This window comes from Giesbergeria giesbergeri, assembly GCF_054779375.1.
In genome coordinates this window covers 385048-442718 of the sequence record NZ_BAAGYJ010000001.1, presented here as the reverse complement: position 1 = coordinate 442718, position 57671 = coordinate 385048, and the positions used below count along the sequence as shown (strand labels likewise).

Annotated in this window: 49 protein-coding genes and 1 pseudogene (2 of these 50 only partly in view); 18 read left to right on the top strand and 32 right to left on the bottom strand. The window is 58.0% G+C overall.

Annotation, left to right across the window (positions count from 1 at the left end; translation table 11 throughout):
• Together ACYVB2_RS01990 and recJ are read left to right on the top strand one after the other, a co-directional pair.
• Positions 1–813, top strand: partial view of a phosphoglycerate mutase gene (locus ACYVB2_RS01990; RefSeq protein ID WP_382429546.1) — the 3' portion only. Its footprint begins 189 nt before the window's first position; 813 of the gene's 1002 nt are visible here — the last part of the coding sequence; the start codon falls outside the window, past its left edge; it ends in the stop codon at positions 811–813.
• Positions 810–2528, top strand: coding sequence for a single-stranded-DNA-specific exonuclease RecJ (gene recJ / locus ACYVB2_RS01985; RefSeq protein ID WP_382429548.1), 1719 nt, complete (start codon positions 810–812; stop codon positions 2526–2528). Before ACYVB2_RS01990 ends, recJ begins: the two co-directional genes overlap by 4 nt.
• Positions 2529–2553: 25 nt before the next feature.
• Here the strand turns inward: recJ and ACYVB2_RS01980 are convergent, their stop codons facing one another.
• Positions 2554–3159, bottom strand: a complete 606-nt coding sequence (locus ACYVB2_RS01980) for a TIGR00645 family protein (protein WP_382429550.1) — start codon at positions 3157–3159, stop codon at positions 2554–2556.
• Between the two features lie 88 nt (positions 3160–3247).
• Positions 3248–5032, bottom strand: coding sequence for a methyl-accepting chemotaxis protein (locus ACYVB2_RS01975; RefSeq protein WP_382429552.1), 1785 nt, complete (start codon positions 5030–5032; stop codon positions 3248–3250).
• A gap of 229 nt (positions 5033–5261) precedes the next feature.
• Here ACYVB2_RS01975 and ACYVB2_RS01970 point away from each other — a divergent pair, with 229 nt between their 5' ends.
• The 4 genes from ACYVB2_RS01970 to ACYVB2_RS01955 are packed head-to-tail and all read left to right on the top strand — an operon-like array spanning position 5262 to position 8797.
• On the top strand, positions 5262–6125 hold the full coding sequence (locus tag ACYVB2_RS01970; RefSeq protein WP_382429554.1) for a 3',5'-nucleoside bisphosphate phosphatase: 864 nt from the start codon (positions 5262–5264) through the stop codon (positions 6123–6125).
• 12 nt (positions 6126–6137) lie between these two features.
• A complete protein-coding gene (locus tag ACYVB2_RS01965; protein WP_382429556.1) occupies positions 6138–6773 on the top strand; it encodes an L-threonylcarbamoyladenylate synthase in 636 nt (211 codons plus the stop codon).
• Between the two features lie 20 nt (positions 6774–6793).
• Positions 6794–7465 (top strand): site-2 protease family protein, encoded by a 672-nt coding sequence (locus ACYVB2_RS01960; RefSeq protein WP_382429558.1) that lies wholly within the window; start codon positions 6794–6796, stop codon positions 7463–7465.
• 36 nt (positions 7466–7501) lie between these two features.
• Positions 7502–8797 (top strand): tryptophan--tRNA ligase, encoded by a 1296-nt coding sequence (locus tag ACYVB2_RS01955; RefSeq protein WP_382429560.1) that lies wholly within the window; start codon positions 7502–7504, stop codon positions 8795–8797.
• A gap of 51 nt (positions 8798–8848) precedes the next feature.
• Here ACYVB2_RS01955 and ACYVB2_RS01950 read toward each other — a convergent pair whose 3' ends face one another.
• The 6 genes from ACYVB2_RS01950 to ACYVB2_RS01925 all read right to left on the bottom strand — a co-directional run bounded on the left by ACYVB2_RS01950 (position 8849) and on the right by ACYVB2_RS01925 (position 16621).
• Positions 8849–9475, bottom strand: coding sequence for a protein-methionine-sulfoxide reductase heme-binding subunit MsrQ (locus tag ACYVB2_RS01950; protein WP_382429562.1), 627 nt, complete (start codon positions 9473–9475; stop codon positions 8849–8851).
• A complete protein-coding gene (msrP, locus tag ACYVB2_RS01945) occupies positions 9466–10461 on the bottom strand; it encodes a protein-methionine-sulfoxide reductase catalytic subunit MsrP (protein WP_382429564.1) in 996 nt (331 codons plus the stop codon). Before msrP ends, ACYVB2_RS01950 begins: the two co-directional genes overlap by 10 nt.
• Positions 10430–12340, bottom strand: a complete 1911-nt coding sequence (locus ACYVB2_RS01940; protein WP_382429566.1) for a sensor domain-containing diguanylate cyclase — start codon at positions 12338–12340, stop codon at positions 10430–10432. The genes msrP and ACYVB2_RS01940 overlap by 32 nt, the downstream gene beginning before the upstream one ends.
• A 15-nt stretch (positions 12341–12355) precedes the next feature.
• On the bottom strand, positions 12356–13708 hold the full coding sequence (gene ccsB / locus ACYVB2_RS01935) for a c-type cytochrome biogenesis protein CcsB (protein WP_382429568.1): 1353 nt from the start codon (positions 13706–13708) through the stop codon (positions 12356–12358).
• Positions 13705–15861 (bottom strand): cytochrome c biogenesis protein ResB, encoded by a 2157-nt coding sequence (locus ACYVB2_RS01930; protein WP_382429570.1) that lies wholly within the window; start codon positions 15859–15861, stop codon positions 13705–13707. Before ACYVB2_RS01930 ends, ccsB begins: the two co-directional genes overlap by 4 nt.
• A 142-nt stretch (positions 15862–16003) precedes the next feature.
• Positions 16004–16621 (bottom strand): c-type cytochrome, encoded by a 618-nt coding sequence (locus tag ACYVB2_RS01925; RefSeq protein WP_382429572.1) that lies wholly within the window; start codon positions 16619–16621, stop codon positions 16004–16006.
• Between the two features lie 74 nt (positions 16622–16695).
• Here ACYVB2_RS01925 and yihA point away from each other — a divergent pair, with 74 nt between their 5' ends.
• A complete protein-coding gene (yihA, locus tag ACYVB2_RS01920; RefSeq protein WP_382429574.1) occupies positions 16696–17439 on the top strand; it encodes a ribosome biogenesis GTP-binding protein YihA/YsxC in 744 nt (247 codons plus the stop codon).
• A 91-nt stretch (positions 17440–17530) separates the two neighbouring features.
• Here the strand turns inward: yihA and ACYVB2_RS01915 are convergent, their stop codons facing one another.
• Together ACYVB2_RS01915 and ACYVB2_RS01910 are read right to left on the bottom strand one after the other, a co-directional pair.
• A complete protein-coding gene (locus ACYVB2_RS01915) occupies positions 17531–17827 on the bottom strand; it encodes a putative quinol monooxygenase (RefSeq protein WP_382429576.1) in 297 nt (98 codons plus the stop codon).
• Between the two features lie 8 nt (positions 17828–17835).
• Positions 17836–18552: a helix-turn-helix transcriptional regulator gene (locus ACYVB2_RS01910; RefSeq protein ID WP_460535039.1), complete on the bottom strand. Its 717-nt coding sequence runs from the start codon at positions 18550–18552 to the stop codon at positions 17836–17838.
• Positions 18553–18779: 227 nt separating this feature from the next.
• On the opposite strand from ACYVB2_RS01910, the gene ACYVB2_RS01905 reads away from it, so the two are divergent.
• Positions 18780–19511: a helix-turn-helix transcriptional regulator gene (locus tag ACYVB2_RS01905; RefSeq protein ID WP_382429580.1), complete on the top strand. Its 732-nt coding sequence runs from the start codon at positions 18780–18782 to the stop codon at positions 19509–19511.
• Positions 19512–19834: 323 nt separating this feature from the next.
• Entirely contained in the window at positions 19835–26725 is a 6891-nt protein-coding gene (locus ACYVB2_RS01900) for a DUF4347 domain-containing protein (protein WP_382429581.1), read from the top strand.
• Between the two features lie 37 nt (positions 26726–26762).
• On the opposite strand, the gene ACYVB2_RS01895 is transcribed toward ACYVB2_RS01900, so the two are convergent.
• A complete protein-coding gene (locus ACYVB2_RS01895) occupies positions 26763–27305 on the bottom strand; it encodes a LuxR C-terminal-related transcriptional regulator (protein ID WP_382429583.1) in 543 nt (180 codons plus the stop codon).
• An 88-nt stretch (positions 27306–27393) separates the two neighbouring features.
• Here ACYVB2_RS01895 and ACYVB2_RS01890 point away from each other — a divergent pair, with 88 nt between their 5' ends.
• The 5 genes from ACYVB2_RS01890 to ACYVB2_RS01870 all read left to right on the top strand — a co-directional run bounded on the left by ACYVB2_RS01890 (position 27394) and on the right by ACYVB2_RS01870 (position 34649).
• Entirely contained in the window at positions 27394–28098 is a 705-nt protein-coding gene (locus ACYVB2_RS01890; RefSeq protein ID WP_382429585.1) for a CoA transferase subunit A, read from the top strand.
• A 14-nt stretch (positions 28099–28112) separates the two neighbouring features.
• Positions 28113–28754, top strand: coding sequence for a CoA transferase subunit B (locus ACYVB2_RS01885; protein WP_382429586.1), 642 nt, complete (start codon positions 28113–28115; stop codon positions 28752–28754).
• Positions 28755–28862: 108 nt separating this feature from the next.
• Positions 28863–30185, top strand: coding sequence for an HD-GYP domain-containing protein (locus ACYVB2_RS01880; RefSeq protein ID WP_382429588.1), 1323 nt, complete (start codon positions 28863–28865; stop codon positions 30183–30185).
• A 20-nt stretch (positions 30186–30205) separates the two neighbouring features.
• Positions 30206–31126, top strand: a complete 921-nt coding sequence (locus ACYVB2_RS01875) for a pseudouridine synthase (RefSeq protein ID WP_382429590.1) — start codon at positions 30206–30208, stop codon at positions 31124–31126.
• An 85-nt stretch (positions 31127–31211) separates the two neighbouring features.
• Positions 31212–34649 carry a PAS domain-containing protein gene (locus ACYVB2_RS01870; RefSeq protein ID WP_382429592.1) on the top strand — a complete coding sequence of 1146 codons (3438 nt, stop codon included), beginning with the start codon at positions 31212–31214 and terminating at the stop codon, positions 34647–34649.
• Positions 34650–34665: 16 nt separating this feature from the next.
• Here ACYVB2_RS01870 and ACYVB2_RS01865 read toward each other — a convergent pair.
• From ACYVB2_RS01865 to groES, 9 genes and pseudogenes are all read right to left on the bottom strand, one after another.
• Positions 34666–35392: pseudogene (locus ACYVB2_RS01865) on the bottom strand (LrgB family protein).
• Positions 35389–35760: a CidA/LrgA family protein gene (locus ACYVB2_RS01860; RefSeq protein WP_460535030.1), complete on the bottom strand. Its 372-nt coding sequence runs from the start codon at positions 35758–35760 to the stop codon at positions 35389–35391. Before ACYVB2_RS01860 ends, ACYVB2_RS01865 begins: the two are co-directional and overlap by 4 nt.
• 45 nt (positions 35761–35805) lie before the next feature.
• Positions 35806–37170, bottom strand: a complete 1365-nt coding sequence (locus ACYVB2_RS01855) for an ATP-binding protein (RefSeq protein WP_382429598.1) — start codon at positions 37168–37170, stop codon at positions 35806–35808.
• Entirely contained in the window at positions 37167–37832 is a 666-nt protein-coding gene (locus ACYVB2_RS01850) for a response regulator (protein WP_382429600.1), read from the bottom strand. Before ACYVB2_RS01850 ends, ACYVB2_RS01855 begins: the two co-directional genes overlap by 4 nt.
• Positions 37833–37849: 17 nt before the next feature.
• A complete protein-coding gene (locus ACYVB2_RS01845; protein ID WP_382429602.1) occupies positions 37850–38605 on the bottom strand; it encodes a cytochrome b/b6 domain-containing protein in 756 nt (251 codons plus the stop codon).
• 8 nt (positions 38606–38613) lie between these two features.
• Positions 38614–39033, bottom strand: a complete 420-nt coding sequence (locus tag ACYVB2_RS01840) for a diheme cytochrome c (RefSeq protein ID WP_382429604.1) — start codon at positions 39031–39033, stop codon at positions 38614–38616.
• Between the two features lie 87 nt (positions 39034–39120).
• The gene (locus tag ACYVB2_RS01835; protein ID WP_382429606.1) at positions 39121–39534 is read right to left on the bottom strand and encodes a DUF1924 domain-containing protein; all 414 of its coding nucleotides are present in this window, start codon (positions 39532–39534) and stop codon (positions 39121–39123) included.
• A 133-nt stretch (positions 39535–39667) separates the two neighbouring features.
• Entirely contained in the window at positions 39668–41317 is a 1650-nt protein-coding gene (gene groL / locus ACYVB2_RS01830) for a chaperonin GroEL (RefSeq protein ID WP_382429608.1), read from the bottom strand.
• Between the two features lie 47 nt (positions 41318–41364).
• Positions 41365–41655: a co-chaperone GroES gene (groES, locus tag ACYVB2_RS01825; RefSeq protein WP_382429610.1), complete on the bottom strand. Its 291-nt coding sequence runs from the start codon at positions 41653–41655 to the stop codon at positions 41365–41367.
• Between the two features lie 233 nt (positions 41656–41888).
• On the opposite strand from groES, the gene ACYVB2_RS01820 reads away from it, so the two are divergent.
• The gene (locus tag ACYVB2_RS01820) at positions 41889–43169 is read left to right on the top strand and encodes a sensor domain-containing diguanylate cyclase (protein WP_382429612.1); all 1281 of its coding nucleotides are present in this window, start codon (positions 41889–41891) and stop codon (positions 43167–43169) included.
• Here the strand turns inward: ACYVB2_RS01820 and ACYVB2_RS01815 are convergent.
• From ACYVB2_RS01815 to ACYVB2_RS01800, 4 genes are read right to left on the bottom strand one after another with little or no spacing between them, the layout of a single operon-like run.
• Positions 43166–44218: a bifunctional nicotinamide-nucleotide adenylyltransferase/Nudix hydroxylase gene (locus ACYVB2_RS01815; RefSeq protein WP_382429787.1), complete on the bottom strand. Its 1053-nt coding sequence runs from the start codon at positions 44216–44218 to the stop codon at positions 43166–43168. The two genes, ACYVB2_RS01820 and ACYVB2_RS01815, sit on opposite strands and share 4 nt — an antisense overlap.
• Positions 44218–45933, bottom strand: coding sequence for an NAD+ synthase (locus tag ACYVB2_RS01810; RefSeq protein WP_382429614.1), 1716 nt, complete (start codon positions 45931–45933; stop codon positions 44218–44220). Before ACYVB2_RS01810 ends, ACYVB2_RS01815 begins: the two co-directional genes overlap by 1 nt.
• Before the next feature lie 9 nt (positions 45934–45942).
• Positions 45943–47142, bottom strand: a complete 1200-nt coding sequence (pncB, locus tag ACYVB2_RS01805; RefSeq protein WP_460535372.1) for a nicotinate phosphoribosyltransferase — start codon at positions 47140–47142, stop codon at positions 45943–45945.
• Between the two features lie 44 nt (positions 47143–47186).
• Positions 47187–48032 (bottom strand): cysteine hydrolase family protein, encoded by an 846-nt coding sequence (locus tag ACYVB2_RS01800; protein WP_382429616.1) that lies wholly within the window; start codon positions 48030–48032, stop codon positions 47187–47189.
• Between the two features lie 117 nt (positions 48033–48149).
• Between ACYVB2_RS01800 and ACYVB2_RS01795 the strand changes: the two genes are divergently transcribed.
• The gene (locus ACYVB2_RS01795) at positions 48150–48824 is read left to right on the top strand and encodes an NUDIX hydrolase (RefSeq protein WP_382429618.1); all 675 of its coding nucleotides are present in this window, start codon (positions 48150–48152) and stop codon (positions 48822–48824) included.
• Positions 48825–48857: 33 nt separating this feature from the next.
• Here the strand turns inward: ACYVB2_RS01795 and metK are convergent, their stop codons facing one another.
• Complete coding sequence (gene metK / locus ACYVB2_RS01790; RefSeq protein ID WP_382429620.1) at positions 48858–50045, bottom strand: methionine adenosyltransferase; 1188 nt, start codon at positions 50043–50045, stop codon at positions 48858–48860.
• 131 nt (positions 50046–50176) lie between these two features.
• On the opposite strand from metK, the gene ACYVB2_RS01785 reads away from it, so the two are divergent.
• On the top strand, positions 50177–51028 hold the full coding sequence (locus ACYVB2_RS01785; protein WP_382429622.1) for a lysophospholipid acyltransferase family protein: 852 nt from the start codon (positions 50177–50179) through the stop codon (positions 51026–51028).
• Positions 51025–51894 (top strand): lysophospholipid acyltransferase family protein, encoded by an 870-nt coding sequence (locus tag ACYVB2_RS01780; protein WP_382429624.1) that lies wholly within the window; start codon positions 51025–51027, stop codon positions 51892–51894. The genes ACYVB2_RS01785 and ACYVB2_RS01780 overlap by 4 nt, the downstream gene beginning before the upstream one ends.
• Positions 51895–51945: 51 nt before the next feature.
• Here ACYVB2_RS01780 and ACYVB2_RS01775 read toward each other — a convergent pair whose 3' ends face one another.
• The 7 genes from ACYVB2_RS01775 to ACYVB2_RS01745 form a co-directional block, all read right to left on the bottom strand.
• Positions 51946–52617 (bottom strand): LysE family translocator, encoded by a 672-nt coding sequence (locus tag ACYVB2_RS01775; protein WP_382429626.1) that lies wholly within the window; start codon positions 52615–52617, stop codon positions 51946–51948.
• A gap of 237 nt (positions 52618–52854) precedes the next feature.
• A complete protein-coding gene (locus ACYVB2_RS01770) occupies positions 52855–53769 on the bottom strand; it encodes a DUF429 domain-containing protein (RefSeq protein WP_382429630.1) in 915 nt (304 codons plus the stop codon).
• 17 nt (positions 53770–53786) lie between these two features.
• Positions 53787–54209 carry a BLUF domain-containing protein gene (locus ACYVB2_RS01765; RefSeq protein WP_382429632.1) on the bottom strand — a complete coding sequence of 141 codons (423 nt, stop codon included), beginning with the start codon at positions 54207–54209 and terminating at the stop codon, positions 53787–53789.
• A 3-nt stretch (positions 54210–54212) separates the two neighbouring features.
• A complete protein-coding gene (gene folE / locus ACYVB2_RS01760) occupies positions 54213–54914 on the bottom strand; it encodes a GTP cyclohydrolase I (RefSeq protein WP_382429791.1) in 702 nt (233 codons plus the stop codon).
• Between the two features lie 146 nt (positions 54915–55060).
• Entirely contained in the window at positions 55061–56263 is a 1203-nt protein-coding gene (clsB, locus tag ACYVB2_RS01755; protein ID WP_460535014.1) for a cardiolipin synthase ClsB, read from the bottom strand.
• 21 nt (positions 56264–56284) lie between these two features.
• Positions 56285–57058, bottom strand: coding sequence for an endonuclease/exonuclease/phosphatase family protein (locus ACYVB2_RS01750; protein WP_382429635.1), 774 nt, complete (start codon positions 57056–57058; stop codon positions 56285–56287).
• A 33-nt stretch (positions 57059–57091) separates the two neighbouring features.
• Positions 57092–57671: the 3' portion of a CsgG/HfaB family protein gene (locus ACYVB2_RS01745; RefSeq protein WP_382429637.1), read on the bottom strand. It continues 245 nt past the right edge of the window; 580 of the gene's 825 nt are visible here — the last part of the coding sequence; the start codon falls outside the window, past its right edge — the gene reads right to left on this strand; its stop codon occupies positions 57092–57094.

Genomic DNA, 57671 nt, shown 5'->3' with positions numbered 1-57671 from the left:
GCGCAAGCGCAAGGCCTGCCCGATCACAACGGCCATATCCCTTGGGCAGCAGGATACGCCTACCAACAAGGGCTGGCGCAAGCAGAGCCCAATACTGCTTGGGCTTTTGTGACGCCCTGCTACTGGCAAGTAGGCACTGACCACATCACCCTGCACGACCCAGCCCAACTGCAACTGACACTGCCAGAGGCCCAAAGCCTGCTGGAGATCGTCTCGCCTTGGCTGGCCGAAGATGGCTTGCAATTGCGTCTGGATACCCCTGGCCGCTGGCTGGCCCACGGGCCACTGGTGGCCGACCTGCCCATGCCCTCACTAGAACGGGTGCAAGGCCAAGATGTGCGCCACTGGATGCAGCACCAGGCACAAAACCCGCATATCAGCGCCACCCAGCGCCGGGCCATGCAAGTTTGGCAGCGCCTGCACAGCGAGCTGCAAATGCTGCTCTATACCCATCCCTTCAATGATGCACGCCAAGCCCGTGGCTTGGTGCCGGTCAATGCCTTTTGGGTGCATGGGGCTGGTCAATTGGCAACGCCTCCCGCCACTATCACCCCAACGCCACAGCGGCTCGATCATTTGCAAGAGGCGGCCCAAAGTGGCAACTGGCAGGCTTGGGCCAGTGCTTGGCAAATGCTGGATGCGGGGCCATTGGCGCAATTGCTAGAACATCTGCAAACCGGTGGTGCTGCACGGTTGACCCTGTGCGGTACACAAGCGGCCCTGACATGGCATAGCGCCCCACGCAGCTTGGGCGAGCGCCTGTCGCGGTTTTTCCGGCCACCGTCATTGACCAGCATTTGCAAAGCCTTATGAAAATCACCGTGCGAGACACTCCCCCGCGCAGCGCCTGGGCGTTGGAGCAAGCGGGCATTCACCCATTGCTAGCGCGCCTCTACGCAGCCCGTGGCGTGAGCACACCACAAGAGCTTGATGCCAGTTTGGCCCAATTGTTGCCACCACAAGGACTGCAAGGAATACAAGCCGCTGCCACCTTGCTGGCCAATGCTATTGCCCAAAATCAGCGCCTGTGCATTGTGGCCGATTACGACTGCGATGGCGCCACGGCCTGCGCGGTTGCTATCCGAGGTTTGCGGTTGTTGGGAGCGCAGCAGGTGGACTTTTTGGTGCCCGACCGGGTGGTAGACGGCTATGGTCTCACCGCTGCCATAGCCCGGCGCGTCAAAGAGCGTGGGGCCGATATGCTGATCACCGTAGACAACGGTATTGGCAGCCCCGAAGGCGTGGACGAGGCCCATGCCCTCGGAATGCAGGTGCTTATTACCGACCACCATTTGCCTTCTAACAACCAAGTGCCAGCGGCTGACGCGGTGGTCAACCCCAATCAGCCCGGTTGCACCTTTGCCAGCAAACACCTGTCTGGGGTGGGTGTTATGTTTTATGTGCTGTTGGCCTTGCGTGCAGAACTGCGCCAACGCAGTCTGCTGGATGCCAGCAACCAGCCCCGGCTCGATGCCTTGCTGCCTTTGGTGGCTTTGGGAACGGTGGCCGATGTGGTGCGGCTCGATGCCAACAACCGCCGTTTGGTAGCCCAAGGCTTGCAACGGGTGCGCAATGGGCAAATGCCGCCCGGCATGGCGGCATTGTTCCGGGCCGCTGGGCGCGATGCCCGCCAAGCCAGTAGCCAAGATTTTGGGTTTGCGCTGGGGCCACGCATCAATGCCGCAGGCCGCTTGGCCGATATGGCCTTGGGCATTGAATGCCTGCTCACCGACGATGCCAGCCGCGCTGACGAGTTAGCCAAGTTGCTTGACGGCATGAACCGCGAGCGCCGTGAGATTGAAAGCGGCATGCGCGATCAGGCATTGGCGTTAGCCGAAAACCTCTTTGCGTCCGAAGAAACTCCGTCACCGGCCATTACTGTTTTTGACGAGAGTTTTCACGAAGGTGTGGTGGGCATTGTGGCCTCGCGCCTGAAAGACAAATTGCATCGGCCCAGCTTTGTGTTTGCTGTCAGTGGCGCACCGGGTAAAGAGCAAGAACTCAAGGGCTCGGGGCGCTCCATTGTGGGCTTTCATTTGCGTGATGCGCTCGATTTGCTGGTTAAGCGCCATCCGGGTGTGTTGCTGCGCTTTGGCGGCCACGCTATGGCCGCTGGTTGCACCATAGACCGGGCACAGTTGGACACCTTTGCCCAAGGGCTGGCCCAAATTGCCCAAGAGCAACTCGATGCTGCTACGCTCACGCGCCAATTAGAAACCGATGGCCCACTGGCGCCCCAATACCGCCGCGCTGATCTGGTCGATACGTTGCAACGCGAGGTTTGGGGCCAAGGCTTTGCGCCGCCCACCTTCAGTGAAGAAGTGGAGGTGCTCAGCCAACGGCTGGTGGGCCAAGACAGCAAGCACCTCTCACTCAAACTCAAGCACCAAGGTGACCCTGTGGATGCCATCTGGTTTGGGCACACTGAACAGTTGCCCTCGCGGGTGCTGCTGGCTTTTCGGCTGGATGTGAACACATGGCAGGGCCAGCGCAAGGTGCAGTTTCTGGTGGAAGGTGCACAGCTCTAAACAACGCACCATCCTTGCTACCAACTCAGTGTTCTGCGGGGGCAGGGCCGTGGCTCATGAGCTTGTCGGTCAGCGCAATAGCCAAGGCACTGAGCAAGAAGGCGATGTGAATGATGGTCTGCCACATCAGCACTTTCAAATCGTAATTGGCAGCGTTGATGAAGGTCTTGAGCAGGTGAATAGAGCTAATACCAATAATGGCAGTGCTCAGTTTGACCTTGAGCACTGAGGCATTGACGTGGTTGAGCCATTCGGGCTGATCGGGGTGGCCTTCCAAGTTCATGCGGCTGACAAAGGTTTCGTAGCCCCCCACAATCACCATGATGAGCAGGTTAGAGATCATCACCACGTCAATCAGGCCCAGCACCACCAGCATGATGATGGTCTCGTTGATCTTGGTGATCTGCACATCGGTTTTGTACCCAATGCCATTGATCAGTGCTTGCAAGGCATCGCTGTTGCCAAAAACGGCTTCCAGCAAATGCACCAACTCGACCCAAAAGTGAAAAACATACACCCCTTGGGCCACAATCAGCCCCAAATACAAGGGCAACTGTAGCCAACGGCTGGCAAAAATCAGCGAAGGCAGGGGGCGCAGGGGTGAGGAGGAGCCAGAGCGTGGGGTGGACATAGGATGGCAGGGAAGAGGACGAAGGAGGGGGCGCCGATTTTACGCAGCCCCCCCTGAAACGGGTGTGACAGTGCAGGGAGTCTGGGTGTCAGAAACTTTCCCAATCATCATCGTTGCGAGCGGCCTTGGGTGCAGGGGCTGCCACCAAGCGGGGGGCTGGTGCTGCTGGGGCACGCACAGGCGCTGGCGCTGGGGTGCTGCTGCGGGCCGATACCGCAGGCCGGGGTTTGGCTGACGGGGCCGCAACGGCAGGGGCTGCAGTGCGGGCACGCACTGGCGGCGTGGCGGTGCGCACAGGCGGTGCGGGCCGTGCCACCGTGGTTGCACTGGCCCCCACATTGAACACCGACACCACTTCAGCCAAACGCTGGGCCTGATCGCGCATGGCGCTGGCCGCAGCGGCAGACTGCTCAACCAAAGCAGCATTTTGCTGTGTCATCTGGTCTAGGTTGGTGATGGCTACATTGACTTGGGCAATGCCGTCACGTTGCTCGGTGGAGGACGCTGTGATTTCGCCAATCAGATCGGTGACGCGGCGCACGCCCTCGACGATTTCGGCCATGCTCTGACCAGCCTGGGCCACCTGCTGTGAGCCAGACTCTACATTGGCCACCGAAGTATCAATCAAGGCTTTAATCTCTTTGGCTGCTCCGGCACTGCGCCCCGCCAAGCTGCGCACCTCAGAGGCGACTACGGCAAAACCTCGGCCCTGTTCACCCGCACGGGCGGCTTCGACGGCGGCATTGAGCGCCAGAATGTTGGTTTGGAATGCAATGCCATCGATCACGCCGATGATGTCTGCGATCTTGCGCGAGCTGTCGGTGATTTGCTGCATGCTGCTCACGACTTGTTCCACCACAGCACCACCACGTTCAGCCGCCTGAGCCGCTGTGCTGGCCAGTTGGTTGGCTTGGCGCGCTGTGTCGGCGGCCTGCGTCACGGTAGCGGTGAGTTGCTCCATGCTGGCCGCAGTTTCTTCCAGATTGGCAGCGGTTTGTTCGGTGCGGGCCGACAGGTCGTGGTTGCCTGTGGCAATTTGCCCAGAGGCGGCAGATACCGACTCCACACCACTGCGCACTTCACCCACCAAGCCCCGCAGACGGTCTGACATCTGCTGGAAGGCATGGAGCAATTCGCCAAACTCATCTTGGCGGTCGCTGTGCAGGTTTTGTGCCAAATTGCCTTGGCTGATGGCATTGGCAGCATCTACCGCTTGGCGCAGAGGCTCCATGATAGAGCGCACCAATGCAGCAGCCAGCAGCAAACCAATCAGCACCGCCACCACTGCAATACCTGCCCCTAGCATGGCTGCTGTTTCTCGGGCGCTGTGTGCGGCAGCCATGGCCTTGTCACGCTCTGCTTCCTCTACCTTCACATAATCTTGCACCGTCTTGGCCAGGGCTGTGGCTACCGGAACAAACTCTTGCTGGGTAAAGGCAAAGGTGGCTGCATAGTCACCGGCCTCTTTCAACTCAGGCACTTTCTTGAGCAATTCTCGTGCAGGAGCGCGCGCTTTGGCTACCTGTTCCAGTGCCTGCTTTTCCACGTCACTGCGGGCGCGTTCACCAGCACGGGTTTGAATTTCGGTGATTCTGGCCGAGTCAGCCACGCTTTTTTGGTGCAAAAACTTGTAAGCCTCGGCAGAAGGCACATTGATGGCCGCTACCGTGCGTTCCATCACCACTTCGGTCAGACCTAACCAACGGGTGGCGTCAGTGATCGAGGCTTGATAATGAGAAATATTTTCAAACGCCTGCACCATCGCTGTGGTGGTGCGCTGCTGCACAAAAATGGCTGCGGCCAGCACGATCAGCAGTAATCCCAAAATACTGCCCCACAATTTGTGGGCTACTCGGATATTGTTTAAATTCATCGCTCATCCATCCTCTGCTAAACATAGGCCACCATCAGAACGTGGCATGGCAGTCATGCACTTGTTTCTGGGGGGCCGGAAACACCATTAAAAAAAGCGGTTTGCGCACCCATAGCCTATAGCTAACAATACGCCTTTGTATATTGACCTAGCAATTTTACGAAGCCTTGGCTGTGGATACTCGACGGAATGGCAGCATTGGCTATAAGCAAAGCCCTAAAATCGTTTGGTGATCTCTTACCTCAACGCTGATTTGCATTGCCATTCTGTGGTGTCGGATGGCACCCTTCGCCCCGAAACGCTGGCGGCGCGCGCCCGCCATCAGGGGGTGGATCTTTGGGCCTTGACCGATCATGATGAAATCGGTGGCTTGCCACAGGCGCAGACAGCGGCCCTCTCTGAAGGCATCGCGTTTCTCAGTGGTGTCGAAATCTCTGTCACCTTTGCGCAAGAAACAGTACACATTGTGGGATTGGGCTTTGATATCCACAATCGCTCCTTGGTACAGGGGCTGGCCCATACCCGTGCTGGTCGTGATCAACGTGCCCAAGATATGGCGCAACAGTTGGCTCAAGTGGGTATTGCGGGTGCCTATGAGGGAGCCTTGCGCTATGTAGGCAACCCGGCATTGGTGTCACGCACCCACTTTGCCCGTTTTTTGGTCGATAGTGGCATTTGCCACGATACCAGCGAGGTGTTTCGCCGCTACCTCACCGAAGGCAAGCCCGGTTTTGTACCCCACCGCTGGGCAGGGCTGGGCGAGGCGGTGCGTTGGATTACCCAAGCCGGTGGCGTGGCTGTGATTGCCCACCCGGCCCGCTACCGCCTCACGCCTATCGAGGAGTTTGCCTTGTTCTCCGAATTTAAGGCGCATGGGGGCCAAGCGGTAGAAGTGGTTACGGGCAGCCACGCCGTGCATGAATACGCTACCTATGCCGACATGGCGCGCGAGTTCGGGCTGGCCGCCTCGCGCGGCAGTGACTTTCATGCGCCCGACGAGTCCAGCACCGATCTGGGCACACTTCCTCCTTTGCCTCCAGACCTGGTGCCCGTGTGGGACTTGCTTCGCCACCGTATCCAGCAACCCGCCTGAAAGTTTGATGCTATGGCCCAGTTCTTTGAAGTACACCCCGACAACCCCCAGCCGCGCTTGCTCAAGCAGGCCGCAGCACTGCTGCAAAAGGGGGCCATTTTGGCTGTGCCTACCGATTCCAGTTATGCGCTGGTTTGCCACTTGGACGACAAGCAGGCCGCCGATCGCCTGCGCCGCATTCGCCAAGTCGATGACAAGCACCACCTGACGTTGCTGTGCAGTGACTTGTCGGCCCTGTCCAACTATGCGCTGGTAGACAACAAGCAATACCGGCTGCTCAAGCTGGCCACACCTGGCCCCTACACCTTTATTTTGGAGGCCACCAAGGAGGTGCCCCGGCGTGTCAGCCACCCGTCGCGCAAAACGATTGGTTTGCGCGTGCCCGAGCGCAAGGGCTTGCAAATGCTGATTGATCTGCACGGTGCGCCACTTTTAGCCACCACCTTGATCGCACCGGGCGAGACCGAGCCGCTCAACGATGCCCACGACATCCGTGCCCGCTACGAGCACCAGATTGATGCTGTGATTGATGCTGGAGGTTGTCCATTTGAACCCACCACGGTGATAGACCTCACACCGATGGCCAGTGGCGATGACCCTGTGGTACTGCGCCAAGGGCGTGGCAGCCTGTCGGCCATCGGCCTTTAAGCACCAGAGAGCCTACCCTCGTGGACGATTTTTCCCAACTGATCCAGACCGTTCTGATCTATGCCTTGCCGGTGTTGTTTGCCATCACTGTGCATGAGGCGGCTCATGGCTATGCAGCACGCCATTTTGGCGATCCTACAGCGGCTATGCTGGGGCGCATCACACTCAATCCGCTCAAGCACATCGACCCAATGGGCACCATCTTGATGCCATTGTTGTTGTACTTTGCTACTTCGGGGGCTTTTTTGTTTGGCTATGCCAAGCCGGTGCCCGTGCAGTTTGGCCGCCTGCGCAACCCCAAGCGCGACATGATCTGGGTGGCCTTGGCGGGGCCAGCCTCCAATTTTGTTCAAGCCGTGCTTTGGGCTGCACTGCTGCTGTTGCTGATTGGTATGGGTATAGAAGAGCGATTTTTTCGTGAAATGGCACGGGCCGGTATCTTGACCAATCTGGTCATGTGGGCGTTCAATCTGTTTCCGCTGCCGCCGCTGGACGGAGGGCGCATCTTGGTGGGCTTGCTGCCTTGGAAGCAAGCGCAATGGTTGTCGCGTGTCGAGCCTTGGGGCTTTTTTATTGTGATGGGCTTGGTGTTGGCGGGTATTGTGGGGGCCGTGTGGCTGCGCCCGCTGATGGCCGTGGGTTACAGCCTGATCCAACTGCTACTCACCCCTCTGGCCTTGCTGCTGCGTTGAGTTTTTCTTTTTCTTGTTTTTACCGATTTCTGTTCCATGAGCACCACGCGCTTTCTGACCGGCATCACCACCACCGGTACTCCCCATTTGGGTAATTTTGTGGGTTCCATCCGCCCTGCCGTGGCGGCCAGCCACACTCCTGGTGTCGAGAGCTTTTATTTCTTGGCCGATTACCACGCCCTGATCAAATGCGAAGATCCGTTGCGTATCCAGCGGTCGACCTTGGAGATTGCGGCCAGTTGGCTGGCAGCCGGTCTTAACCCTGAGCAAGTGACGTTTTACCGCCAGTCTGACATCCCTGAAATCCCCGAACTCAATTGGCTGCTCAGTTGCGTAACGGGTAAGGGGTTATTGAACCGTGCCCATGCCTATAAGGCGTCGCAAGACAAAAACCTTGCCGCAGGCCGCGATGCCGATGAGGGCGTGACGGCGGGTTTGTTCATGTACCCCGTGCTGATGGGGGCTGATATTTTGATGTTCAAGGCCCATAAGGTTCCCGTGGGGCGCGATCAGATCCAGCATATCGAGATGGCCCGTGATATGGCCAGCAGCTTCAACCATCTGTATGGTGAGCATTTTGTGTTGCCCGAAGCCGTGGTGGATGACAACGTGGCGACCCTGCCAGGTCTGGATGGTCGCAAGATGAGCAAAAGTTACGACAATACGATTCCGCTGTTTTCGTCACGGGCGCAATTGCAAAAGCTCATCGGTGGTTTGCTCACCGATTCGCGTTTGCCCGGTGAACCCAAAGAGGTCGAAGGCTCGGCGCTGTTCCAGATTTACCAAGCCTTTGCTACCGAACCAGAAACCCTCGCCCTGCGCCAAGCTTATGCCGATGGCATTGCTTGGGGTGAAGCCAAGCAGTTGCTGTTGGAGCGTGTGGATCAAGTGATTGCCCCCATGCGTGCTGAGTATGAGTCCCTGATGGCCGACCCAGCGCGCATTGAACGTACTTTGCTGGCCGGGGCCGAGCGTGCCCGTGCGCTGGCTACACCGTTTATCCAAGAACTGCGCCATGCCGTAGGCTTGCGCAGTCTGGTACAGGTTGCGCAAGCCGCACCAACCAAGACCGCCAAAGTGGCCAAACCCGCCTTCAAACAATACCGTGAGGCAGATGGGCAGTTCTATTTCAAGCTGTTGGCTGCTGATGGTCGTCTGCTGTTGCAAAGCACGGGCTTTATTGCGCCCAAAGAGGCAGGCCAAGCCATTGCCCGCTTGCAACAACAGGGCGAAGCCGCACTGGCCGATTTGGCTGGGCAACTGGCTGTGGTGGCAGAAGTTACCGCCCAAGACGTGGCCGCAGCATTGCAAGCCTTGCGCGCTGACGACTAATCCCGCAGCCCAAGGGCAATCGCCCGGTAATGACACCGGGCGGGTGCTGCTTTACAGCCGCCGCCGTTGCTGCCAGTAGTGCCAACCGCGCCATCCCAGCAAAATAAGCAGCACACTGCCGTAAAGAATCACTTCGGCAAAATTGTTCTTGCCTGAGCGCATCCAAAAAAAATGCAAGATAGATAGCCCTGCCACGGCATACACGGCCCGGTGCAGCATCTGCCAGCGGCCCGCCCCCAGCCAACGGATGGCCTGCTGGAAGGAGGTGGCAGCCAACAGGGCCAGCAGCACCCACGCCAGCACCCCCACCAAAATGAAGGGGCGTGTCCGTACATCATCAGCAATATCTGCGGCTTCTAGTCCCATGTCGAACACGGCATAGGCCAAAGCGTGCAGCACAGCGTAAAAAAACACGAACAAACCTACCAAGCGCCGGAATCGGGCCAGTGCCGGCGTTCGGGTCAACACCCGCAGTGGCGTGATGGCTAGCGCCAGACATAACAGGCGCAGCGTCCAGTCGCCTAACGCACGAATCAGTGCCTCCGCAGGGTTGGCACCCAAGGTGTTGGTGGTTGTGCCATAGACCAGCCAGCACAGGGGGGCCAGCAACAGCCCCCACAGCAGTGGCTTGACCAGTGGGTGCAGTAACCAAGAGCGCGAAGGGCGGCTTAGTACCACTTTTTTAGATCCATGCCGGTATACAACTGGCCTACTTGGGCTTCATAGCCATTGAACAACAAGGTTTTGCGCTTTTTGGCAAACAAACCGCCTTCACCAATGCGCCGTTCGGTGGCTTGGCTCCAGCGCGGGTGTGGCACTTCGGGGTTGACGTTGGAATAAAAGCCATATTCATGGCGAGCCGCCTTATTCCAAGCTGTGGCGGGCACCTGTTCTGTGAGGCGGATAGTGACGATGCTTTTGGCACTTTTGAAGCCATATTTCCACGGCACTACCAAGCGCACAGGGGCACCATTTTGGTTGGGCAGTACCTCGCCATACATGCCAAAGGCCAGCAGGGTGAGTGGGTGCATGGCCTCGTCCAAGCGCAAGCCCTCGGTATAGGGCCAGTCTAGGATGCGAGAGTTCACCATGGGCATCGTGGCTTTGTCAGCGAGGGTGACAAACTCCACATACTTGGCACTGCCCAGCGGTTGCACGCGGTGCAATAGCGTAGCCAGTGAGTAGCCTACCCACGGGATCACCATAGACCAGCCTTCAACGCAGCGCAAACGGTAGATGCGCTCTTCTAGCGCCCCCAGTTTGAGCAATTCTTCTATGCCGTAGCGGCCCGGTTTCTGCACCAGTCCCTCCACCATCACCGTCCAAGGCCGGGTTTTCAGGGTGTGTGCATGGCGGGCCGGGTCGGCCTTGTCGGTGCCAAATTCATAGAAGTTGTTGTAGCTGCTCGCATCTTGGTACGCAGTGGGTTGCTCTGGCGTCGTTGCCCCTGGTACCACAGAAGGTGGTGCAGCCAACGGTGCCAGTTTGCCAGGGCGTTGCCCTTGCGCCAAACCATCACGCCCTGCCCAGGTTGCCAGTGTGATGCCTGCCACCCCAGATGCCAGCTGCTGTAACCATTGACGGCGACCTTCGTATTGGGCGCGTGGGGTTATTTCGCTGGTGTTGCGATGGTCAAAGCCGTGGTGGTGGGTGTGGATCAACATCGGGCACTCCTGAGAAGGCTGAGGCGTCAGAAAGCACAGGGGTTGTGGTGCCGTGGGCGCACCTGACACAGTTACGCCCCGATTGTTTGGCACGGTACAGCGCCTCGTCTGCCATGCGGATCAGCATAGCAGGCCCATCGTTGGGTACGACTGGCACCCATGAGGCCACTCCCACACTGATCGTGACTACGCCTAGCGAGGTGCAGGCATGGGGCATCGCCAAGCTCTCTATGTCACGGCGCAATCGGTCGGCCAAGGCGCAGGCTTGGGAGGCTTCTTGGCCCCGGATGATCACGGCAAACTCTTCGCCTCCATAGCGTGCCACCAGCTCATCAGGCAGTTGTGCATCATCGGCCAACACCTGCCCAACCCGTTGTAGGCAATGGTCGCCTGCCACATGGCCGTAATGGTCGTTGTACTGCTTAAAGTGGTCTACGTCCAGCATGATCAGAGCGATAGGTTGGCCGGTGCTCCCTGCACGCGCCCATGCACTGCTCAACGCTTGGTCAAAGTGGCGCCGGTTGGCCAAGCCCGTTAGGCTGTCGGTGGTGCCCAATACTTGCAACTGGGCATTGGCGTGCTCCAATTCGGCAGTGCGCTCACGCACTGCACGCTCTAGGTTTTCTTCGGAGTGGCGCAAGACCGCCAGCATTTGCTGTTGGGCTTGTAAAGCCTGTTGTTGTGATTGCTCGCGGCTGCGGCGCTCGGCATGGATGATGTCGGCCAGTGCCAAAGACAACAGCAACATCTCTACCGCCGAGGCGATTTGCAAGGCATAAGAGGTGAATACATTGCTGGGCAACCCACCAAAAGCCCGTAAGCTTGCCACCAATACCCCTAGCCACAGCACCCCCCAAGCCAACAGAAAAAAACGGATGTTGTGCTCACCGGAACGCTGTACCCTCCAGCCCGCAACGGCAATGGCCACACCCATGCCCAAAGCATTGAACAGCACCCATTGGTTGAGTAGCATGATCGGCACTGCCACATGCAATGAGGCCAAGAAACCACTGGCCAATAGTAAAAATGCAGTGGCATGGCCTTGCAACCATCGATCTAAACGGGGGGCGCGCTGGCTGGTGTGTAAAAACACCCGTGTGAAATGGGCACCAAACATTGCGGCCAAACACAAAATAGTGCTTTGCGAAACAGCGTCAAAGGCGGGGGCGTCTGTCCAAAAAAACAATCGGCCATAGCCATTGCCGGCCAACATCCCTAAGCCAAAAAACAAGGTGTAGAGGGTGTATAAGACGAAGCGCCGATCCCGCAGGGAGCAGTACAACAAGAAGTTGTACAACAGCAGCGACAACAAGGCACCATAGTAGAGGGACTGCCATATCAGTTCCCACTGCTCATGGCGGGCAAAGGCTTCTGTGCTCCACAGCACCAGTGGCAAGGTCAGTGCATAGTCAGAACGCGCCCGCAAATAAAAAAACTGTTCTGCGGTATCGAGTTCGAGCGGAAACGCAAAATGCCGATGAAACACCGGACGACTGGATAAAGGCAAATCGTTGCCCGTGCTCAGTGCGCTTCCTGTGGGTGGGTACCATTGCAGGGTATTGATTTGCCCATAGGGCACTTCCAGCAGCCATCGTGTTGGCGCATCCATCCGTCGGTGCAGTGGAATGCGCAGCCAGTAAGCTGAGGTAGTAAAGCCGAAGTTGAGATCACCCTTTGCACTATCGACTGGCACAAACTGGCCGGTTTGTGCCAGTTGGCGCACGGTTTCTATGGTGAGCTGGCCTGTACGGTCTTCCAGTGCTTCAATGCCAGATACCAGTGGGGTTTTGCTGGCGTCGGATTGAATTTCTATGGCCAACACCCATTCTTGGCTGCAACCCAGCAACAGCAGAATCAGCAGCAGGCAGCGCCTTGTCATGGGCGTGGGCCGGTTTTACAGCGTGCCGTAGCTGTGCAACCCCGACAAGAACATGTTCACACCCAAAAAGGCAAAGGTGGTCACAGCCAACCCCACCAGCGCCCACCAAGCCGATATGGTGCCGCGCAAACCTTTCATGAGGCGCATGTGCAGCCATGCTGCATAGTTGAGCCAAACGATCAGTGCCCAAGTTTCTTTGGGGTCCCAACTCCAATAGCCCCCCCAAGCCTCGGCAGCCCACAAGGCACCCAGCACCGTAGCAATGGTGAAAAAGGCAAAGCCTACGGCAATGGCTTTGTACATCACATCGTCCAGCAGTTCTAGCGCAGGCAACTTGGCCGCAATGCGTTGGCGGCCCAGCAAGATGGCGGCCACAATCAGTGCCGACACACCAAAATACACCATCCAATAGCTGCTGCCATTTTGACCGGCGGTGGGCCGGAACACCACAGGTTCAAAGCACAACACGACCCCTAGCAACCACAGTGGGGCCAGCTTGTACCAGCGTGTTTCTCCTGCCGATTGTTTGATCAGGTAGGCAAAGGCCACCATGGCCGACAAGGCAAAAGTGCCATAACCAATAAAGTTGGCTGGTACATGCAGCTTCATCCACCAACTTTTCAGTGCAGGCACCAAGGGTTGGATTTGATGCGCTTCACGTACGACCGAATACCAAAGCAAAAAGCCCACGGCAGCACTGACTACCAGCATGACAAAGGCACCTAAAGCCCGTGTGTTGTATTGCTCTTCGTAGTAGAGGTAAAAAGTGGCTGTCATCCAGCAGAACATCACGAACACTTCGTACAGGTTGCTGACAGGAATGTGGCCCACATCGGCACCCACCAAATAGCTTTCGTACCACCGCACCAAGGTGCCAATGAGTGCCATTGCCACTGCTACCCAAGCCAGACGCGATCCGATCAACGACATCGTGCTGCCTTCACCGCGGGCAAACATGCTGATCCAGTAAAAGAGGGTGCTCATGAAGAACAACATGCTCATCCATAAGATGGCCGACTGGCTGGACAAAAAGTATTTGAGCCAGAACACTGTCTCGGCTCGTGCCAAGCTGCCTGCATCGCCGTCTTGGTACAAGCTGATAGCCAGCAGCGAGCAACCGGCTGCCGCCAGCATGAGCATTCGCATGGGCCGCCAGAACCACCCCAGCCAGATAGTGGCGGGAATGCTGCCGAGCAAAATGCCCTTTTCGTAGCCATCCATGTAGGCGGCATAGCGTTGCAAGGCAAACAGGCCACCACAGAGCACTAAGGCGGCAAAAATCCAGTCAAAAGCGTTGCGACGCGAGGCAAAGCTCGCATTCAGGGTCAATGTCGTGTTGGTTGTGGTGCTAGCCGTAGCCGTATTCATTGCGTGGCTCCTGCGGGGCGTACCCCGATGAGTTTTTCCGTCAGTTGAGCAAATTCGCGGTCTGCATCCATCGTCTTGCGGTTGGTGGACAGGGCCATCGTGGCCTGGGTTGCGCCGGTGTCTTCAGCGGGAGTCAACCAGATCCAGACGCGTCGCTCACGCACATAGAGCATGGCAAACACACCCAGAATCAGCAAGGTGCAGCCCAAATACACGATGTTTTTCCCCGGTGCCCGTGCCACCTGGAACACGCTGGCTTGCACCTGCTTGAAGTCTTTGAGTTGGAACACCAGTGGTGCAGGGTAAATCTGCACATCGCTCAGGGCCAACACGGCCTGTGTCATAAAGCCTTGGGTTTGCTCACTGGGTTGCAAGGGGGCCAGCCCCGCACGCTCACGGGCCAGTTGGGCCAGTTCAAACAGGGTGCCGTTCAAAATGCGAATGAGTACTTCACCCGCTTTGCTGCGCTCAGCTTCAGGCACATTGGCCTCAATAAATTGGGACAGTGCAGGCAGCCCTCCGATTGGTTCGCCCGGTTTGCCGGTGCTCTCAGCCCCAGCAAACAAGCCCAGCGCCCGTGCCGCTGATTGGCGCAACTGTTCTATGACATCGGCGCGCGAGGCATCTACGGCTTGTGTGGCATAGCGGCGTACGGCCTGTTCGCGCAGAGCGGGATCGTTTAGGGCAGCACGCAGGCGAATAAATCCCTCCATGCTGCCTTGCTCATCGGCGGGCAGGCGCAGGTAACGCAAGGGGGCAGAGGGCGTTTCACGCACACCCAGCAGGAACATGGGGGTGCCCCCTTCTTCCATCTGTACGGGCAGCATGTAGTTGTGAAACTCGCGTGCTTGGCCCGCTGCATCACGCAACTTATAGCCAATGCTGGGGCCCACATTGCGCAGCTCTTTGCGTGTCACGGTTTTGTTGGCAGCCCCTAAGCGGGCATCTAGCGATTCACGCAGATCGACCTTGCGCACATCGGCCCCAGAGGTCGTGGCATCGTTACCAAAGTTCTCGATGTTGAAGACGCGCAGCGCAGTGAATTCCAGTGTGAGGGGGTCGCCTCCGCTGGTCTTGACCAGTTGTGAACTGCCGCCAATCGTGCCCTGTACCTCAAAAGAGGGGGCTCCTGGGGTTAGTGGCAGGGCTTGCAGCGTTACAGAGGAGCCACCATCGTCAAAGCTGGACTGGTAAATCTCAATGCCTTGGTAGCTGGCGGGGTGGTTGACTTCGATACGGGCAGGGGTTTGCGCTCCGCTGGCTTTGTCGTGGATGATGATCTCACTGGCAAACAGTTTGGGCATGCCCGTGGAGTAATGCTCAACAATGAATTTTTTGAGTTCAATGGCAAAGGGCAGCTCTTGTAGCAAGATGCCATCAGACTGGTTGAGGATGGCGGTGTCGGCCTGTGTGCCCTCAGCCACCAATAAATTACCTCGGAAGGTGGGGTTGCGCTCGCTTAAACGGTGCTGTTCGGGCACGGCAGAAATCAATCCCCCGCCGTTATAGGGCTGCTTGCCCCCCCACCACATTTGTGCCCGTACTACCAGATCACCGTCGAGCAAGCCACCAATGCACACCAAAACAATGGCGCTGTGCGCAGCAATGTAGCCAAATTTGTTGGCTGCCCCAGCTTTGGCAGCGACCATCCAGCCGGTGCCTGGGCCTGCAGCGGTGTCTCGCTGTTGCAGTTTGACCTTCCAGCCCCCACCAGCGAGCATGTGGCCTATGCGTTGGGCTTGGCCAGCGGTGTCACCTTCCAGCGTGGCTTGTGCCTTGTGGTGAAAAGCCGCCAGATTTTTTTCGCGGATGTTTTCTTTGTAGGTTTTGAGGTCTGCCAAGATCTTGGGCGTGCTGCGCGCAATGCACAGCGAAGTGCTCAACACCAGAAACGCCAGAATCAGCAAAAACCACCACGCGCTATAGACGGCATTGAGTTTGATGGCTAGAAACAAGTCAGCCCAAAACGGCCCAAACTGGTTGACGTAATTTCCTACAGGCTCATGCTGCTTGAGTACGGTGCCAATCACCGAGGCGATGCAAATGACCGTCAGCAAAGCAATGGCAAAGCGCATGGATGCCAGCAGTTCCATGCTGGCACGCAAGGCTTGTGCACCAGCACGGGAGCGGACGCCGGGTGAAGAATCAGACATGAACGAAATGATACGGGGCAAAAATGAAGAGGGCGGGCCATCTAAAGGATGGCCCGCCCGTCTTGGGGTCTGTCAGTGGCGTTTGGTTCCGCGCCAGCGGTACAAACTGTACCGGGGTGGTGGCACGGCACGGCTCTGGGTTTCAGCGCAGGCCAGCAATGTAGTCGGCTACGGCCTTGATTTCGCGGTCGTTGAGCTTGGCGGCTACGCCAGTCATTTGGGCGCTGTTGGTACGCACACCGTCACGGAACTGTACCAACTGGGCGGCCGTGTAATCGGCATGTTGACCCGCCAAGCGTGGGTATTGGGAAGGGATGCCAGCACCGTTGGGGCTGTGGCAACCTGCGCAGGCCGCAATGTTGCGGTCGGCGATGCCGCCGCGGTAGATGCGCTCACCCAGCGTTACCAGTGCTTTGTCCTTGGCAAAGGCAGGGGCAGCTGGCTTGGTGGCAACCCAAGCGGCAATGTTGCGCATATCATCTTCAGTCAGGGCCGCTACCATGCCAGACATGATGGCATTGGCACGTTTGCCAGACTTGAACTCGTGCAACTGTTTAACCAAATATTCGGGGTGCTGCTGTGCCAGTTTGGGATTGGCTGCAATCGTGGAATTGCCATCGGCGGCGTGGCAGGCAGCACAGACAGCGGCATAGCTGGCCTCGCCTTTGGCCAGATCAGGCTTGGCCGGGCCGGCAGAGAAAGCCGGGAACGCAGGAGCTGCCAGCGCGGCAGCCGTGAGCAAGGAGGCGAGCAACTTCATATCGAGGGTCTTGTTGGTGGTGGCGCAAAACTTCCCGATTCTACAATGCCGCTCTTACCGCTGGATTTGATTTCATGACCCCCTCTGTTTCTGCGCCAGTTGCTGGCACCCCTTCGCCGGCACCTGATGGCCGCACCGCCCTTGGCTGGATGCACACAGCACGCTTTTTGACCACGGCAGCCCAGTTGAACCAGCTGCCGGTGGTGGATGTGCCAGAAATTGCCTTTGTGGGCCGCTCCAATGCAGGCAAATCTACCTGTATCAATACCTTGACACAGCAAAAGCAATTAGCTTTTGCCTCCAAAAAACCGGGCCGTACCCAGCATATCAACCTGTTTAGCTTGGGGCGTCAGGGCATCACCGATGCGGTGCTGGCCGACTTGCCCGGCTATGGTTATGCAGCGGTGTCGCGCTCAGACAAGATGCGCTGGCAACAGGTGATGGTCAACTATTTGATTGAACGCCCCAGCCTGACCGGCATTGTGTTGCTGTGCGACCCGCGTTTGGGCCTGACAGAACTGGATGAGGCGCTGCTGGAGGTGGTGCGCCCACGGGTGCAAGACGGGCTGAGATTTTTGGTGCTATTGACCAAGGCAGACAAGCTCACCCGCGCCGAGCAGGCTAAGGCGTTGTCGATTGCCCGTTTGCAAACAGGCGGTGGTGAAGTGCAAATGTTTTCGGCCCTGAAAAAGCAGGGCGTGGAAGAGGCTGCATTGCGCCTGTGGCACTGGGCGCATCCGGCTGTGCAGGACTTAGCCGCGCAAAGTGCTGACGCGCAGAGCGATGTCCTTGAAGACGAGCCACCTGCACTGGACTGAGAGCGGCACAAGCAAGCGGGATTTGCTCGGCTGCACCGACCCTATCGCTCCGACCGCAAGTGCCACTTGGAGGCTGGCTGTTCGGTGTGCTTCAGGGTGTCTTGGGCAGGTTGTTCTGAGCCATCTCAGAGACCACAATGCTTTGCACCAAATTCAAGCCAAAAAAATGAACTGTATGGGGCAGTTGCATGTGTTGCTCTAATGCCTGCTGATCGGCAAAGCATTCTATGAGCACAAAATTCTTTTTATCAGATAAAGACTGGTAAAAAGAAAAGAAAATACAGCCGGGTTCTAATAAAGTGGCAGCTTCCAGATCAAGTAGTGCTTGCTGGAGGGGTTGTATTGATTCTGGATTGGCGTAAATATAGGCAATTTTGGATATTGTCATTATGTCGATCAAAATTGGATGAGGCCCAGTTTTAATGATTTTACGACCGCTGCGGTCCTGTTTTTGACATCCAATTTCTTGTAAATATTTTTGAGGTGCCATTCCACCGAGTTTTCGGAAATGCACAAGGCGTTGGCAATATTGAAGTTGTCCATGCCATCCGCCAGAAAAACCATCAGTTGCACCTCTCGTAAGGTGAGGTGAATGGAGTTTTGCGGCGTTGGTATATCTTGTGCATGGTAAAGACGATGGGCAATCAAACTCAATACGGGTAGCACCTCCTGATGGATGGCCTCTGCATACGCTGAGGCAAATCCAACCGCCATCGCCATGCCATTGGGGCCATGCACTGGTACCACGACACCATCACACATACCGGTAGCCCGACAATCATGAAACAGCTCTCGTTGCTCTTTAGGCAATGAGGCCTCTAGGGCGCCCCAGGTAAAGGGGCGATGGCTGGACAGCGTTTTAGTCCTCACAGGATTACGTTGTAGGTATTTTTTTTCTGCATATATTTTCTGCCACTCGGTAGGGTACGTGGTGGCTGTCCAGTTAGAACTGGCATCTGGATGACTCCTCACAGGAGCATGGATCATGTAAGAAAACCCCAGTTTTTCTGCTGATGCACAAGCCGCGCTAAATGCATTTTCCCAATCAATCACTTGCGAGAATTCTTGGTGAATTGAGGCATAAATGTCTTGGATGGATTGAGTTAAATGCATAGAAGTAAAAAATCAAACCATTTTAAAAAGAAGGTTATCCCACGGAAATCCGTAGTTGTGAAATCTCAAGCATCTTGCTACATTGAAATTTTACTTCGCCTCAGATTGTTTTGAATTAACCATAGATGTGGCTTGGATATTGCTGCTCGACCTGTAGATTTCGACAGTTACGAATGCCTCTGTTTTTTCGAAAAATCAAGAAAAAGGCCTACCACTTTTCAAACAAGATGCACGATGTCCCCTACAGCCAGTACGAAGCCCTCTTGGCTGCGGAGCACCTTGACGCACTTCAGCAGCAGGCACAAGCCATCGTGGCAAGGCTGGGTTTTGGCGGATTCTTGTACTGCAGTATCAAACACCGCTCCAAACCCAAGGCGCTTCCAGACATTTGCGTGTTGAGCAGTCATGCACCCGCTTTGGTGCAGCGTTACCAAACACAGCACTGCCATCAATATGACCCTACAGCACTGCATATCCAGCAGCATCCCTATCCCATCGCTTGGGGGCGACATACCTTTGAAGGGGCACGGGCCAAAGCGATGTACCGATTTGCCCGCCAATATGGCCTGCGTTCTGGTGCCGTGTTTCCGGTGTCTTCGGCCCATGTAGGGTTGGCCCATTTCAGCTACGCCTGTAACCAAAATATCGAACAGGCTTTGCCCCGCATTTTGGCAGCCATGCCACATGGGCAACTGTTGGCCACTTTTGTGCATCAAGCCGCCAGCAGGTTATGGCATTTGCAAGCCTGTACCCCACCACAGCACGGCATCACCGAGCGAGAGCGCACTTGTCTTCGTTTGGCAGCACAGGGCTTGCGTGATAACCAAATTGCCCAGCAGTTGGGCATCACCCCGCGCACGGTTTTGTTCCATTTGGGCAATGCACGGCAAAAACTGGGGGCCGACAACCGAGCCCAGATGATTGCCCAAGCCTTCGCCTTGAAAGTGATTGCGCTGTGAGTGTGCCATCACCTTCGCCACCCACGGTGATTGAACTGCTCTTGCCTCAGCACGGTAGTGCGGCGGCAAAAGAGCAGTGGCATATGCACCCATTGGATTACGAATTGCTGCAACAAGCAGCCCAAAGCCAAAAACAGAGTTTGGCCGACTTTATCGCATTGGCTACGTATCTCCATGCGCGTGATGTGTTGACAGAAATAGCGATACGGCGCACTGCTGCAGCGGCATCAATTCCAAAGCAGCCAAACAGCCATACCCCACCCCCTCCTTTACCAAGCACCTGATAGCTCTACCCACCACCCTATCTATCTGAGGATTCTTTCATGTCCAACGCCCACTACGCTACAGAAATCCATGCTGCCACCTTATTCACCGCTGCGACACCAGAGAACAACAACGGTCGTCACGAAATTACTTTTGTGCTGGACAACGTTGCCGACTGGCAAACCCTGGCCAGAGGTGTGCGCCCCGGCGTAGAAGTGGTGGTACTGGACAGCTTAGGTGATGGCTTGGCACAAATGGCCGACTGGCTGGCACAGAAAGCACCTAGTAGCGTGGATGCCATTCACCTGCTTGGCCACGGCAGCAGCGGAGCTATCAATTTGGGTGCGCTGATGCTAACTGGCACCAACCTTGGCCAGTATGGTGACACGCTAGCCCAGATCGGCAGGGCCTTGACCGCCGAAGGTGACTGGCTGGTCTACGGCTGCAATGTGGCCCAGGGGCAAGTGGGGCTGGACTTCGTGGGGAAACTGGCGCAGGCTAGTAGTGCGGATGTAGCTGCTTCGGACGATTTGACTGGGGCTGCAGGGCTGGGGGGGGATTGGGTGTTGGAGCGTGTTACTGGCGACCTGGATGCATCGCTTGTCAGTCCTTTGTTTTTCAATGGCGTACTTGCAATTGTTCCAGGTTACATCGCTGCTGCAAGCGCAAAAACACTGGCCGGATATACATGGAACTGGAGTATGGGAGATGGTAGCGGTGGGTCGACTGCCACGCCTGCCCGACTTAATACGGGTCAATTTGGTAGTGGTGCATCTGGCGTAAATGATGCCGAGCTCTTGTTCGGAACTGCGAATAACAACCAAGGAACGGGGGCTGGCGAGCAGTTTGTTGTATATGCGACAGACGGAAAAGACTTCACAATAAAGTCGTTTCAGGTAATTACCGGCATTGGCTCAGCAGAAATTTCGATTGTTGGCTATAAAGACGGGAATCAAGTCTATACAGATAGCAAAAATTTTGCCGAAGATGGATTGATGAATGGAGCAGAAACATATTCATTTCTTGGAGGTGGTGTTTCTGTTGACAAACTGGTTCTAACCCATGTTGATAATTTTCAATATGACGATGGAACGAGTTTATTTAATTTCCTAGTTGACTACGATAATGCTCCCGCATCCGACATCGTTCCTCCAACCTTAGACGGCTCTAACTCCACCCCCGCCGACAACGCCACCAACGTTGCGATAGGCGACAACCTCGTCATCGACTTCAGCGAAAACATCGCATTTGGAGCAGCCGGTACGATCACGTTGCGCAATGTCACCACCAACAGCGCGGCAGAGACCTTTGACGTGTCCACCGTTTCCAGCGGCACAGTCACCGGCAGCGCTGGCAGCACGTTGACCATCAGCAATGACAAACTCACCCTCAATCCCAACGGCAACCTGAAGGCAGGTACCGCTTACAGCATGCAATTCTCTGCCGGCTCGATTGTGGACACCGCTGGCACGCCGAATCCGCTTGCCGCTATCACGGACGACAGCACTTACAACGTCACCACCGTAGCCCCCACTGTCACGCTATCAGTCGATAGCGCCAGTGTTGCTGAAGCGGTCGGTACCCGCACGATCACGGCGACACTGAGTGCCGCCGCTAGTACCGACACCACGGTGACTATCGGTCGCAAAAATACCAGTACCGCCACACTGACCGATGATTTCACCTTGTCATCGACGACCATCACCATCGCTGCCGGCCAAACGACGGGTACTGCAACACTTACCGCTGTTCAGGACACGCTGGATGAAACGGATGAAACTGCAATCATAGAAATCACCGGGGTATCTGGGGGCGGTAGTGCCACCGAGAGTGGTACACAGGAGGCCACCGTCACCATTACCGACGACGATGCAGCCCCCTCGGTCTCCGTCGCCAATGCTAGCCTGACGGAAGGCCACAGCGGCAGCAGCAACATGACTTTTACGGTCACATTGGGCGCAGCCTCGGGCAAGACCGTGACGGTGGACTACGCCACCAGTGACAACGCCAGTGCCACGGCAGTGACAGATTACACCGCCAGCAGTGGCACCCTGACCTTTAATCCCGGCGATACCAGCAAGACCTTCACCGTGCCGGTGCTGGGCGATACCACACAGGAGGGCAATGAAACATTCACCGTTACGTTATCCAACGCAACCAATGCCACCATTGGTACGGCCACAGCTACGGGCACCATCAACGACGATGAAAATGCCAGCCCCGTTCTCGATTTAAACGGTTCTGGTACAGCAGGCACAGGCAACACCATCACGTTGGCCAATGCCACTAATGGTCTGGTAAGCGCCACTGCCGTGGTCAGTGATGCTGAATTGGATGCCAGCAATTGGAACAACAGCACTTTGAGCGTGCATCGTGTCAAAGCCGGTGGCGTGGCCGATGGCTGCGCCCATGATGTGTTTAGCTTTACCTCAGGAGCCACCTTCACCGCCACGGGTGGCCCAATGGCCCAAGGCACTAACAGCAATGGCACTTTGACCTCGGGAGGAGCCGCATTTGCTTCGTGGACTTACACCAGCTCTACGGGCTCGCTCGATATCAGTTTCAATGCCAACGCCAGCAGCAGTTTGGTGCAAGACGTGGTGCGCCATATCGGCTACAGCAACACCCGACCCTACGGCGATGCCATCATCCGTATGGCCTTGAGTGATGGCACCAGCACGACCAACTCGGACGTGACGGTGAGCAGTACCACGATTTATGTGGACAGCAGCGATTCGGCCAGTACGGCCGTGGCCAGTGCCGACAACCAAGGTGATGCAGCCGATGGATTCACCCTGTACGAGGCGCTCGAGAAGGCTGTCAGTGGTGACACCATCAAAATTCTGGATGGCACGTATTACGGTTTGTTCCGTGCTGCCACGGGTGGTGTCACGATTGAGTCGGCCAGCGGAAATGCTGCAAACGTGACGCTGGCTGCACCAGACACTGCTGTGATTGCGGCCGCTCCATCGGGCCAAAGCACCATTCATGGACAAACGCGTTACCCCATCCTCGACCTGCGGACGACCACGCCAGATTCAACCAACATCACCGTTCACAACCTCACCATTGACGGGCGTTTCCAGGCGGTTGATACGTCTGGTCATAACCTGCTGGGTATCGGTGTTTACAACACTAACGCATCCATTGACCAGGTCACCATCAAAGGAGTTGCAGCGCCGGTAAATGGAACAACTGGAGCGTATTCAGGCTACAGCAACAACCACGGCATCCTGGCTGAGGGTAGCAGCGGCAACAATGTGGATGTGAGCATTACAAATGCAAGCATCCATACGTTTCAAAAGACGGGCATATTGGCGTGGGGGCCTGGCCTGACGGTAAACATCACCGACAACAGCATCACCGCAGTGGGTGAGTTGGGTTTATCAAATCAGAACGCGATGCAGATCGGCTCTTCAGGCGGCAGGGTGGGAACGAATGCAACCGTGTTGCGCAACACGCTGACGGGCATTGGTTCGAATGACCCTGTGTACTCGGCCAGTGCCATCATTGTGAGGCAAGCAGGCACGGTTGAACTGGGCCACAACACATTCAGTACCGTCAGCGCGGTCACCAGTTCAGGAGGTACTACCGGGGTGGTGCTGTATGAACAGGTGACGCCAGTCAATGTGCATGACAACGTGTTCACTAACGTGTACCAAGGCCTCCTTGTGGAGGCCCCATTTGGCCCGTTGAGCACCTACGACGCCGCGCACGTTATATCCAACAACAATTTTGCCAGCACCTATCTACCCATTTACGACAGTCAAGACGATGTCGACCCCTCTGTCGACAAACTGGCTGAGAACCCACTGACCATCACCCTGAACAGCAATGCCACGGTGAGCAATAGTCGAGGCTTCCTTGAGTACAGCTTGTTTGGGGGCAATGACAGCTTCACAGACACGGGCGCTGCGGTAAGTCGCGTCTATGCAGGTGCAGGGAATGACACCGTGACCACAGGCAGTGGTGCAGACCTGTTGGACGGAGACGCGGGTGCCGACACCCTCAACGGCGGTGCAGGTAATGACACCATCAAAGGTGGGGCAGGTGCAGATAACCTGACCGGAGACACAGGCAACGACGTGTTCCAGTACGCAGGCAGCGGCAACGATATAGACACCATCACCGATTTCAGCACCGGTGATGCCATCCAAGTGGTGGGACGGGCCTCCACAGGTGGGCTTGTGACCACGGGCACAGGCACATCAGTTGCTGCGAACTCTGTACAAGTAACCGAAGCCAGTGGCGTGACTACGCTCTACATTGATGCTGATGGCCTAGACGATGCACCGGAAGTAGAGCTCAAACTCACGGGCACTTTTGCCCCCGAAGACTTTGTGCTCGATGGGGAGTTCATTCGCTTGGCAGCGCGTATCCCCACCATCACCAGTGCTACCTACAATGCCAGTACGGGTGTGCTTATTATCACTGGCACCCACCTCACTAGCGGCAATGCCGTCGATGAAACCAAACTCACCCTCACTGGCGAGGGCGGTAGCACCTATACCCTGACCGAGACCGGAGCCGTCACCGCCAGCAGCGCCACCAGCATCTCCATCACTCTCAATGCCACAGACAAAGCAGCCCTGAACCAAATTTTGAACAAAGCGGGGACAGGTTCAACCAGTGGCACCGCCTTCAATCTAGCCGCTGCTGCTGATTGGCACGGCACGGGCAATGCAGACCTGACAGGTAATGCCATTACCGTCAGCAATGTCGCTGTCCCTACCCTGACCAATGCTACCTACAACGCCAGCACGGGCGTGTTGGCCGTTACGGGCACTGGATTGGTCAAACGCAGTGGCGGTACCAATGACATTGATGTCAGCAAGCTGTCCATCACCGGCGATGGCACGGCCTACACCCTGACCTCCGACAGCGTTGAGATCACCAATGGCACTGGTTTTAGCATCACCCTCAATGCTGCCGATCAGGCAGCCCTGACCAGCCGTCTCAACAAAAATGGTACCAGTAGCACCGGTAGCATCACCTACAACTTAGTGGGAGCTGAGGATTGGGCCAGTGGGGCGGATGCAGAAGTCACTGTGGCCGATACCACCGACAATGGCATCACCGTGTCGGGCATCAGTGCCGGAGGTGGTGGTGGATCTGAAACCCCGGCCCCAGCACCGACACCTGCACCTGCGCCAGCGCCAGCGCCAGCGCCAGCACCGGCACCGGGTACCACGACCATTGATGGCACTACGGTACAAACCGGCACCACTGCCCAAACCGACAGTTCAGGCCAAACCCTCACTACCACTACCCAAACCGTTGCAGCAGTTACAGACGATCGTCCTGAAGACCCCAATACCCCTAACGGTGCTTTGGCGGATATTCCGTTGGTCAGTAGCGTTGCAGGCGATACCCTGCTACAGGTGAGTTTGCCTGTCGGTATTGGTCTGACCGCAGAGCACACCGAAGGCAGCAGACTGACCCTGCGCGAGAAACTCATCTTGGCCAGCGAGCCTCGTATTGATTTGCCCGCCAACTTCCAACAGGTGCTTGACCAAGGCATTGACCAGTACGTGCCCGGCGTCATTGACCAAGATCAGATCACAGTGCGCACCATTACACTGACATCCAACAGCAGCGCCCCCCCCGAACAACCGATTGTGATTCGCGGCACCACTGGCACCGGCGAGGATGACAGTGCCAATCCCCAACGCGGCGAAGCCTTGGTGATTGACTGTCGCCAATTGCCTCCCGGCACCATGTTAGACCTGAGCTTGGTGGAGTTTGCCATTGTCATTGGCCCCACCACGGCCCTTGGTGGTAGTGGGCGCAACTTTGTGATTGGTGATGGCAGTGCCCAATTCTTGGTCTTGGGGCCCGATGACGATGTGTTGCGTGGTGGTGATGGGGACGACACTATTGGCTCCAAGGGGGGAGACGATCAACTTTTTGGCGATGGTGGTGACGACTGGATCGTGGGCGGCATTGGCAATGACACCTTGCAAGGTGGCGATGGCAATGATCTGCTCCAGGGCGGTGCCAGTGATGCCGGACATTGGCGTTTTGACATCACCCCAGAGAGGCGTTTGCAAGCGTCTTTCACCCCACGCAGCACGGAGCTGGCCGACAACACAGGTTTGCGTGTGACCGACAACTGGAGCAATGGACATGCCGGTGGATTGGTCACCGATGATCGCTTTGCTTGGGTCTATGGCGACTATCAACGGGCCAAAGACACCACGCTGCTGGTACATGCACTGAGCGGGCGCTTGCCCACATTGACCGAAATGGGTTGGGTGGTGCCGGGTGCCTACAGCAGTGAACAACTGGGTGAGATGGCCCATGCCTATTGGGTACGAACCCAACCCGTTCCAACGGCTTTGGTAGGCGATGACTCTTTGCCACAGCAAGTGGCTGGCGTGATCAACCAAGTGTGGGGCGCAGGCAGCGCCACCGCTGCGTTAACCACTTTGGGGGTGGACTACCTCAACGCTGGCGGCAGCTGGTCGGCCATTTGGTTGGCTTTGGCACGCCACAGTCGCCATGCCAGTGCATTGACCGACAGCCAAGGCAATCTTTCACTGATCGATCAGTCACTGAGTGAAACTGGTTGGTCGATGGATGCAGGCAGTAACACCTTGTTGGGCGGAGCGGGCAATGATATTTTGGTCGGAGGCAGCAGCAGCGATGTGCTCGACGGCGGTGCGGGCACAGATATGGCTGTTTACCTAGGGCAGCCGTCAGACTATGAAATCGCCCTGGCACCCCGTCTTGATGCCGAGGGGAGTGATGCACTGATTCGGCACAAAGCCAGCGGCGCTGTGGACACTGTGCGCAACCTAGAACTGTTGATGCTTGGTTCTACGGTCTATGAGGTGCCAATAGGCCAACCCCAACCCGCTAACAATGTTTATGTGGAGTTGGTGGATTATGTGCAGCCTCTGGGGCAAACCGCTCTGAGCCGATTGGTCTGGAACCAAGAGTGGCTCTAGCAGGCAGTTGGGCATTGTTGAACCACCCCAACATGGTTTAGCCTGCCACCAACTTGTGAACCAGATCAGCTGCGGTAGATGCCCCGTATTTGCGCATCAGCCGGGCGCGGTAAATCTCTACCGTGCGATGGCTGATGCTGAGGGCTTTGCCAATTTCTTTGGACGTGAGACCCTCCAGCAGCCGTGCTGCCACTTCACGTTCGCGGCCTGTCAGGTCGGCCTTGACTGGGCGTTGCGCGCTCATGTCTTCAAAACTCCAGATGCCCGATTCGTGCGGGGCTTGCCGATTGACGGCCCGCCCCGACACATGGCACCAGAACATCTCGCCACTCAGGCGGCGCATGATGCGGCTATCAGAGTAATAACCCTTGGCATTGAGGATGGGTACCAGCCGCTCGCCAATGCGTTCATACTCATCGGCGCTAGGGTACAACAGACGAAATGACTGCCCCATCAGCACCTCGCGTGAAGCACCAAACATTTCGCAAAAGTGGTGGTTGCAGTCGATCATGATGCGGTGGCGCGACAGCACCAGACCCACTGGGGCCATATCAAAGGCAAGGCGGTAATCAACGTCCATAAGTGATTGCAAGGCAGGGCAAGTATTTAGGGGATACTACGTAAAAGATTACGTAGTATCTTCTTCATCCTATCTCAAGGAGACTGTTGTGAACAAAGTGTTTCCCTCCGCCGCTGCAGCCCTCGAAGGCGTGGTGGCCGATGGCCAGCTGATCGCCGTGGGCGGCTTTGGCCTGTGCGGTATTCCAGAAGCGTTGATTGATGCGCTGCGTGACTCGGGCGTCAAAGATCTGACCGTGATTTCCAACAATGCTGGTGTTGATGGCTTCGGTTTGGGCAAACTGCTGGAGACACGCCAGATCAAGAAAATGATCTCCTCCTACGTGGGCGAGAACAAGGAGTTTGAACGGCAATACTTGGCGGGTGAGCTGGAGTTGGAGTTCACGCCTCAAGGCACGCTGGCTGAGAAGTTGCGCGCTGGAGGTGCTGGTATTCCGGCTTTCTTTACCAAAACTGGCGTGGGCACGTTGGTGGCCGAAGGCAAAGAGCTGCGCGAATTTGACGGTGAGACCTACGTCATGGAGCGTTCGCTGGTGCCCGAAGTGGCCCTGATCAAGGCCGATGTGGCCGACCGCAGCGGCAACCTGCGCTTTAACTTGACAGCCCGCAACTTCAATCCCGCAGCCGCCACGGCAGGCAAGATTTGCATTGTCGAAGTGGAGCGCATTGTAGCCACTGGCGAGATTGCCCCGGATGATGTGCATCTGCCCGGCATTTACGTGCATCGCATTGTTCACAACCCTACGCCCGAAAAGCGCATCGAAAAGCGCACCTTGCGCGACCGCAAAGTTTGAGGAGATACCCCATCATGGCCTGGACTCAAGACCAAATGGCTGCGCGCGCTGCGCAGGAATTGCAAGACGGCTTTTACGTCAATCTGGGCATCGGCATCCCAACGCTGGTGGCCAACCATGTGCCAGACCACATCGAAGTGTGGCTGCAAAGTGAAAACGGCATGCTCGGCATTGGCCCCTTCCCCTACGAGGATGAAGTCGATGCTGACCTGATCAATGCAGGCAAGCAGACCGTCACTACCATCAAGGGCTCGTCCATTTTTGGTTCAGACCAATCGTTTGCGATGATTCGTGGCGGCAAAATCAACCTGTCCATCCTCGGCGCTATGCAAGTGACCGATCAGGGCGATCTGGCCAACTGGATGATCCCAGGCAAAATGGTCAAGGGCATGGGGGGGGCGATGGACTTGGTGGCGGGCGTCAAGCGCGTGATTGTGCTGATGGAGCATGTCGCCAAGAAGAAAGACGGCACTGAAGACCTGAAAATCTTGTCCCAATGTACGCTGCCATTGACCGGCAAGGGCGTGGTCAACCGTATCATTACCGATTTGGCTGTGATGGATGTCACGCCCCAAGGCCTGAAAGTGGTGGAATTGGCCCCCGATGTCACTTTTGAGGCATTGCAGGCCAAGACTGGCGTGCCGCTGTTGCAGTGACTTCAACATTCATCGCTTGAAGTTGCCGAGGCCCGCATTCAGCGGGCCTTTTTGTTGTGCAAAGGGGCTGCGGTTTAATACGCAGCGTCCCTTTTTTTCTTGCCCTGCATGAGCGATTTCTCCGCGATGGTCGATACCAGTCCATCTAGCTTTCCTACCCAGTTGCCGCAAAGTCCGCATTACCTGCGGGCCGTCACGGACCTGGCGCATCGCCGTGCCGTAGTGGCACATGAGGCGATCTATGCAGAAAGCGGTATCAAGCTGGTAGAAAAGGGCATGCGCATTGATGGCCGCCTATATGACAGGCTGGTGCAGCACACCCTGCGCGAGCCAGTAGATAGCCATTTGGTGGCCGAAGATGCGGTAGATCACACGGTGTTGACAGCAGTAGCCCGCGAGTTGATCCACAGCAATCGTCTATTGCAATTGCTGGCGCAGGACATGGGGGCGCATTTTGACCAGTTCTGGCCTACCCTGGCGCAAATACCCTTGCCAGGCCCCATCATGTTCAAGTTGACAGTGATGCGAGACGAATGTTCAGACATGTTTGCACACAGTGTGCAAATGGCATTGGTGGCTTGGTTTCTGGGTGTGCGCAGTGGGCTCGACGATGGAGATTGTGTGGCGCTGGTGGCTGCTGCATTGTTGCACGATGTGGGCGTATTGCATTTAGATCCGGCTTGGCGTGATCGCCAACAACAGATCACGGGGGTGCAGCGTAAACATTTAGTGGCCCATCCGATCATTGGCATGTTGATGGTGCGTGGCACGGAGGCGTATCCGGCAGCGGTGGCTACAGCGGTGTTTGAGCACCACGAGCGCATGGATGGCAGCGGCTACCCGCGGGGCATTCTGGGGGCCGAAATTTCTCCTCTGGGGCGCATTCTCTTGTTGGCCGAAGTAGTGACAGCGTTTTACGACAAATATGCCGAAGATTCTCCAGGGCTGCGTTTGGGCACAGTGCTGCGGCTTAACCATCGCAAATTTCCTGCCGATCTGTGCAGTCATGTCTTGGTCTTGGTGCGCCAAACTTTTCCATCGGCTGGCACACTGGCAGTGCCAGAGGGGGATGCGCAACGGTATTTGCAGGCTATTCCGGTAGCGTTTGCCCGCTGGGAGCAGCTCAGCAGTGCAGTGAGCATCACGCCAGGGGGGCCACTGGCTTTCGTCAATGACCATCTACAGGGTTTGTGCAAAACCCTGACCGAGGCGGGTCTCCATCCACAGTGTGCGCCCAAGCTGCCAGACTTGCTGCAAGATGATCCCCAAGCCACAGCGGAGTTGTGTTTTTTGGGGCGTGAGGCTTTGTGGCAGTTGCAGGTGATTGCCCACGGTTGTTTGCATCGCTGGCCTGAAGTGGCCCAGCGTGAAAGTCTGGCCCATCGGCTTTTGGCAGATTGGTGCGAATGGCTGTTGGGCCAGCAACGTTGATGTAGGGGAGTCGTCGGTCTATGACTCGCGCACGTTCTGCCGTGGTGCCAATCGTGTTGCCCATGCGCAATGGGGTCAGTCCAAGCACCGTGGTTTTGCCCTCGGTGGGCGCGGGCACGATGCTGGATTTTTTGGCTGCCCGTTTTCCGGCAGTGGGGCGAGACCAATGGCAACAACGTATGCTTGCCGGAGATGTGGTGGATGCGTGCGGCCAGGCAGTGGCACCCCAACGCGCATTTGAGCCTCACTTGCGGCTCTACTACTATCGGAGCTTGGCTGTAGAGCCAGAAATTCCTTTTTACGAAGAAGTGCTCTATCAGGATGCGCACCTGTTGGTGGCAGACAAGCCGCATTTCTTGCCCGTGGTGCCCGCCGGGCGTTATGTGCGCCAGACCTTGTTGGCCCGACTCAAGGAGCGATTGGGGCTGCCCGAGTTATCACCACTACACCGTATAGACCGTGATACAGCCGGTTTGGTGCTGTTTTCGGTGCAACGGGCCACGCGCGGGCTGTACCAAGGGCTTTTTCGGGAGCAGGCGATGGTCAAGCACTACGAGGCTGTGGCACCGTGCAAGCCTGGGCTGGAGTTTCCGCGTGAGCACCACAGCCGATTGGAAGAGAACGGGCAGTTTTTCTTGATGCACGAGGTGCCTGGCAGCCCAAACAGCCATACCCGTATGGAGCTACTGGAGGTGAGTTCGGGCTGGGCGCGTTATCGGCTTTCGCCCGTGACTGGCAAGCGCCACCAATTGCGCGTACACATGGCTGCTTTGGGGTTACCCTTGCGCTACGACCCTTTTTACCCTGAGGTCAATGATCCACCCGAGGGCGATTTTTCGCGCCCCTTGCAGTTGTTGGCCCAATCATTGGCTTTTGACGACCCATTGACCGGTCAACATCGCCGGTTTGTCAGTGGCCGTCAGCTTTTGCCGCTGGCCTGAAATCTTTGCCCTGCCGCCATTTTGCAGGGGAGGGTTACACTGATTCATCTGGGCTGTTGGCCTTCTTTTTCCGCTTCTTTTCCTCTTGTCCACCTTCTTGACTCGCCATTTGGGGCCGGTAGTGCGTCCCCTTTCACAAAAAGTACGTGCTTTGGTGTTGCGGCCACTGGCAGGGTGGGGTGTGCTGTTGTTGGCACTGTTGGTGTATTGGGTGCAGCTCTACTATTCACACCAAGCCCAATTGCAGCAGGTACAACTCCAGACTCGGCAGGGGGCTTCCCAAACAGTTCATGCACTGGCCTTGCAAACAGAGGCACTGATTCGCAAGATCGACTATGTGGCGGTGCATTTGGGGGAGCATTGGAATAGCCAAAATCGGTCAGAGTTTCTCGATTCTTTGCAGGTTGCGCAGCAGACTTTTATGCCGGGTGCATTGACCCAGGTATCAGTGGCCGATGCACGCGGGCACATCGTGTTTTCCAGCCTGTCGCCAGACAAACCACTGCAAAGTGCCGATGGTCAACCGGTGTCGATTGCCGACCGAGAGCACTTCACTGCCCATCTGGATGAGCAAGATGAGCTACCCCATTTGTTCATTAGCCATCCGGTACAGGGGCGGGTGTCGCAACAGTGGATAGTGCAGTTTTCAAGGCCATTGCACGACGCACGGGGCCAGTTCTCTGGGGTGATTGTGCTGTCGGTGCCGGCCCGGTATTTGTCGCGCGCCTTGCAGGATATTTTTCCTGATCCTGCCGATGTGGCCCTGTTGTTGCGTGCCGATGGTGCTTATCTGGCCCGCTCTCAAGGCATGGAAGGTGTGATGGGCCAGTCGGTACCGCGTATCCGTCAGTTTCTGACCGACCGATCGGCCACCCACGGCGTCTATGAAACCGTCGCCCCCCCCGATGGCATTGAGCGTTACTATGCTTGGCATCGGGTGACCAGTTATCCAATCGTGGTCAGCTTGGGCATCAGCAAGCAACGGGCCTTGGCTTCGGTGCAGCAGGCTTTGCACGATAGCCATGTGCAAAATGTTGTGGGTTCCTCCCTGCTGCTGTTGGCTGCAGCATGGATTACCCATCTGTGGCTGCAGCGCAGCCGACAGGCGCAAATGTTGGCTACCACCAGCGAGCGTTTGGAGTTGGCTTTGCGTGGTGGCAATTTAGGCACTTGGGATTGGAATTGCAAAACCCAAGAAAACCATTTCAATGAGCTTTGGGCGGCCAGGTTGGGCTACCAAGCGAGTGAGTTGGCACCCCACTTTTCCACTTGGCAAGAGCGTATTCACCCCGATGACTGGCCCAGAGTGCAGGCGGCCTGCATGGCCCATTTGCAAGGGCAAAGTGCGCAATATGAGTCGGAATACCGGATGCGCCACCGTGATGACCATTGGATATGGGTGTTAGACCGGGGGCAGGTGGTGGAGTGGGCCAGTGATGGCTCTCCCCAACGCATGGCTGGCACTGTGCTGGATATCAGCGATCGCAAAATTGCCGAGGCAGCAGCGCAGGGCTTGCGCGAGCGCCTGAGCAAGCTCATGCGCGAGGTGCCGGGCGCGGTGTACCAGTATTTGCAGCGGCCCGATGGCACAGCCTGCCTGCCCTATGCCAGTCCTGGCATACAGGGCATTTATGGCATCACGCCAGAGGAGGCAGCCTTGTCAGCAGACAAGATTTTTGCCCATCTGCACCCGGCTGACCGTCCTCGGGTGATCGAGTCTATCCAAGCCTCTGCTGCGGATTTGGTGACTTGGCGTTGTGAACACCGGGTGCGTTTGTCTGATGGTACGGTGCGCTGGGTGCTGGGCCAGGCCAACCCTGAACGCACGGCAGATGGGGGTACCCTTTGGCACGGCTATATCCACGACATCACGGCAGAGCATGCAGCCGCCGAGGCCTTGCGCCTACACGCTGAATACCAGCGCCTGGCCTTGCAGGCCGTGCGTGATGGCCTGTGGTCGTGGGATATAGCCCATGGCAGTTTGGAGTGGGATGAATACATCCGCGAGATGTTGGGAGAGCCACATTTGCCAGCCACTTTGCGCTACCAAGATTGGCTAGACCGGCTACATCCCACAGACCGTGAGCGTATCTTGCCACAGTGGCATGCACAGATGCGCCAGCACCCAGATCAGGTGATTGCTGCAGAATACCGGATGCGCACTGCACAGGGCCAGTGGCTGTGGGTAGAGGCCAGAGGTCGCATTGTGGCTTGGGGCGAGGACGGCCTGCCTGCACGCATGGTAGGCACTTATACCGACATCAGCACCCGTGTGGCGCAGGCCCAGTTGCACCACGCACTGATCGACCAAAGCCGCGCTGCGATTTTGCTGGTAGACCAACAGCGCCAAATTTTGTATGCCAATGCGCGGTTGGTAGAGATATTTGCGACGCCAGGGGAAGATATTACCCAGCGGCCTATGTCGAGCCTGCACATCAGCCCAGAGCACTTTGATGGTATGCGGGTGTACTACGACGCTTTGCAGCATGGTGGCAAGGTGCGCTTTGAGTACCCCATGCGTGATGCGCAGGGAAAAATACGTTGGTTTGACATGCATGCGGTGCTGCGTGATCCAGATGAGCCAGACAGCGATGTGGTCTGGACTTTGGTAGACATCACTGAAAAGCACCAATCAGCCGCCGCACTGGCCATGGAGCGGTTGCGTCTGACGACGTTGCTGGAGTGCTTTCCTGGAGGGGTGTTGATGGAGGATGCCCAAGGGGTGGTGACAATGGCCAACCAGAACTTGTGTGATTGGTTGGAGTTGCCAGACCCCGCAGCTGCCTTGCAGGGGGTGGCCCACGAGGCACTTTGTGAGCGGCTCGGCCCGGCACGGGCAGCGTGGTTGTCGGTGCCGGGCAGTGCCACGGATGGAGAAAAGCGCCGCAATATTGAAGTCTTGTCTACAACAGGGCGCACGCTGGAGATCAATTGGGTACCCATAGCGCGTGATGGAGAGCAGCTGGGTCGGTTCTGGCTGTTGCAAGACATCTCAGAGCGCAAACAACGTGAAATGGCCTTGGCGACTTTGGCGGCTACCGATGTCCTGACCAGTCTGCCCAACCGACGCAGTTTTATGGCCAGTCTGGAGAGTGCGGTTTTGGAGGCGTGCAGTCATCCTGAACGTGGTTATGCACTGATGATGATGGATATTGACCATTTCAAGCGTGTCAATGACACCTATGGTCATCCGGTGGGGGATGCTGTGCTCCAGCATGTGGCGCAGCTCATTCGCCACAATTTGCGCCAGAACGATACCGCAGGGCGCTTGGGTGGAGAGGAGTTTGCAGTGTTGTTGCAAAACATCCAGCCCTCAGACGCCTTGGCCTTGGCCAACCGGGTGCGTGAGATGTTGTCTCAAACACCAGCCCTCACGGCGGCAGGTAAGGTGACCGTGACTATCAGCATTGGTATGGTGCTGCTGCGGGGCGAAGATGCCACGCGCAGTCTGAGCCATGCTGACGAGGCACTCTACATGGCCAAGAACAGTGGGCGCAACTGTGTTTGTGTCTGGACGCCTTGAGTGGGGGAAGGCTTTTTTAGCGCCAGCCCGACAGCAAGGCAGGCAGAACCAGCGCAGTGATGGCACCATTGAGCCCCCATTGCCAAAGCGGCAAAGGCGCCAGCTTGCTCGCTGATTTGGAACGCACGGGCCGTGCCAACACCGTGGGCTGCCACACCCATGGCAAAGCCCTGAATGGCATGGTCGTCTACGCGCAGTAGCCGAAACAAGGTGGGGGCTACCACAGCACCCACAATGCCCGTGACGATGACCAAGACCGCAGTCAGGGAGGCAATGCCCCCAATGCGTTCGGCCACACCCATGGCAATTGGTGTGGTGACAGATTTGGGCGCCAATGACAATTGTGTGGGCACACTGGCCCCCAACAGCCATGCGGTACCCACCGCAGAGAAGACTGCAGTGAGGCTGCCAAGGGCCAACCCCAATACGACGGGCCAGCGCATGGCCCGCACCCGTCCCAGTTGGGCATGGAGCGGAATAGCCAAAGCTACTGTGGCTGGCCCCAACAGAAAATGCACAAACTGGGCACCATCAAAATAAGTCTGGTAGGGGGTGTCTGTCCACAACAGCAGCGTCACCAGCAGCGCCACCGCTAGCAGCACCGGATTGGTGAGTGGGTGCAACCGAAAGCGCCGATGCAGTGCCAAGGCCAACACATAGGCCAGCAGGGTGAGCGTCAGTCCAAGCAGTGGTGATGCTGCCAGATAGACCCAGATATCGTGGATGGGGGCGGGCAGTATCATGGCTGTTCCGGCGCAGGGGCGGGGGGCTGCTGTGGGCGGCCACGGCAAGCACGCATCACCAGTGCAGTCACGGCCATGCTCAGTAGGGTGCTGAGAATCAATGCCACCACCAGCGCCAGCCATTCATCGGCAATGCGGTGACCATGCACCATGATGCCCACCCCAGCAGGCACAAACAGCAACGAAAGGTTGCCTAGCAATCCTTGTCCAGCACTGCGCAGATTGTCGCTGGGGCCACCACGCCAGATCAGTGCCAACAACAGCAGCAACATGCCCATCACCGGCCCTGGCACCGGCAGTTGCAGGCCGCGCACCATGACCTCTCCAGCCAGTTGAAATACCAGCAACCAGGCAAAACCTGAAACCATTGGCTGTCCCCTTGAATGCACACACAAAGTGTGCACTGTAGCGGCTCAAGGCCAATGAACACGCACACGCAGACCACCCCACTGTGGGCTGCGGTCTATTTGTACCTCTAAGCCGTGCAGTCGGGCAATGCGCTGCACAATCGACCAGCCCAAGCCACTACCACTCTGACCAGTGCCCAGCACCCGGAAAAAACGCTCCCCGAGTCGGTCTATGGCTGCTTGCGTCATGCCAGGGCCGCTGTCTTCGACACACAACTGGATAGAGGCTCCTTGGGTTGTAGCCGTGTGCAGATGCAGGTAAACCTGTGCGCCATCGGGGGTGTAGCGCAGTGCGTTGTCTAATAGATTGCGCAGCAACACACGCGCCAATGGTTCTGCCAGTGGTGCAGGCACGGATGGGGGAATGTCTAGCACGATCTGCTGTTGGCGGGCTTGGGCACTGGGGTGCAGATCGGCTGCCAGGGCGCGTGCTATGTCGGCCAAATCGCAATGTGCCGTGGCCGAAGAGGCTGATTCGGCATCCAAGCGGGCTAACTGCAATAGCTGTTCTACCAGCCGGGTAGCGCGATCACAGCCTTGCACAGTGGCTGCCAGTGCTTGGGCGCGTTCGGTGTCTTGCATCGCTCCTTGGGCCACTTGGGCTTGCATGCGGATGCCTGCAATGGGGGTGCGCAGTTCATGGGCTGCATTGGCCGTGAATTGTTGTTCGGCGGTGAGCAGTTCAGTGGTGCGATCAAACAGGCCGTTGAGTGCTGTCACCAAGGGCAGCACCTCTGGGGGGACGCCAGCGGTAGCCAGTGGTTCTAAGGATTGAGGTTGGCGTGCGGCCACGGCCTGCCCTAATTGACGTAAGGGGCGTACCGAGCCATGCACCGTCCACCAAATGCCCAGCACCAACAACGGTAGCATCAATACCGTGGGCCAGATCATGCTGTACAGGCTGACCATCACGACATCGTTGCGTGTGGATTGCAGCTCTCCCACCTGCAACAATAAATCAGTGTCGTGGCCAGGCGTCACGAAGACGTGCCATGATTCTCCATCGGCTTGGCTGTCGGCAAACCCCCGTGTCTTGCGCTGGGTGAGGGGTTCGCGGGGGGCATTGGCAGAATGGGCCAGTAATTTGCCTTTGTGCCATACCTGAAACACAACACGCTGCTGGTACTTGTGCAGATCGGGGGCCAGATTGAGGTCTTCGTCTTCCAACTCATCGAGTGGCTGCATCAACAACAGAGCGGCTGTTTGTACCAGATGGGCATCGAGCAGTTCACTGACCTCATGGCGGGCGTCATACCAAGTCATGATGGCCGCCAGCCCCCAGGCAGTAGCCACCAGTGCCAGCACCGTGGACAGCAGTCGCCTTTGCAAGGAGCGTGGTGCCGGTGGCATTGTCGTCTGGGGGGCGCTCATGCTGGAGTGCGTGCAATGCGGTAGCCCACGCCCCGCACAGTCTCAATCAGGCCGGCACCCAGTTTGCGCCGCAGGTGGTAGATATGCACTTCTACCGCATTGCTGTTGATTTCGTTGCCCCATTGATACAGGTGCTGTTCCAATTGTTCACGGTTGAGCACGCGGCCAGCATTGAGCAACAGGGCATGCAACAGGTCGTATTCGCGCTGGGATAAATCGACCAGCACCCCCTCGCACCAGACTTGATGGGCCGCAGAATCGAGCTCCACCGTGCCTGCACACAGCCGGTTGGCGCTTTGGCCGTGGGCGCGGCGCACCAAGGCACGCAGTCGGGCAGCCAGTTCGTGCAGGTCTACGGGCTTGATCAGGTAGTCATCTGCTCCAGCATCTAAGCCCGCGATGCGGGCGCTGACGGCATCGCGCGCAGTCAGCACCAACACAGGGGTGGCTACCCGGCGGGTGCGCAGTTGCTGTAATACATCCATGCCATCTTGCCGTGGCAGCCCCAGATCCAGCACGCAGGCTTGGTAGGCACCTGTGGACAGTTCGCGCGCAGCCGCGATGCCATCGCGTACCCAGTCCACTTGGAATCCATGTTGTGTCAGTCCGGCACGGATGCCCGAGCCCAGTAATTCATCGTCTTCAGCCAGCAGGATACGCATCAGGAGGGGTCTTTCGCTCAGTCGTCATGGTGGTTGGATACAGAGTTTTGGCCCCACGGCTCTGTGGGGGTGTTTGTGCTTTGGGGGGCTGCGCTTTGCCATTGCCAGCCCCAGAACGCCAACACGCAGGCCAAAATCAGCAAGGCCAGCAGACCGTAGTTTTTCTTGGCAATGTCTGGCCCACGTCCTGGCACACGGCCTGTGAGCATGGGCAAGGCTTGATTTTTGCGTTGCACCATGCTCCACAGTCCAATCAAGCCAATATGCACCAACACCACCAGCAGCATGGCGTTGCCTACCCATTCATGTATTTCTTCCAGCCACTCGCCCCCCCATTCGTCCCAGACGGCATAGCCGCTCAGGCTCAAAGGCAGCACCAGTGCCAGCATAAGCAGCATAGCCAAGCCCATGAGCAGATTGCGCCCAGGGCGGCCCAGAGCTTGTAACGCCACCAAAGAACGCACTGCTACCAGTGAGCGCAGCCAAGCAGGCAATCCGCGCACCCGGCTCCACAGACCCGACAGTCGTACTGGGCGTGGCCCCATGAGCCCCCAAAGCAAGCGTGCCAACACGATGCCTGCCAGCGTATAGCCCAAGGTGACGTGTACCAAGCGCCAGCGTTCGCTGTCGGCACTGAGGTATGCGCCGGTAAAGCACAGTGCCATCAGCCAGTGCAGCATGCGTGTCGTGGCATCGACTACGCGGCGCATCGTGGGAGGGCTGGCAGTGGAGGCCGTGTCCAATGGACGGGTATGAACAGTGTGGGCGGTCATGATCGGCCTCACTGGGGGATGCGAACGTTGTCGTCGTCAAAATCGCCCCGATCTGCGCGCGTGTGGCAGGCCATGCAGTTGGCCCGACTGCCCACAGAGGGGCGTTTCCAGACAGTGGGTTGTATGTCGCTGTGCTTGCGTTCAAACCAGGCCGATTGGGTGAGGCGGTCTTGTGGTGGTTCTTCGCGCACCCGTTTGTAGGTGCCAGCGTTACCTTGTAACCAGGCGCTGATTTGGCGCACCGTGGCTGGGTCTAGCGAGGCATCGGTGCCGTAGTGTCGATCCAGCCCCTGCATGATCCGGCCCCAAGAGGGTGCAGGCAACAAGCCCGGCGGATAGGCCATGTGGCAAGCGGCGCATTCTTGCTGGTAGGCAGGCAACATGGCGCTGGCCGCCATCATGGGGCGGTCGGCCCATGCGGCAGACAAGGTGCCACAACTCCACAACAGTACAGCCCAGCGCCTACCTCCAACCAAACCCCATAGAACAGCTAAAACAGACATGACACGCCTTTCTTAAGGTTTGAGCTGCACCAGCCAAGCCAGCACATCGGCTTTTTCTGTAGCGGTGCATTCGCGGCTCAATACATCTTTGCAATTGCGCCGGAACCATTTGTCGGCTTTGGCGGCATCGGTGAAGCGTTCGGGGTTGAATGCAGGGGCCAGCGGTGCAACGGTTTTGCCCGTACTGGCATGGCGTGCCGGGGTGGTGGGTAACTGGCCGTGGCAAGAAGCGCAAGACCACTCGCCACCGTGGCGACTGTTAAAGAACAGGCGCCCACGTTCTGCATTGGGCACCGTGGTTGCTTCAGCACTCCAACGCTGCAACTGGGCTTGGGCGCTGGTATCGCCTGCATAAGCCCAAGGCAAATGGAAGGTCAGTGCCAGTAGTGCTGCCCACAGCCCACGGGATGGATGAAAAGTACGCATGCCGTGATGGTGCGACACCGGCCTGAAGAAAGTCTTAAACGTGTGTCTCTTTGCAAAGACAAAAGCCCACAGCTTTTGCAAGCTGTGGGCTTGGTGCGCAAAGCTGGCGCTGTTGGCGCCAGCTGGGCTGGGTTTACATACCCATGCCGCCCATGCCACCCATACCGCCCATGCCACCCATATCAGGGGCACCAGCAGTCTCGGCCTTGGGGGTCTCGGCGACCATGCACTCGGTGGTCAACATCAGACTGGCCACGGAAGCGGCGTTTTGCAGCGCGGTGCGGGTCACCTTGGTGGGGTCCAGAATACCCATTTCGATCATGTCGCCATAGGTGTCGTTGGCGGCGTTGAAGCCGTAGTTGCCAGCACCAGCCAAGATGGCGTTAACCACCACCGAAGGCTCGCCACCGGCGTTGGCCACGATTTCGCGCAGGGGCGCTTCGATGGCCTTGAGCACCAAGGCAATGCCGTGGTCTTGGTCGGTGTTGTCACCCTTGATGGCGCCAGCAGCTTGGCGGGCGCGCAGCAGAGCCACACCACCACCGGCCACAATGCCTTCTTCCACGGCAGCGCGGGTAGCGTGCAGGGCGTCTTCGACGCGGGCCTTCTTTTCCTTCATTTCGACTTCGGTGGCAGCGCCGACCTTGATCACGGCCACACCGCCAGCCAACTTGGCCACGCGCTCTTGCAGCTTTTCGCGGTCGTAGTCGGAGGTGGCTTCTTCGATTTGCACGCGGATTTGCTTGACGCGGGCTTCGATGTCAGCAGCAGCGCCGTGGCCGTCGATGATGATGGTGTTTTCTTTGCCCACTTCGATGGTCTTGGCTTGGCCCAGATCGGCCAGCGTAACCTTTTCCAAAGTCAGGCCCACTTCTTCAGCGATAACCTTGCCGCCAGTCAGGATGGCGATGTCTTCCAACATGGCCTTGCGACGGTCGCCAAAGCCAGGAGCCTTCACGGCCACCACCTTCAGGATGCCACGGATGGTGTTGACCACCAATGTTGCCAGAGCTTCGCCTTCGACGTCTTCAGCCACGATCAGCAGCGGACGGCCAGCCTTAGCCACTTGCTCCAGCGTAGGCAGCAGGTCGCGGATGTTGCTGATCTTCTTGTCGAACAGCAGCACGAAGGGGTTGTCCAGGATCGCGGCTTGCTTTTCGGGGTTGTTGATGAAGTAGGGCGACAGGTAGCCACGGTCAAACTGCATACCTTCAACGACATCGAGTTCGTTTTGCAGGCTCTTGCCGTCTTCTACGGTGATCACGCCTTCTTTGCCTACTTTGTCCATGGCATTGGCAATGATTTCGCCGATGCTGGTGTCAGAGTTGGCGGAAATGGAGCCGACTTGGGCAATTTCTTTGGAAGTGGTGGTGGGCTTGGAAGCCTTCTTCAGCTCGGCGATCAGGACTTCTACAGCCTTGTCGATACCGCGCTTCAGGTCCATGGGGTTCATGCCAGCGGCCACATACTTCATGCCTTCGCGCACGATGGCTTGGGCCAGCACGGTAGCGGTGGTAGTACCGTCACCAGCGTTGTCAGAGGTCTTGGAAGCCACTTCCTTGACCATCTGGGCGCCCATGTTTTGCAGCTTGTCTTTGAGTTCGATTTCCTTGGCCACGGACACACCGTCTTTGGTCACGGTGGGGGCGCCAAAGGAACGCTCCAGCACCACGTTGCGGCCCTTGGGGCCGAGTGTCACTTTAACGGCGTTGGCCAGGACGTTGACGCCTTCGACCATGCGGGCGCGGGCTTCACCACCAAAAACTACGTCTTTTGCTGCCATGTGTATTTCTCCAGAATTCTAAAAACAGGGGTCAGTGCTGAAAGTGCTTAGGCTTCAACGACGGCAAAGAGGTCGTCTTCCTTCATCACCAGCAGTTCATTGCCATCGACCTTGACGGTCTGGCCGCTGTATTTGCCAAACAGCACGCGATCACCCACCTTGACGTTCAGCGCAATCAGCTCGCCCTTGTCATTCTTCTTGCCGGGGCCAACGGCCAGCACTTCGCCTTGGTCAGGCTTTTCTGCGGCGTTGTCGGGGATATAGATGCCGGAGGCAGTCTTGGTTTCGCTTTCGATGCGCTTGACGATGACACGGTCGTGCAGAGGGCGAAGGTTCATGGATCTATCTCCTGAAGGGGTCAAAAAAATGCTTTATCAATTGAGGGTCTGTGTTTGCAGACACGTAGCCAATCTTCCGCTGACAGGGTGTTGTTAGCACTCTTGTCAGACGAGTGCTAATGATAAGGGCTTTTTGCGGGCTTTCAAGAGGGGGCTGTGTATGGGGGGTGCCTTAACATCGTGCCTTGCGTATGGAAATAACAAGGCACAGCCCTCAATAACAAGCCAATACCATGCTGATCTCTTCTTTTTCTCTGCACCAATCGGTGTTTGAGCATCTGCCCGATGCGGTTTACCTGATTGATCCACAAACCTCCAACATTCTGGACTGCAATGCAGCAGCCCTGCACCAAGTAGGGCTGCCCCGCGACGAGGTGGTGCAGCATTCGGTGCTGAGTCTGCAAAAAGATGTGATTGGCATTGAGCAGTGGGCCAGCATTGCGCAGGCGGTTCGGGAGGCACAGGGACAGTTTGTTTTTATTGGCCGCCATCGCCATCGCAGTGGGGCCGAGGTGCCGGTAGAGGTAACGACCAGTGCCTTTATGCACCAAGGCTGCGAATATTTTGTGTCGGTAGCGCGGGACATTGGCCGCCGTCTGGCGCTGGAGCAAGACCTGAACGACCGCGATGTGCAGTTGCGCTATGCCCTGACCGAGGCATCTGATGGCCTGTGGGACTGGAATCTGCTCAACAACGAAGTGTTTTTTAGCCCTCAACTCAAGCGTATGCTGGGTTATGGCCCCCATGAGATGAAGCCCACGCTAGAGACTTGGGCCACCAATGTCCACCCCGACGATGCCAGCCGTGTACGCCGGGCGCTGCAAGAACACATCAAAGGCTTGCGTGAGCGTTATGAGGCTGAATACCGGCTGCGCAACCGCAACGGCCATTACCTGTGGGTGCATGACCGGGGGCGTGTTTGTGAGCGTGACGCCCAAGGCCAACCTATTAGGGTGGTGGGTATGGTGCAGAACATCACCGACCGTAAACATGCCGAGCAAGCCCTGCAAATGCAGGCATCACACGATGCCTTGACCGGGCTGCTCAATCGTCGCGAATGTGAGCGTATCTTGCAGCAGCAATTGCAGCGATGCCAGCAGCAGAACTTGCCCTTGGGGTTGTGTTTGTTTGACCTAGACCATTTCAAGGACATCAACGACCGTTTTGGTCATCAGACGGGAGATTTGGTGTTGCGCAAAGTGGCCCACGAGATTCAGGCGCATGTGCGGGCCGCAGACTATTTGTTTCGCTGGGGGGGGGAGGAGTTTCTCTTGGTCAGTGCTGGTGCGCCCTGTGGGCATGTGCTCCACTGTGCCCAGCGGTTGCGGGCGCGGTTGGCGGAGCTGGATTGGCCCGAAGTGCCTGGACTCCACGGCATCAGTTGCAGCTTTGGTGTGGCTATGTTTCCAGAACATGGGCAGCAGGCCGATGATTTGTTCTTGGCCGCAGATTCGGCGCTGTACCGTGCCAAGGCCCAAGGGCGCAACCGGGTAGAGCTTGCCGTGATGGCCTAAAGCGGGGCTGTGGGCAAACTGCTGGTCAGGCCCAAAAAGTGGTCGAGCATGTGAAAGTGGTCTTCAAAAAACTCGGCCTCTAGTGCTGCTAATTGGTTCATCGGTACCCATTGCACCTGTGCCGCATCGTCACCCGCCTGTACGGTGGGCAGTGGCTGTGCGCCCAAATCGAAATAATGGGTATGGGTGAGGGTGCGCCCGCGTTGGCTGCGGTCTGGGTGGTCAAACACACTGACTTGGCGCAGGGCGGCGCGCAAGGTGTCTTCTGGCACATGGCAGTGGGTCTCTTCGGCCAGCTCGCGTAGGCAAGATTGCCAGAGGGTGTCGCGTGGCTCCAAAAAACCGCCGGGCAGGGCCAGTTGCCCCACACCGGGGGCATGGCCTCGGCGAATCAGCAAGACATGTTGCTGGCAGCACAGCAGGGCATCGACTGTGACAAACACTGGCGCATAGGGCGCACTGGCCCAAGCGGCTCGGTATTGGCGTAGCATTTGCCATTCTTGTTGCAGCAGCAGGTAGTCTTTGCTTTGTGCAAAGCGGTGCAGTTGTGCCAAGGTGGTGGCGGGCATCTGGTCGGCCAGTGGTGCCAAGGCGGCCAAGACGGCCCCGCTGCCTGCCCCAAAATAGGCATCGCGGATGGCGGTGGCATCAACGGTGCCGTGGCGGGGCACATCGAGCAACGCCCAACCCGGAAAACTGCGCAGGTAGTTGCTGCTGGCGTCTTTAAAGTGGCCCACCAAGGCAATGCGGGCACCGGCAGGCACACGTGCCGCCACTTCTTGGCGTACGCTGGCCACCCAGCGGGCCTCGTTGTAATAGTCACGCACCGCCACGCATTGCACCCGCGCTTGGTCGGTGGTGGGCAGGGCTTGGCGCAGCATCTCGGCGCGCTCTTGCCAGGTGAAAGGGTTTTTGGGTGAGCGCGGCTGCCAGGCTGAGCCCAGTACCACCACGACATTGTTGGCCTGGGCTAAGGCGTGTTGCAACAGGGCGATATGGCCGCTGTGAACTGGCTCAAAGCGCCCAATATAAATGGCGGTGTCGTACATCATGGGTAGGTTCCTTCAGCGGTGTGCGCTGCAATGGGCATTTGTCGCCCGCTGCCAAAAGCACGGGCGCGTACCCGCACAATGGGTGGGGCTTGGCGGCGTTTATATTCGTTGCGCGCCACCATCTGGCGCACGCGCTGCACCAACGCCCGCCCCACCGGGTCTTGCTGGAGTTGCTGCACCAACGCGTGTGCGCTGGCGTATTCGGCAGTGGCAAGGCGTTCGCCTTCAATCAGCAGTTTGAGCACTTCGTCCAGCACGGGGTAGGGGGGGAGGCTGTCCTCATCTTTTTGGTGTGGAGCGAGTTCTGCCGAAGGGGCTTTGTCGATGATGGCTTGCGGGATCAGTGCCTGCCCGGCCTGAACATTGAGGTGCTGGGCCAGCGCAAACACTTCGGTTTTGTACAAGTCGCCAATCAGCCCCAGCCCGCCGTTGGTGTCGCCGTACAGGGTGCAATAGCCTACCGAGATTTCTGATTTGTTGCCAGTGGTCAGGAGCAGGTGACCAAAGGTGTTGGAGTATTCCATGAGCACGGTGCCCCGGATGCGGGCTTGTACGTTTTCCAGTGCCAAGCCGCGCAAAGGGGTGCCAAAGCTGGCGGCAAACTGCTGGGTGTAACTGGCAACCAAATCCACAATGGGATGAATATGCAGCACGATGCCCAAGTGGCGACAGAGCTGTACGGAGTCCTGCACCGAGCCGCTGCTCGAAAACACCGAGGGCATGGTCACTGCCACCACATTGTCTGCCCCCAAGGCCTCCACGGCCAACGCCAGCGTCAGGGCGCTGTCAATGCCGCCAGAGCTGCCCACCACGGCTTGGGTAAAGCCGCAGCGGCGTGCATAGTCTCGCAGGCACAGCACAATTTGCCGGTGGTAAAAATCGGGGTTGGAGATGTCTTGGGCCGGTACGGGGGAGGGGGGCTGGCCTTGGGCAGTGAAAAAATGCCCATGCTGGAATTGCAGGGTGCAAATGTCTTCGGTAAACCGCTGGGCCTCAAAGACGATGCCGCCTGCCGGTTCTACGGCAAAGGAGGCGCCGTCGTACACCAGTTGGTCGTGGCCGCCAATTTGGTTGACATACAGAATGGGCAGGCAGTGGCGGCGCGCAGCATCGGTAAAAATTTGCTGGCGTTGCCCACGTTTACCAATATGGCTAGGGCTGGCGTTGATGCTGACCACCAAATCAGGCGCAGCATCGGCCAGCGTTTGAAAGGGGTTGGTGGCGTAATCGGTGCCGTGGTCGTTCCAGCCGTCTTCGCAAATCAAAAAACCCACCCGTGTGCTGCCAATGTGCAGCACTTGGGCCACGTTGGGGCCGCGTTCAAAGTGGCGGCGCTCGTCAAAGATGTTGTAGGTGGGCAGCAGTTGTTTGGCATAGTGCAGGCACACTTGGCCGTTTTGCAGCACCAGCAGGCTGTTGTGCAGGCGTTTGCCGGGGCCGTGGGCCGGGGTGGGCGTGCCCACCACCCAATACAGCGCAGGCCATTGTTGCGAGGCTTGCAGCAACGCTGCCAGCCCGGCCTTGATGCGCTGCAAAAATGCAGGCTCATCGAGCAAATCGCCGGGGTAATAGCCGCACAGCGCCAGTTCTGAAAACACGACCAATGCAGACTGTGCAGCGGCGGCTTGCTGGGCAACTGCCACCATCCGTTGCACATTGCCCTCGATGTCGCCCACGGTCAGATTGAGCTGGGCTATGGTGATGCGAAGCATGGCCTTATCCTAGGGTTGAAGTGAAGAGGTGACGGCAAACACTTGGCGTAGATAGGCTAAAAAGGTTGGATCGTCGCACAGCGTTTTGCCAGGGCTGTCGGAGAGTTTGGCTACGGGTTGGCCGTTGGCGTGGGTGAGCTTCATGACGATGTTGAGTGCAGGCAGTCCCATATCGTTGGTCAAATGCGTGCCAATGCCAAAACCCAATTGGGTGCGGTTGCCAAAGTGGTGGTACAGCTCCAAGGCGTGGCCGATGTCCAGCCCGTCCGAGAACACCAAACGTTTGGTGTGGGCGTCGATGCGCAGACGCTGGTAGTGGGCCAAGGCTTTTTCGCCCCACACGATGGCATCGCCCGAATCGTGGCGCAGGCCATCAAACAACTTGGCAAAGTAGAGATCAAAATCGGCCAAGAAGGCGTCCATGCCCACGGTATCGGTGAGGGCAATGCCCAAGTCGCCCCGGTATTCTTGCACCCAGTCTTCCAGCGCCGCTTTTTGAAAATCGCGCAGGCGCACGCCCAAGGCTTGGTAGGTTTGTAGGTATTCATGGGCCATGGTGCCAATGGGCACCAGCCCCAAGCCGCGCGCCAGCAAAACGTTGGACGTGCCTTTAAACCACTGCCCCGTTTGGGTAGCCAAGGCGTGCACCACTTCGCGCTGCCATGCACCGCAGTAGCGACGGCGCACGCCAAAATCAAACAGCTCGAACGGGTGGGCCATCGCGGCTTCACCGGCCAGTGCTTGTAATTGGCCGATTTTTTGGTGCAGGCGCGCGCGTCCTTGGGCCAGGGCGGTGGTGGCATCAAAACGGCGAAAGTACAGCTCGTTGACGATGGACAGCACAAAAATCTCAAAGGCCATCACATGGACTTGCGGCCCCCGCGCCACGATGCGCAAGGCTTCGCCTTCGGCGTGGGCGTGAATAAAGGCGCGCTGAAACTGAAAGATACGCAAAAAATCGACAAAGTCTGAGCGAATAAAGCGCAGCCCGGCCAAGTAATCCAAATCTGCCGGGGTAAAGCGCAGACGGCACAGCTGGTCTAGCTCGGCATTGACTTCATCCAGCAAGTCGGCCAACGGGTATTGCGGGGTGTTGCGGCAGACAAAGTGGTACTCGGCTTGCGTTTGTGGGTGCCGGTGCAGCATGGTCTGCCACATGGTGAACTTGTACAGATCGGTATCGAGCAAGCTGGTGATGATGGGCTGCATGGCAGTGGCTCCGGTGATGGTGGATGGCGATGGGTTCACAACGGTCAGAGCCTGATCTGGCTTGAACAGGCCAATTGCACGCCGCGCGCTTGCATCTCTGCCAAAAATGCCGTGTGCTGGGCCTCAAAGCCCGTGACTGGGCTCATGCAGTCGGTCAGTAACACGATGCGTTCGGGGCGCTGGCGGGGCAGATGTTGCACCAAATGCTCGGTGGTAGCGCGCACACAGTGGCTGCTGGCCTCGCCTGCCACCAACAGCACTTGGGCGCTGTCCAAGGCGGCCAGCAGGTGGGTGTTGAGTTGCGTGTGGGCGTCGGTGGCGTCGGGCACCTCGGCTTGCAGGGCGCTGTAGTGCTCGGTGGCGGGGTTCATCCCCTTCAAAATATGGGTCACAGCACGTTGGTGCTGTATTTGCCAAGCGCCACACGCCGCTGCCACGCTGGCATGGATGTTATGCCCCCAGTGGCCGATTTCGCAATGCACCGGCCACACCATGTGGGTGTAGCGGCCTTGCTGCTCAAGCGCGTCCAAATAGGCCAATACATCCGGCAAGCTGTTGGCATGGCGTGGGCGATAAGTACCAGCCCGCACTTGGCTGGCCGTGATGGGTGTGAACGGCGCGACCTCAGCGCCTTGTGCATTGCACCAAAAATTGGGGTGGGCTATGTCGTGGCGCTGGTGTGTATCGAGCGTGATGGTGATGGCGTCTATGGCCGCCCCTTGTGTGCTGATCCAGGCAGCTAGGCGCTGCATATCGGCATGGGCACCTGCCACAGGCAGTGCGGGGGCAAGGCGCGCCCCGGTCAGGGGATGGGGGGGCTGCCATGCGGTGGGTAGATCACAAAAATCGTTTTGTGGATCGATCACCAAAAGCTGTACGGGGTGGGCCATTGCGTTCTCCTTGGGGGGTGCTATCAGTGTAATTTAGTTAGATTAAATTTGCAACTAACTAAGGAAGGCCATGCCCCAGTGATACGCTTGTTGCTTCCAACACAAGACCGATTGAATATGCCTTCTACCGAACAGCGCCATGTCATTTGCACTGTGGATGTGGTGCTGCTGACCTTGCTGCACGGAACCTTGCATGTGGCTCTGCTGCCGCGTGACAAGGCGCCGTTTGCGGGTGTGTTGGCGCTGCCGGGGGGGTATGTCCATGCCCAAGAAGATGCCGGGACGCAGGCCAGTGCCGCCCGCGTGCTTCAGAGCAAAGCTGGATTGGTCAGCCCTTATTTAGAGCAGTTGGCTACGTTTTCTGGGCCCATGCGTGACCCGCGAGGCTGGTCGGTATCGGTGGCCTACTGTGCGTTGGTGCCAGCTTCGGTGCTAGAGCAGTCGCGTGGTTTGCAGTTGCTGCCAGTGCAGGAGGTGCCTGCACTGGCGTTTGACCATGCAGACATTCTTGCCACCGCGCTGGAGCGGGTACGCAGCAAGAGTCTGTATTCATCGCTGCCGGTGCATTTGTGTGCCGAACCCTTCACTTTGCCGCAGTTGCAGGGGGTGTATGAGGCCGTGCTGGGTGAAGCACTGAACAAAGTGAGCTTTCGACGCAAGATGGACGAGCTAGATATGCTCGAAGCCTTGCCCGGTCAATTGCAAACGGGGGGCGCCCACCGGCCCGCACAGTTGTACCGTGTGCGGGCGGCGTTTCGTCAGCAGTTGTCTTTGAGTGTGCGGGGGTTGTAACGCAACGCCCAATGATGCCTGCTAACGCAGGCCTCAGCCTTTCAGGCCTGCTGCATTGCGCAGCAGTTGGGCCTTGTCTGTGCGCTCCCATGTGAACTCGGGTTCTTCGCGGCCAAAGTGGCCGTAGGCGGCGGTTTTTTCGTAGATGGGGCGCAACAAATCCAGCATCTGGATGATGCCCTTGGGGCGCAGGTCAAAGTGCTGGTTGACCAGTGCGGCAATTTGATCATCGGGGATGACGCCAGTGCCTTCGGTATACACCGTGACGTTCATCGGGTGGGCCACGCCAATCGCATAGGCCACCTGAATTTGGCACTGCTTAGCCAAGCCTGCGGCCACGATGTTTTTAGCCACGTAGCGTGCAGCATAGGCTGCCGAGCGGTCTACCTTGGTGGGGTCTTTGCCAGAGAAGGCACCGCCGCCGTGGGGGCAGGCACCGCCATAGGTGTCCACAATGATCTTGCGCCCGGTCAGGCCGCAATCACCTTGGGGGCCACCAATCACGAAGCGCCCGGTGGGGTTGATCAGGTATTTGGTGTCTTGCAGCCACTCTTTGGGTAGCACAGGCTTGATGATTTCTTCAATCACCGCTTCAATGAAGCTGGCCTTCATCTTGTGCTGGTTTTCGCTTTGGTCGGGGTGGTGCTGGGTAGACAGCACCACGGTGTCAATGCTGTGCGGCTTGCCATCGACATAGCGCATGGTGACTTGGCTCTTGGCGTCGGGGCGCAAAAACGGCAGGCGGCCATCCTTGCGCAGTTGCGCTTGGCGCTCTACTAGGCGGTGCGCATAGTAGATGGGGGCGGGCATCAGCTCGGGTGTTTCGTCGCAGGCGTAGCCAAACATCAGGCCTTGATCGCCTGCGCCGGTGTTGAGGTGGTCATCACTGGCATGATCGACCCCTTGGGCAATGTCGTTGGATTGTTTGTCGTAGGCGACCAATACGGCACAGCCCTTGTAGTCAATGCCATAGTCGGTGTTGTCGTAGCCGATGCGTTTGATGGTGTCGCGGGCTACTTGGATGTAATCGACATGCGCATTGGTGGTGATTTCACCGGCCAGCACGACCAAGCCGGTGTTGGTGAGCGTTTCGGCCGCCACCCGCGAACGCGGGTCTTCTTTGAAGATGGCGTCCAAAATTGCGTCAGAGATCTGATCGGCCACTTTATCGGGGTGGCCTTCCGAGACGGATTCGGAGGTGAAAAGAAAATCGTTCGCCATTTGAATAAACTCCTGTAGTTCAGCACTTGGGCGTTGCGCCCACCCGAAACGAGTTTTGGCGAACGCTTTAGCAGATGTGTTTAACGTCGCCCTGCAAGTTGCTCTTTTAACTCAGCGACCCCGCCATCTTAATGCCTGTTGCTTTCCGAATTTTTTCCACCTTGCCACTGTGGTTGTTGCACGCCTTGGGGGCGCTGCTGGGTTGGTTGGCCTTTCTGGCCTCGCCCATCTACCGCCGCCGCCTGATTGAGAATGCCGCCTTGGCGGGTTACCGCTTTGCCCAAGTGCGCGCTGGCGTAGCCCATGCGGGGCGTATGGTGGCCGAATTACCCCGGCTGTGGCTGGGTGCGCCACCGCCTTGCCGTTTGGTGGGGGAGGCCTGTGTGGAGCAGGCCTATGCCAAGGGGCGTGGCATCGTCTATCTGACGCCGCATTTGGGCTGCTTTGAGCTGTCGGCCCAAGCCGCGGCGCGGCGCTGGAGTGCCGAGCATGGCCCCATCACCGTGCTGTATCGTCCCGCGCGCCAGCCTTGGCTAGCCAAGGTGATGGAGACAGCCCGCAACCGCCCCGGTATGCAGGCGGTGCCCACCACGCTGGCCGGGGTGCGCCAGATGATCAAGGCCTTGCGCCGGGGTGAAGCAGTGGGGCTGCTGCCCGACCAAGTTCCGCCCGAAGGCCAAGGCCATTGGGCACCAATGTTTGGCCGCGAGGCCTACACCATGACGCTGGCGGCCCGGTTGGCTTTGCAAACAGGGGCCACTGTGGTGCTGGTGCGTTGCGAGCGCCTGTCTTGGGGGCGGGGCTTTGTCGTTTTTTTTGAACCTTTACCGGTGCCGCTGGATGCGCACTTAGAGACTGCCGTGCTGCAAATCAACCAAGCCATGGAACATGTGATCCGCCAATGTCCGCAGCAATATCTGTGGGGTTATGGACGCTATAAGCAACCGCGTGCCGAAACCCCTACACCAGGAGCACCCACATGAGCGCGCGCTGGGGGGTATGGTTGATGCGCCAGGTGTTGGCACGGCTGCCACTGCCTGTGCTGCGGGGGCTGGGCTGGCTTATTGGGCGCTTGCTGTTTGTGCTGGCACGGCCCCGGCGCAAGGTGACGCTGCGCAATCTGGAGCTGTGTTTTCCGCAGGCCAGTGCTGCACAGCGCAAGGCTTGGGCGCAAGAGTGCTTTGTGGTGTTTTGCCAAACTTGGTTGGATCGCAGTTGGCTGTGGGCTGCGCCGCGCGAGGTGGTGCAGGCCAGGGTGCAGTTGCAGGGGGCTTTGCACGAGTTGGAAGGGGATACACCCACCATCATTTTTGCGCCGCATTTTTACGGTATGGACGCGGGCGGGCTGGCCCTGCCTTTGCACACCAGCCGCGCTTTTACCTCGATTTTCTCTACCCACCCCAATCCTGCTGTAGATGCGTGGTTTATGCAAGGGCGACAGCGTTTTGGGGATGTGCGCATGCTCAATCGTGCCGATGGCGTGAAGCCCATCATTGCGAATCTGCGTCAAGGGGGGTTGCTCTATTTGCTGTCAGATATGGATTTTGGCCCGAGTGAGTCTATTTTTGTGCCGTTTTATGGGGTACAGACAGCCACTGTGCCGTCGCTGTCGCGCTTTGCCCGGCTGGGGCGGGCCAAGGTAGTGGGGATGGTGACGCGTCTGACGTCCACGGGCTATGTGGCCGAGATCACCCCAGCTTGGGAGCATTTTCCCAGTGGCGATGTTGAGGCCGATACGGCCCGCATGAACCAAGAATTGCAGCACTATATCGACCCAATGCCAGGCCAGTATTACTGGGTTCACAAACGCTTCAAAACCCGGCCAGTGGGGGAGCCGTCTGTGTATTGAGGGGGTGTGGTGGTCTGATTCGGGGCCATGTTTGTCGCTTTGTGGTGAGGCTCAGCGGCTGGGGTGGGCTGCTCCAAGGTCACTGCCCAAGAGGCGCAGCGCCAGCCCCAGAAAAACCAGCCCGGCCAGCCTATCCAGCCAGAGGTGGGCGCGTGCATGGCGTTGCAGCAGGGCGCCAAAGCGGCCTGAAAAGCAGGCAATGGCACCAAATACCAACAAGGTTGCCAGCATGAATACCAGTCCTAGCAGCAAAATCTGGGGGGCAATGTGGCCTTGGGCCGGATTGGCAAATTGGGGCAAAAAGGCCAGAAAAAATACCAATACTTTGGGGTTGCTCAAGTTCATGACCAGCCCGCGCCCGACCATACGGGCCAAGGCCGCGTGGTCGGGCGTGGCCGTGTTGTGGTGGACGCTGGCTCCCGCAGGGGCATTGGAAGGGCGTGGTCTGAGTGCTTGCCATGCCAGCCAGCAAAGGTAGGCGGCACCACACCATTGCAACAGCGTAAAGGCCAGTGGCATGGTGCTCAGCATAGCGGCCAACCCAAGCGCAACGGCGCTTGTATGCACTATCAGCCCCAAACACAAGCCTACTACTACGGCCATCCCTGCATAGGCACCACGCTGGATGGACTGCACCAGCACAAACAGGTTGTCTGGCCCCGGTGTGAGGGCCAGCAACAGAGAGACACCAAAGAAACTGACCAAGGTTTGTAATGTAGGCATGGCAAGTGCGCTAGGAGGCGTGAAGCAGGGGGCGCTATGGTAGCGGTGGGCGCAGTGGGCGTTGACAGCCTGGGCCTGCAAAAGGGGGGCTGTCTTGCACCCAGCCGGGGCCGGGGGCGGTTTGTGCACAGACCTTTTGGGGGGATGTGGCGTGGCTCCAGTAGTACCACGGGGCTGGGGCTGCCCTGAGGGAGGAGCAGGCCAGCAACAGAGCGCCCAGTAGCATGGGTGGGCTGGTCAGACGGGGCATGGTGGTGGTGGGGCGGTGATGATCCAGCCTTCCAGTGGGTCGAGGGTGGCAGGTAGGCCATAGAGGGCATCGCCCGCGGCATGGCGGGTACTGGCCCAAGCAGCTTGCAATAAGCAGAGTACGGCGTCAAGGCGGTCGCCACTGCCGTCTGCCAACAGGGTGGCACGCTGTTCGGGTGTCAGTTGTAGGCACAGGCCGAGCCGGGTGTGGCCTTGCTCCAATGCCGTGAGGAGTTCAGCTCTGGCTTGTTGGCGCGCGGGAGTTTGTTGGATGGGGTTGTCGCTTTTGTAACTGCGCCTGCCCAGTACCTCGCGGGCCAGTAGGCCGGGGTAGCCCTCTAGTGCCACCCGTTGCGGGTGGCCGGTGTGCAGACCGGGGAGATGCCAGCGGGCTGCCAGTAGGTATGGCAGCCCAGCGTGCAGCATATAGGCCACAGGGGGATTGACCCATTTCATGCTGGGGCTGGAGCCTGCCGGGCCATCGGTGGCACGGTGGGCCAGTTTGCTGCCTGCCGGGCGCGCGGCACAAAAGGCAGCAAAGGTGTCTCGGATGTGTGCCCGCGTGAGGGATTGGTAATGGGCAATGCAATCGTGCCATTGCAATGGCCAACCCAGCGTCTGTACCAGCTCGCGTGGCAAGCCAAAAGGCAGGTCAAAGGCACCAATCCAGTGCTGGTCAGGGGGCAGGGGTTGTGCCAGCCACTGGCCCCAGGCATCTAAGCTGTGAAAGTATTGTAGGCCCGTCAGTTGCACCTGGCCTGCTATGGCTTGGCCTTGGGCCACAACAATGGGTTTGCGTTGGCTAGGGCTGCTGGAGAAGTCACAGCCCAGCAAGTGAGGGGCAGATGGCGCTATGCGTTGCGACCCCTGTGCTGTGGCGGGGGCGGTGACACGGGTTGCCATAGTGGTGGCATGGCCGATCAGGTGCGACCTATGATGGAGGCCGTAGCCATCAGCTCTTCGAGCAGAGCCAGCGAGACCCTGCCGGAGACGGCGTAAGGGTCAAGCTCGGCGCGTTCGGAGTATTTGAGCAGCGTAGAGTGGTTGATTTTGGAGAGATTGACCTGCCCCATCCTCCAGCACCCGAAGCGACGTTCGGCAATTTCTTCGTAGTGCAGCAGTTCTACTTGGCGGTGGCGGGGATCGCGCAGGATTTGACCATAGAGGGCATTGACGGCGGAGCGCCCGCCTTCAATGGCTTGCAGAAAAATGCCATCGCCATAGCACAACACCCCGGTGATGCCGTTGCCAGGATTGTGTTCCCGCGATTGCGCCAAGATGGTTTCAATCGCTTTGGGGGAGGTGTCGGCCACGCGGCTGACATAGAGCAAGCGCACCAGCATGGATCAGTTCTTTCGGGGTAGCAGAGACAGGAATTCGCGCCGCAGAGCCGAGTCTTTAAGAAACACACCACGCATGACGGAGTTGATCATTTTGCTGTCCATTTCGCGCACACCGCGCCAAGACATGCAAAAGTGGCTGGCCTCCATGACCACGGCCAGGCCATCGGGCTGCGTCTTTTCCATGATGAGGTCTGCCAGTTGGATGATGGCTTCTTCCTGAATCTGTGGGCGGTTCATGATCCAGTCCACCAGACGGGCATACTTGGACAGGCCAATCACGTTGGTTTGCTCATTGGGCATGATGCCGATCCAGATTTTGCCTATCACTGGGCAAAAGTGGTGACTGCATGCGCTGCGCACCGTCAGCGGGCCCACAATCATCAGTTCATTGAGGTGTTCGGCGTTGGGAAACTCGGTGATGGTGGGCTGTGTGACGTAGCGGCCCTTGAACACTTCGAGCAGGTACATCTTGGCCACCCGCCGGGCCGTGTTGTGGGTGTTGTGGTCGTTGTGGGTGTCGATGACCAGGCTGTCGAGCACGCCTTGCATCTTGGCCTCGACTTCATCGAGCAACAGTTCCAGTTCGCCAGGTTGCAGGAACTCGGCAATATTGTCGTTGGCATGGAAACGCTTGCGCGCAGACGCGATGCGCTCGCGGATCTTGACGGAGACTGGCAAGCCTTCGTCGGAGGTTTCTGGTGTCATGTCGGCGGCCAATGGTCTGTAAATGCTGCCATCGTACCAGTGAAGCGACAACCGCAAAATGCAGGGGACTTTGTGTTCTCTGCCTTATGCAATCAATGGTATTAGCTATTGTAAAGATAGCATATATGATTTGTTTGCATTGCAGCTCAGTAATTTTTCCCGTTAAGCCAGAGTGCTACCCGCACCAGGGCAAAGGCAATGCGATCGAGCCATCGCACGCGCCAGGGGCGTTGGGCATAGGTTTCAGGGTGCAAGAGCTGCCCAGCGTGCTGCATGGCATCGACCAGTCGTTGGCGCAGAGCCAGCGCAAAGTCACTATCTTCCAGCACTACATTGGCCTCGCGGGCCAGCAGCAGGCTCAGGGGGTCTAGATTGGAAGAGCCCACGGTAGCCCACGGATGGGCACTGGCTGCATCAATCACCGCCACTTTGGCGTGCAGAAAGCTGGGCTCATATTCGTGGATTTCTACACCGGCTGCCAGCAGGGTGCCATACACAGGCCGGGCGGCGTGGTATTGCAAAAAGTATTCATACCGGCCTTGCAACAGCAGTTGCACTCGCACACCGCGCCGTGCCGCCAGCACCAGCGCCCGGCGCAGTTTGCGCCCTGGCAGAAAGTAGGCATTGGCAATGATGATCTCTTCCCGTGCAGCGCCAATCGCCCGCAGGTACGCTTTTTCGATGCGAGCACGGTGGCGCACGTTGTCGCGCAGCAGCAGGCTGGCCCGCGGACGCTGGCCGCTGCTGGTGGTGGCGCGGTGCCGTGCCGCTTGGGCGGCACGCAGGGCACGCACCGCCGCAGGCAACTGGTAATGGCGTATGTTGCGCACGGCCACCATGCGTTGCCACAGCCGCTCCATGGTGTCGCTGGCCTGCACTACCAGATGGCCCGTGATCTGCACAGCAAAATCAAACCGAGGTGCCTTTAGCGCCCCGTGATTGGGGTCATGAAAATCATCCAGCACATTGATGCCACCGCAAAACAGCGTTCGCCCATCCACCACACACAGTTTGCGGTGCAGTCTGCGCCAGCGGCTCGGCAGCAACCAGCCCCACAGACCCAGTGGTGCATACACCAGACAGCGCACGCCAGCGGCCCGAAAGCGCAATCGCCACGGCGTGGGCAGCCGCCCCGTGCCCACGCCATCCACGACCACCCGCACATGCACCCCGCGCTGTGCCGCGCGCACCAGCGCCTCGGCAACGGTGGCTCCGGTGCCCGTGAAGTCAAACAAATAGGTCTCAAACTGCACATCGGTATGGGCAGCATCCAAGGCAGCAATCAGTGCTGGAAAAAACTCTCCAGCTCCCTGTAGCAGCACGATCTGTGGGTCATGGTCCCAATCCACCTCACTCACCTGCATCTGCTCTCAAATCTTGAACTCGGCCACCAGTGGCAAATGGTCGGACATGCGCCACCAGGCACGTCCGCGTGGCACTTGCAAGCCCAGAGGCTGCAAGCCGCGCACATAAACATGGTCTAACTGCACTATTGGCAAGCGGGCAGGATAGGTAAAAGCCCGGTGGGGTACAGCCTCTTCGTATTCGTGCAAACCTTGGCCTGCCAGCATCCGCTTGATCTGCTGGCCCCAGTCGTTAAAGTCTCCGGCCACTACCAGCGGGCTACCTCCGGGCACCTCGCGCTCCATAAACGCATGCAGTCGGTGTATCTGTCGTATCCGGCTGCCCGGAATCAGCCCCAAATGCACCACAATCACATGCACAGCAGCACCCTGTATTTCCAATTCCACATGCAGCAGCCCGCGCTGCTCAAAACGGTGGTCTGAAATATCTTCGTGTTGGTGCCCCAGCACCGGCCAGCGGGTGAGCAAAGCATTGCCATGCTCGCCGTGGCGGGTGACGGCATTGGTGCGGTACACCGCTGCATAGCCCTCTGGAGCCAAAAAATCCGCCTGTGGCAGAGCGGGCCAGTGCGCAAAAAACTGCGCCTCGCGCCGGTGCAACTTACGCACCTCTTGCAGGCAAATGATGTCGGCATCCAGTTGGGCCACCGCCTCGCCCAGATTGTGGATTTCTAGACGCCGTGTGGGGCCCAGACCTTGTACGCCTTTGTGGATGTTGTAGGTAGCGATGCGCAGCGTGTTGCTGGCCCGTTGGCCCAAGGCTGTGGTAAAGCTGTGCATAGCGGGTTCTCCCATAGACGCCAAAACCAGCGGTTAACCGGGTGTGCGCACGGCATCCGTACGTGTGGGCACAGCGGGTGGCAATGTTTTGGCCTGCAAGGCCCGCACCTGCACCACCAAATGGTTGTGTGCATCCAGAAAAGCGGCGGCAATCACCTTGCCCTCGTTGGTATTGCTCCAGCCCATCCCTGCACCGCCACCCAACTGGCCCAGTATCAGCCCACCCACCCCCAAGTCGGTGGCCCGTGCAGCACCAGTTGCAGCCGCTACTTGCTCGGTGGTTTCGTTGTCTGATAGCAGCAGCGCGGTCTGAGCCTCTTTGAATTTGACCTGCTCAGCCAGCCCTAGCAACCCGGCCATCTCGCGCAGCACCGGAATCAAGGCCAAAATGCCTACCAGCCCCCGCCCCGCATCTTGCTCACTAAAGGTCAGACTCGGTGTCAGAGTGTATTGCGCCTCATAACCACGCCCCTTAGCCACCGTAGAGCCCTCTTTGCGCAGCACGCCAGCCTCTTTGAGCTCTTGCTCTTGCACGGTGGCCCGCAGCCCAGCGCCCCGGTCTACCACCCTAAAACAGCCGCTTTGCTGCGCCAGCAATTTCACCAGCGGCACC

Coding starts and splice junctions, on each gene's coding strand:
- ACYVB2_RS01765 (WP_382429632.1), bottom strand. CDS start 54,209: ATGCTGGTGCGCTTGCTCTATGTCAGCCGCGTGGCCGACACCTCCCCC.
- ACYVB2_RS01835 (WP_382429606.1), bottom strand. CDS start 39,534: ATGCGTACTTTTCATCCATCCCGTGGGCTGTGGGCAGCACTACTGGCA.
- ACYVB2_RS01850 (WP_382429600.1), bottom strand. CDS start 37,832: ATGCGTATCCTGCTGGCTGAAGACGATGAATTACTGGGCTCGGGCATC.
- ACYVB2_RS01880 (WP_382429588.1), top strand. CDS start 28,863: ATGAGCGATTTCTCCGCGATGGTCGATACCAGTCCATCTAGCTTTCCT.
- recJ (WP_382429548.1), top strand. CDS start 810: ATGAAAATCACCGTGCGAGACACTCCCCCGCGCAGCGCCTGGGCGTTG.
- ACYVB2_RS01750 (WP_382429635.1), bottom strand. CDS start 57,058: ATGCACAGCTTTACCACAGCCTTGGGCCAACGGGCCAGCAACACGCTG.
- ACYVB2_RS01910 (WP_460535039.1), bottom strand. CDS start 18,552: ATGCATTTAACTCAATCCATCCAAGACATTTATGCCTCAATTCACCAA.
- ACYVB2_RS01975 (WP_382429552.1), bottom strand. CDS start 5,032: ATGAATTTAAACAATATCCGAGTAGCCCACAAATTGTGGGGCAGTATT.
- folE (WP_382429791.1), bottom strand. CDS start 54,914: ATGACACCAGAAACCTCCGACGAAGGCTTGCCAGTCTCCGTCAAGATC.
- ACYVB2_RS01795 (WP_382429618.1), top strand. CDS start 48,150: ATGCCTTCTACCGAACAGCGCCATGTCATTTGCACTGTGGATGTGGTG.
- ACYVB2_RS01885 (WP_382429586.1), top strand. CDS start 28,113: ATGGCCTGGACTCAAGACCAAATGGCTGCGCGCGCTGCGCAGGAATTG.
- ACYVB2_RS01855 (WP_382429598.1), bottom strand. CDS start 37,170: ATGAGCGCCCCCCAGACGACAATGCCACCGGCACCACGCTCCTTGCAA.
- ACYVB2_RS01800 (WP_382429616.1), bottom strand. CDS start 48,032: ATGGCCCACCCCGTACAGCTTTTGGTGATCGATCCACAAAACGATTTT.
- ACYVB2_RS01780 (WP_382429624.1), top strand. CDS start 51,025: ATGAGCGCGCGCTGGGGGGTATGGTTGATGCGCCAGGTGTTGGCACGG.
- ACYVB2_RS01810 (WP_382429614.1), bottom strand. CDS start 45,933: ATGCTTCGCATCACCATAGCCCAGCTCAATCTGACCGTGGGCGACATC.
- ACYVB2_RS01925 (WP_382429572.1), bottom strand. CDS start 16,621: ATGAAGTTGCTCGCCTCCTTGCTCACGGCTGCCGCGCTGGCAGCTCCT.
- ccsB (WP_382429568.1), bottom strand. CDS start 13,708: ATGAATACGGCTACGGCTAGCACCACAACCAACACGACATTGACCCTG.
- ACYVB2_RS01930 (WP_382429570.1), bottom strand. CDS start 15,861: ATGTCTGATTCTTCACCCGGCGTCCGCTCCCGTGCTGGTGCACAAGCC.
- msrP (WP_382429564.1), bottom strand. CDS start 10,461: ATGTTGATCCACACCCACCACCACGGCTTTGACCATCGCAACACCAGC.
- ACYVB2_RS01785 (WP_382429622.1), top strand. CDS start 50,177: ATGCCTGTTGCTTTCCGAATTTTTTCCACCTTGCCACTGTGGTTGTTG.
- ACYVB2_RS01860 (WP_460535030.1), bottom strand. CDS start 35,760: ATGGTTTCAGGTTTTGCCTGGTTGCTGGTATTTCAACTGGCTGGAGAG.
- yihA (WP_382429574.1), top strand. CDS start 16,696: ATGACCCCCTCTGTTTCTGCGCCAGTTGCTGGCACCCCTTCGCCGGCA.
- ACYVB2_RS01915 (WP_382429576.1), bottom strand. CDS start 17,827: ATGACAATATCCAAAATTGCCTATATTTACGCCAATCCAGAATCAATA.
- ACYVB2_RS01820 (WP_382429612.1), top strand. CDS start 41,889: ATGCTGATCTCTTCTTTTTCTCTGCACCAATCGGTGTTTGAGCATCTG.
- ACYVB2_RS01875 (WP_382429590.1), top strand. CDS start 30,206: ATGACTCGCGCACGTTCTGCCGTGGTGCCAATCGTGTTGCCCATGCGC.
- groL (WP_382429608.1), bottom strand. CDS start 41,317: ATGGCAGCAAAAGACGTAGTTTTTGGTGGTGAAGCCCGCGCCCGCATG.
- ACYVB2_RS01775 (WP_382429626.1), bottom strand. CDS start 52,617: ATGCCTACATTACAAACCTTGGTCAGTTTCTTTGGTGTCTCTCTGTTG.
- ACYVB2_RS01980 (WP_382429550.1), bottom strand. CDS start 3,159: ATGTCCACCCCACGCTCTGGCTCCTCCTCACCCCTGCGCCCCCTGCCT.
- groES (WP_382429610.1), bottom strand. CDS start 41,655: ATGAACCTTCGCCCTCTGCACGACCGTGTCATCGTCAAGCGCATCGAA.
- ACYVB2_RS01955 (WP_382429560.1), top strand. CDS start 7,502: ATGAGCACCACGCGCTTTCTGACCGGCATCACCACCACCGGTACTCCC.
- ACYVB2_RS01770 (WP_382429630.1), bottom strand. CDS start 53,769: ATGGCAACCCGTGTCACCGCCCCCGCCACAGCACAGGGGTCGCAACGC.
- pncB (WP_460535372.1), bottom strand. CDS start 47,142: ATGCAGCCCATCATCACCAGCTTGCTCGATACCGATCTGTACAAGTTC.
- ACYVB2_RS01845 (WP_382429602.1), bottom strand. CDS start 38,605: ATGACCGCCCACACTGTTCATACCCGTCCATTGGACACGGCCTCCACT.
- ACYVB2_RS01815 (WP_382429787.1), bottom strand. CDS start 44,218: ATGTACGACACCGCCATTTATATTGGGCGCTTTGAGCCAGTTCACAGC.
- ACYVB2_RS01895 (WP_382429583.1), bottom strand. CDS start 27,305: ATGGACGTTGATTACCGCCTTGCCTTTGATATGGCCCCAGTGGGTCTG.
- ACYVB2_RS01965 (WP_382429556.1), top strand. CDS start 6,138: ATGGCCCAGTTCTTTGAAGTACACCCCGACAACCCCCAGCCGCGCTTG.
- metK (WP_382429620.1), bottom strand. CDS start 50,045: ATGGCGAACGATTTTCTTTTCACCTCCGAATCCGTCTCGGAAGGCCAC.
- ACYVB2_RS01940 (WP_382429566.1), bottom strand. CDS start 12,340: ATGACAAGGCGCTGCCTGCTGCTGATTCTGCTGTTGCTGGGTTGCAGC.
- ACYVB2_RS01900 (WP_382429581.1), top strand. CDS start 19,835: ATGTCCAACGCCCACTACGCTACAGAAATCCATGCTGCCACCTTATTC.
- ACYVB2_RS01905 (WP_382429580.1), top strand. CDS start 18,780: ATGCACGATGTCCCCTACAGCCAGTACGAAGCCCTCTTGGCTGCGGAG.